Raw genomic sequence first — 57671 nt, forward strand, 5'->3', positions numbered from 1 at the left:
CCATTTTGAATAATTTATAAACTTTTACTTTTAGCTGTTCTATGTTGTCTTTGAGAAGACTGTATCGCTACATACTTTGCTTGCTTATTTGAAGTTTTGGAATTTTGATTTAAAAGATCCGAAAGCAATACTTTTTTTAAATCTTCATTGTGGATCAAAAGCCCTCTATTTTGTGGATTAGCTTCTACATAAAAATTTTGAGAACTGCCATTTCTTTCTAATTTAACCAGCTCTCTGCCTCCATTTTTTAAAGATCTCAAGATTTCCGCAACTTGTAATTGATCCAAAGAATTTATAGGCAATTCTTCCAAAGCCTTCTTTAAATCATAGCCGTACTCTTGAGGAAATTCTTTTACTCTATAACTGCCAGATGCATCTTTATCATTTAAATCCAATTGCTTCCAGATTCCATCGATCAAAACCGCCCGACCTGAAAGTAATTCATAAGACTGTCTTGCATTAACACCATCGTCTGTAAAAAAGTGCTGTCTATTTTCTTCATTTTTGGATTGTGAATAAAGACTGGTTTTAAATCCTTCAAATTGATATTGGCCGGACTCATCTTTTCTAAAATTAAGAGAATGATCTAGTCTCTCTTTTTCATTTAAATAGTAAGAAACAGGCACAATAAATTTCGTTTCTCCCAGATTCAAATATCGCTCGACTTTTTTAAAAGCATCTTTAAAACCTATTCTTTCCAATTTTTCCTTAAGCTCATTGTTAGATTTCGCTTCAATTTTGCTGTAAATAGAAGATTTTAATCTCACATTCATCCTTAGAACAATGTTTTTATAAATAAACCTTCTTAGCTTTTCTGGGTATAACTGGTTTACCAGATTATCGTGCTCGCCTTTCACAACTTGAAGAGTAAGGTTTTCATAAACACTATTCGTCTTACGATATCTAGCCAGCACACTTTCATACCATTTTAACTTCTCCTTTAAAAGAGAAGTTTCAATTGAAGGACTGGAACGGAAAAGCTTTTTTAGGATTTCCTCTTTACTATTCCAATCGTTTATTTCAATTGCAAGACTATTGGTAAGGGACTGATCGTCCATCATTTTTTACTTTTGATTATTTATGCTAAACAGATTTACCCGCTTTTCTTTTGCGGGCTATTGAGTTCTGCTCTTTCTGTGCTGGTTCATCATCATTATCCTTGCTGACATTTTTATCCTTAGATTCCGACTGTTTTTGCTGTTTGCTTTCTCTATGATTGATTCTCTGAAGGCTGCCATCATACACATTTAATGTTTTAAACTGAGGATTGGCCTCTACAAACATTTTACTTTCCACACCATTGACAACAAAAGTTACAGACTGCAGATTTCCTTTCTTAAGTGAGCTCATCAAATTTTCTTTGTAGTTTGGAGTCTGAAGCTCTTTAATAGAATGTTTTTCGAGACTGGCCTCTAAGTCATAGCCATAATTTTGATGAAAATGATTTATTTTAAAATTGCCATTGCTCTCTGATTCTTTAAAATCCATTTTTAACCATGCGTTGTATGATTCCCCTTCCTTGGTTTTAAGATCTTTGTTCACAGAACGGCCTTCCATCAAATTGTAAGCTTCCTTAAGAGTTATACTTGTGCCATCATTATTTATATAAAATGTTTGCTCCAGTCCAGGCTTGTTCTCTTCTTTCTGCAGATTCACATGATAAGAATTAAAAAAGTAAATGTCACTCTGATCTGATTTCTTGAAATTCAATTCAACTGTCAAAGTATCATTGTTTGGCACCCCATTATTCATAATCCCGCTATGGATGATTTTAAAATCCTTATCACCTTTCTGCATGTTCTCTTTAAGTTCTGTTTCAAACGTCTCCCCCATTCCAGTGTATTTTAACTGGTCCTTTAGATATTCTAAATTTTTCTCGTTCATTGTATTTGCATTTAAGTTGTTTTCATTCAATTCATTTGTTTCTTTATACAGATGCATAAAATCATTTACATCAACAGTCTCTATTCGAGAAGTAGCAATAACACTCTGTAGAATTATGTTTAAATCACCGATGAGAGATGTTATTGGAATATTCTTAAAATAATCAACATCATTAGGACCCACAAGGCAATAATCCACTGCAGCCATCGATGTTCTAAAAAACTGAATGGTATCACTGTCAGTAATTAATTTCAAAGGATATGCTGCAAATTGATAACCGTAAGAAACCATCTCTTCCGCGTATGATAACAGCGTTTCAGCATCAGCTACATTTATTTTCATGATATATCTAGTTTAATATTTATCCATGTTAAATGCCTCGATTGGAAATACTTTATCGGTCAGGTTACTGCTGATATCAAGTTCCAAATGTCTTCCACCACTTTTTTCAATTAGCTGAAGTGTGAGATATTTGTTTTCAGGAATAGTAAACTTTTCGAGTGCATAAACTTTTATTACTTCAGACTTATAGGGGATCACAGCGGATGACGTAGTTTGATAAAGCGGCTCAATTTCTATTTCCTGCGATGCAGTACGTTTTGATTTTTTTTGATCCCTGATAAAAAATCGGAACTGATCAATGTCATAGTTAATCTTTGACTTATTTTCAAATACTACCCTCAAATACAAAACATCCTGATAAATAAAAATACCGTTTAGCTCGAGTCTTATCTGATACTTAGATTTGTTGTAACCGCCGATTTTATTCTTTTTAGATAATGCCAGGGAGGCACATTGTTCTATTTTTTTCTGGTTTTCGCTTTCAAGTGAAAATAAAACATCTTTACTGGCAGCAATAGAATTCACGGCTTTAACATTCAAATCCGGACAGTCATCATCATAATTCAGTACAAACACGTATAATCTCGCGTCAGAAGTGACAACAGTCAGGTTGGTCTGAATGAAACACTGTTTAGCTGCCTTAATAAGCAATATGTTCTCCACACCTTTGGCTTTCTGCACCAGTACCTCATCACTTCCTTTATCAATGCTCTTGATTGGATAAGAAAAAACAATACTTGTTGTTTTGGAGTATCCGATCTGGACGCTTTTATATTGGTCTTCGTTGGCTATTGTCTCTTTTACACTCAACTGAGGATAGGCTAAAACAGAAAACAGCAATAAACTCATTTTAAATAAATGATTAATTCTTTTCATTTTTTTCACTTTAAGGTTTTAGATTCTTTTGTTTTTCATCGTACAGAAGTACCTGATATCCTGCTTTAACTATTACTTTGATGAGTTTTACTTTCTTGCTTAAAAGACTTTTTGCCGCCTCTATACCCATTCCTGCTGCCTGAGCTCCCCATGAATCTGTAACACCGTTCAATCCTAAAGTCTGTATCGAACGGTCTGCAGAAGTCTTCGCTACATCCCTGCCGATTGCACCTGGAATATTTATCCCTTCAATTCCATCAATATCATAAACAGCAAGCTGAACTGGGAATATTGAGTTTCGGTATTGCAGATTTTCTATCTTTATTTCAAGTCTTTCCCCTTTCAAAGCGGCAACACCATATAGGAAAGTATTTTTTGGAATTACTGTACCCTGAATTACCGCATCACCTCCGAGTCTTAATTTTATAATTGATCCGTTGACAACAGTCTGGGTTTCATGCACAAATGCTTCCAGTGCATTTTGAGGAGAATCTCCATTTGTTGCATCTTCTACTGTATAAAAAGCATTCTGTTGAAAATTGTTCTCTGCTTTATTTTCCTGAAGTGAAGTAATATTTACTGATGCTTTTTTGCTATCTACGTTATAAACTTTTCCTTTTTTGCTTACTGAATTTTTAAGCAGCTTTTCCGCAACTCTTGAAGGATGTTGGATATCGAGTATGTTTTCAAGCATACCGCTCAATTGCTGCAGTTCGGGATCTGGCTGAGATTCCCCCATAGTAGACATCATTTTTTCTAAGTCCTTGATTTGAGTAGAAACTTCGTTGGATGAACCATCATTCTCAAACTCGCTCATGTCCTGCTCATACTTGTCTACTGTAGATGGCTGACTGATGGCTTTCTGCAACAAATGAAGTTTTTCATATATCTTTTTTTCATTTCTGTTCTGCAGCGGTTCTGAATTTAGCCCTCGACCATTGCTTAAAAAATCTTTTAACCTCACATCGGATTCAGCAAATGGACTCTGAGATTGATCAAGCAGCTTATTATTAGAGTAATTCGGATCTTTTTTAATTTGTTCCTGCAGTTTAATGGAGTCTACCGCCGCCTGGTCATAATAGCTCATTTTATTTAAAGATGAATCTTCCTTAAACTTAGGAATAGGCAGATTAAAATTGAAACCTTTTTTAATTTTATTTTCTGCCGCATCTGTACTCATCTTTCCTCCACCTAATGTGTAAAACAAAATAGATATGAAGGGAAGAGTTATCAATGGCAGCATTAAAAGCATTTTTCTTTTTTTATCTTCTTTCATAGAAATATTTTTTTGTTCCATGTCTTTACTTTTTAAAATGAATTAAATTATTGTTAAAGGCTTTACCATTCTGTTCCCCGACTTAAAAATATCTCAGTTTAAAGCCTCATAAACGATAAATAGAAAATAAGCAGAACTAAATGCAATAAATAATACCAGGAAAAGAATCAGTTGCTTTTTGGAGAATCCTTGCGTAAGAAACTCCATCTTTCGCACCCATTTTTCCTGTAGAAACAGATAGTATCTGTTGTATACAAATGGCGCTTCTCTTTTTTTAAATAGCGATTTCATCTACTTTCTGTTTTCTACACCGAGGTCTTTATTTTCAATAGTATTGAAACGTTCGATTAAAAAGCCGTGAGGATTATTATCACTTCTTGACACATTTCGAAGGCTTCCTTCGGTGATTAGACTTCTTTTTAAAATACTTGTAGTTCGAATTATACTTTGTCTGGCAAAACATTTAAATCGATATGGATAATCTTTTATGTCGATGTTTATGCTGTCTATTTGTACAGTCTGGCTGATATTTCCTGATATGACTCCTGAATAGAATCCATTTTCCTTTAGGTCGTCGTAGATTCTTTTTGCACTTTCATCAGCCAGATATAATGCCTTCGTCACATTTGTTTTAATTACCTTGTCATCAGGGTCAAGGTTAAAGAAAAATTTGTGAAATGTTTTGACATGATCTCTGGCTTCCACTGGTATATTATCCTTCCTTTCAGAAGCATACGCTTCTAGTGCTTTGCCCGCTGCCAGGATATAAACCTTGTCTTGCATTCTGGCTACAGTCTGGAAACTTTTATAAAGCGCAAAACAACAGATAACAACACAGCCCGCAATAACCAGCATTGTAAAGCTTCTTACATATTTAAAAGCTGAATCAATATTCTTCATTTTAGTAAACATCATCTGTTTTTTTAAGTTTATTATGAATTTCCTTTGAGCTTGTCACCCATGTAATTTCCTTTCTCTTGAAAATAGGGAGATGAAGCTGAAGAGGTGGACATACTCTGTGACATCTTCCCTGCCGCATTACCCATGCTGTCCATAACCATTGTAGTTCCTTGTGATGCTTTAGAAATAACCGAGCTGGTTGAACCGCCAAATAAACTCGTAGTCTTTTGAACCAGGGCTCCCCCGCCGCCTGCATGCACTATATAATTAGCCACTGAGGGTACAGTGAAATAGCCAATAATGCCTATTATTAAGAATATCAGGTATGCAATATCTGTTCTGCTGAAGAAAGTATCGCCAGTCGCTTGAACCTGGGAAAGATCTAGTTTCAGCATTAATTCTTGTATCTTTCCAATAATACTTCCAAATATATTGGCAACAGGAAGCCATAAATAGATATTGATATACCTTGCCAGCCATACTGTGAGGGTGTGCTGGAATCCATCAAAGACTGCTATTCCAAAAACAAGCGGTCCCAAGATTGAAAGAACTACCAGTTGAAATGTTCTTAGCGTGTCTATACATAGCGCAGCCGCTTCAAACAATACCCTTAGCACCTCACTCATCCATTCTTTTACTGAATTCCTAAAGCCATAAGATGCTTTTTCCATTGCAAATTTCACATCGTTGCCAATTCCTGCAAGCATACCCTCATCTGAAGGATCAGCGCCGTCGTGCGTATATTTGTACCATCTGTCCCTATCACCGCTGCCAGTCCCGCCAACGTACATTTTCCATGTGTCTGTTTCTTTAATTGCTTTTTCCTTTTCCTTTAAAAGAACAGCAATTGCATTATTCGATCCCGCAGCCATGGCAGCCGTTGCAGTGACAGTTGGTTTCATAACACCGTTGATGAGTCCCAGTACAGATGGAAAAATCATAATACAGAAGCCGATCACAAAAGGTCGGAACAACGGATAAAAATCTATTGGTTCGGCATTGGCGATATGTCGCCAAACCCTTGAAGCTATGTACCAGATGGTACCAAAACCCGCAATTCCCTGCCCCACACCGATAAGATTTGAGCACAAGGGCATCATTTCATCATAAAGCCGATCCAAAACGGAATGAAGGCTCTGCATTTCATCTCCCAATCCCTGAGCAGAACTAAAAAGAGGGATCATCACCAGAATTACAGAAAGGATATTATTTCGAATTGACAGTTTCATACCCTTAGTTTTTAAGTTCCTGTATTGCTTTGGAGGCATAAACATCTTTTTTCTCTTTTGCTCTCTGGAGAAGCAATACGTTTGCAGATGAACTGAAATCTCGCATGAAAAACAGCTTATCCTGCATCTGCAGATAAATAGTATCAATAGCTTCCAATCTCTCGTCGTCCGACATTCTCAACTTATCGGCGGTAATAACCATTGTGAGCTCATCAAGATTCGTGAGGCTTTCACTCAGGATGTTGGCATAAACTTGATCAAAATATCTTATTTCCTTCTCGCTAAAATTCTCACTTTTTGTTAATCTGCCCAGTGCGTTCCTGCTTTCTTTTACCAGCAAAATCTGGTAATTGACAATATCTCCCACCCTTTTGTAATTCTTTACCATTGGACTGACGTGCATCAGGGCATCTAGAAAAGCCTTATGAAGACTGAAGTTTCCCTCGGACATATCTTTAACCGTCTTGTATCCATTAGACAGAAGTTCGTAACCCTTTTTCATATCGCTAAGTATCTTTTTGAACTGCGATAGTTTTTCAATATTCAATATCAGCTGCTGGATTTCTGCTGACTGTGCATTTGATTTGTCCGGTACAAATAAAAAGATGATGATTATTCCTAGAATTAATATCTTTTTCATAAGTTTTAGTTTAATCCATATGAAGCTCTTATACTTTTAGAATCATTTAGATCTGCTCTCTTAGAAAGAGAAAGCAGTTTTGCATCATTGCTGAATGAAGTACAGAAATTGTAATCATCTGTCATTTTTTTGTGCAGCATATCAATCCGTTCAATTCTCTGGTCATCTTTTAGCTCCAGTTTCGAATCAGTTGTGAGGACTAAAAGCTGTTCTAGTGTGTCGTTGCAGCTTTGAAGCAGTCTTACAAAAGAACGTTCCACATAGTCCAGCTCACTTCCATGAAATAAATCGTGCGTTTTTAAACTGACTAAAGTCTCTTTACAGATTTTCAATATCTGAAACTGCAGCGAAATAATTTCTGCTGCTTTGTAGTAGGTTCTGACTTTTGGATTAACTTTTGCCAGAGATGCAAAATAATCACCATGAAGGTTTACTTCCCCTCTTTTGGCATCCCCTATAAAATTGAGTCCTTTTGAAACGGCAGAATAACCTTTTTTCGCATAATCAATATACACCTGAAGTGCTGCAATCTGCAGAAGCAGTTCCTTGCGCTGCTTGGCTTGCGCTTGTAGTCCCTGCTGAAATACAAGTATTAGAAACAAGGATATTAATAATTTTTTCATGATTTTTATCTGAATTATGGTATTCCGTAAAATTCTTTGACAAGATTTACATCTGCTTCTGTTTTTGCCCTCTGCAGACTCAGTAAAACATTCTGCTGATTGAACATAGTAAGATCATCATAATTAGCATCAATCTGGTCAGCAGCCTTATTAATGATTTCCAGTCTTTTCAAATCACTCATCTGGGTAGTGAACGAATCCAGTATCAAAAATATCTGATCGATATTCTTCATGCTTTCTTCTAAAATACCGGTATAGACCTTCTCCATGTACCGAATCTCACTTTCTTTAAAGTGCTTATCCTGTCTAAACAGATTCCATGCTCTTTCGTATTCCTGAACCAGCTTTGTCTGCTTCGCAGTAATTTCTTTTATCCTATGATAATAAGTGATAATGGATTTCACTTTCGCAAGCTCTTCATAATAACCTTTATAAAGGTCTTTCTGCTTTTGCGTCCATTCTGAGATTTCGTCGAGTTTAAGTTTAGAGAGCACATTTTCGACCTGCTTTTGGGCATTCTGAAGCCAAATCGTTTTGTTCTGCAGTTTTTGGATCCGAAGATCAATAGCTTTGATTACTTTCTTTGTCACAGCTTTAACGATTTCCAGTATTGGCAGTGCTGCTGTTTTTTCAGCTGGTCTGACCGGAGTTGCAACCAGCAGAAGACAAATAAAACAACCCGCTAATTTCTTTTTCATTTTCTCTTTTCATTTAATTTCCACTTCGAATTTCCTGAGCCATTGCGGCAATTCCTTTTTTAATGTCCCCGCCGAATTTTTTGGCGTAGGCATTCATTTTCACCTTTTCGCTTTCCTCTGTTGTATAAGCTAAGTATTCCTCTAAAGAAACTTCTGTTCTATACACTTTTGATAGCATACCCCCCAGCGAGATAAACACTTCCTTATATTTCTTGCTGGGATCGTTTGCCTTGTTTACCGAGAGCACGAGCGCTTTCTCTTTTTCAGTCAGTCCCAACAGCTCCTGAATCTGATCAAATTTATTCTGGTATTTGCTTTGGTCTAACAGGATTTTACAGTCACTGTTGTTGATGATAGCCTGTTTTACTACAGGTGATGAAATTATATCTTCCACTTCCTGAGTGACTACTATAGCTTCACCAAAAAATTTACGGACAGTCTTGAAAAGATACTTTATGTATTCGGCCATTCCTTCCTTCGCAATAGCTTTCCAGGCTTCCTCAATTAAAATCATTTTACGTACACCTTTCAGTTTTCTCATCTTGCTGATAAAGACCTCCATAATAATGATGGTAACTACTGGAAACAAAATAGGATGATCCTTAATGTTGTCGAGCTCGAAAACAATAAACCTTTCTTTTAAAAGTTCCAGATTTTCCGTAGCATTTAACAGATAATCAAACTCACCTCCTTTATAATATGGACGCAGTACGTAGAGAAAATTATTGACATCAAAATCCTTTTCTTTAACCTTGTCACTTTCCAGAATGGGAACAAAATCATCTTTTAAGAATTCATAAAAACTATTAAAGCAAGGAAAGGCATCCGAATTGATTTCTAACTTCTCATAATACAGCTGAAGGGCGTTAGAAAGCGCGACATATTCACTACGGTTAAAAGTTTCATCATCTTTCTTCCAAAGAGCCAGCAGCAGTGTTTTAATGCTTTCTTTTTTTTCAGTATCGAGATTATCTCCCTCTGATATGTAAAATGGATTAAAACGAAGCGGATTCTTTTCATCGTAGGTGAAGTAATAGCCGCCAACCATATCGCAAAGCCCTTTATAACTGTGCCCGACATCTACCAGAACAATATGTGTGCCCTGCTCGTAATAACTTCTTACCATATGGTTGGTAAAAAAAGATTTACCGCTTCCTGAAGGCCCTAAAATGAATTTGTTCCGATTGGTGCAGATTCCCATTTTCACAGGCTCGTCGCTTAAATCCACATGAACCGGTTTTCCCGTCAGCCTGTCTCCGAGTCGTATACCGCAAGGGCTAATAGACGATCTGTAGCCAGTTTCCATATTAAGGAAGCATACAGCCTGTTCTGTAAAAGTGTCGAAAGTATCATTCATTGGAAAATCTGCAGCATTCCCCGGCATTCCTGCCCAATAAATCTGGGGTGCACCCACAGTCTCCTGTTTTGCAGCCATATCCATCTGCGCCAGTGCTGATGAAACCTTGTTTTTAATATCTTTTAGTTCTTCTTTATCCGCACTCCAAGCAAGTACATTAAAATGTGCTTTTACAGGGAGTCTCTGCTGGGATATAGCTTCATTAAGAAAATCGTTGGTTGCATCCCTTGCGATCATATTCTCTCTGCTGTAGGCAGACAGCGACTGTAGCCGCAGTCTTTTGCTTTCCAGCTTCTGGATTGTCTTCTGCGCGTCTTCAATGAATATGTACTGGTTATATATATGATTGCAGGACAGCAGCTGTCCAAGGGTCGAAGCAAATCCAATGCTGAACTTTGTCTTATCGGTTGAGTAACGGTCAAAATTGATCCTTGAACCGCAGAGAGCCGGCAGGTCGGCGGCATCGCCAAGCGTAAAAAGCTGGCTGTGCTTGTCTCCTATCTGCATCCCATCCGAAAACTTTAGATCACTGTATACAAAAGAGTTTTCCTTTTCCGATAGAAATACATACTTTTCAATCAGACCGGCCCTCCTGGTCTGGCTTTTCAGCTCATCATTTCGGAGTCTTGTCAAACGGATGAATCCGCTGTCTTCCATGATCCTTTTGAATTGACCAGTGCTGTCAATGAAGTCCTGAAGAAACTGGGATTTAATTGTCTCCTCTGGCACAAGATTATTCCTTATAAGGTTAGAAAACAACGAACTGGAATTTTTCCTTCCTAAAGGCTTCTTGGTAAGCATTATGTAGCAAGAGTGGTCAAGAAAGGGCCTTTCATTGAAAAACCGCTCACTGCTTCTTGTCAAAAAACTGCCGTCTTCATTCTCAAACTCCGCTTTGTAACTGGTCTCCACAAACCAATCCTGCTTGTGGAAAACTGTGAACTTCGGCAGTATTTTCAAAGCCTTTATCCATGACTGGTGAAACGCCTCATACTCATGGTCCGACAGTGTGAAAATCTCGGGAAGATCCGCCTTAAAAACCACGGTCATATCTCCCTGCTTTGATAAAATGCAGTCATGCTGCACGTCCATAATCGGCAAAACATTATCCAACTCCTTTTCCATTTTTCATATTTTTGCTGATCTTCATTTTATTCTCGTAGAGGCTTCTAGCCGTATTCAAGATATGGAGTCCAAGCTGCGGATCCACACAGTTGCGTAGCACCTGCCTTTTGTTTGGGATATTGGATCCCTTTAAGCAGAAACCCATGCGCTCTTCAAGCTCAGGAATCTGTGCATGGCGTATTTTTATCACTGCTTGCAAACCAGCCTCTGGAATCTGAAAGTTCGACCAGAAGAGATGACGTTGCAGCGTCGCATCAGGCGGGATGAGCGGTATGTAGTAAGGCTTGACGTTTTCCACTGCCCACAAACACTCGGCATTATGCCGCAGGAATAAAATTTCCTGATACAGCCTCATGTCGGGAAATACCGCTGGAGTTCCGCGAAATCTGACGCAGATATTCTGTCTGAAGGATGAGTGCGACTGGCACGGCGGCGATGACCAGATAAAATCAAATTCTTTATAATGATCCAAAAGATACTCATGCGCATCACCGACTATTATTGCATCATCCGGAAAATTCCGTGCATAAGCTTCCGCCAATACGAGATCCAGCTCTACGGCAGTGACTGATACATTTTTCCAATTTTTACGGTTTCCTCCAATCCCTGCATATAAGTTCAAGACTTTCATAATCGCTCTTCATTTATCTAACGCCCTATAACTATCACTTAATAAAAACAGCTCTGCTCCGAACCTTCACATTTTTAGGAACCTGTCTTGATGCCAAAGCTTTCATCATCCCGTATTCGCCATAATGCCCGCTCATTTTATAGATTTTGATAACCATCACCGTTCCCGCTGCACCTATCAAAGCCACGCACGTCAAAGAGGGAATGCCGACTATGAAAAGCACTGCAAAAACAATCATCAGTCCTAGTACTCCCCCTCCCAAATACCATATATACTGGGCTTTCAAGCCTTTAAATTCAATTGACTGGTTGATTCCTTTATTAGTCTGATACACACTGTTCATTAGACTCCGAAAAAAGATTTGATAACAGTAGCCACCACAACAAGAAACACACAGCTGCCAAACCATGCTGCGGCCACTTTTCCGGTGTCGGGATCTCCCGCATTCCATTTCTGATATACTTTTACAGCCCCAATAAGGCCAAGAATTGCGCCTACTGCATACATCAGTTCCGTACCGGCATCAAAATAGCTTCTTACTTTCTGATTTGCTTCGTTAATTCCTGCTACGCCGTCTTGTGCATAAATTTTAGTTTCATATACTAACAGTAATACCAAGATGCAATAGGACAATACTCTTTCTTCATTTACTTCCTTTAACTTCCACCAACATTTTTTCATCACACGTCATTTTAAAGATTATTATTAGTTAAAAAGCAGAGGAACACCGCCGTTACAGCTCTATCATCTTGTCACACAAAGCCATACCGCACCAGAGAGAACAGGGGTTATTCCTCCGCTGAGTTTTAAGAAATAGTCTCCTCCCACAGTTGATCCGCTTCGGCAAACGTTAAAGAAAACTGAGGATGCTTTTCGCTTTCGGAGACTATTAAATGATTTACATCTTCACGCAGTGAAGAGATCTTCACATAAGGATATTCTTCAATAACCATTCGCAGGTAATTTTGGAATTGTTCTTTAAACAAGTTTTTCTCGGCACTTTCCTTTATAGCTTGAAGTATTCTGGCGGAAAGTTCTTCTGCATCATCTAAAGTGTCAAAAGATTCTGAAAAAGATGATGACAAACCCGTATGTGTTTTTCTTTGCAGCAAGGATGTAGAACTTGTAGATTTTTTAAACGGGTCATTTCTTTTCTCGCTGGAGAAAAATTCCTTTAAATCGTCTTTATAGAATTTAAGCAGTACTATTAGATACCATACCACTAAGATTACACCGATGACAGTAAGGTAGCTGCCCCATGAAACATTTGCAAACATAGTCTTCTTCATTTATCATTCAACATTCATCTATTCAAATCAAAATCTTAGAGATATGATTTATTTTACATGTCAAAGGAACGACTACAATGAAGCTTCTACAAGTACAACTTTTCTTGTACCCATTTGTACCCCTTGAATTTGTTGGTCAGAAGAAGATAAAATCTACATATTCACACTGATAAATAAAAAAGGCTTCTGCAGTTAGAATAACCACAAAAGCCTTTCAAATAATAATAAGTCGTTTTTATTTTGAGCGCATAGCTTTAATTAATTTCGCATTACGCTTATCAGCTCGAGAATTCTGAAGCGATAAAACCGCCCAGATTGCCGCTGGTATCCAGCCAATCAAAGTAATCTGCAGAATGAGACAAATGATTGCTGTAAAAATCTTACCCCTTAAGAAAAAGGAAAGTGAAGGGAAAAATATTGCTATTAATGTCATAATCTAGAATGTTTAATAATTTGTCGTGAATATTAAGTTTTGTTACGCAGATTGATTATTCAGTATGTCTTAATCTTTTCAATAATTTTTTTAAGTGTCTGGATAGCGATCTCCTTATCCCTGTCCTCAGCATTATAAGATTTACTTCGAACAGATTGATACGAAAGATCTTTTTTGAAAGGCGTAGATAAAAAAGGTACAATAGTTTTAAAAACCAAGTTCATTGATCTTGCTTTTAAAACTCGGGATTCATCACTTGCTCGTAAAATCAAAGCCATTTGATCAGTTGACAGAATGCATTCAACTTTATCATTTGATTTATTAGAGGTTTCGGATGTTGGAATTATCTCATTAATAATCTGTCTCATCTGTCTTTCATAATATAGAATCTCATAATTAAACCAATTGTCAATTGTAGTTTTTATATTCTTCATCATTGGATCAAAAGTGATTCTCTCATTTGAAAATAATTGATTAAAATCTTTATAGCTGCAAAGCAATGTATTGAGTTTCTCTGAATAGTCATCATCGTTATTCGAGTTTCTTGATAATTTAGCAATTAATGTATCCACAAACTTTTTACAATTAAAATTCATCTCAATTAAAATCTTATCAAGAGTCGAAAAGGTACAATTTAGATCATTATTATAATATGCTTCGGATAATCGTTTTAAAAGCAGACGATTATACATAATCTGTCTAAACGAAGCTTTCTCATTCGATGATTGTATTGAATTTGACAATTCATTTATAACAATTCCAATCGTGCTTCTATCCTGCTCCAATTCCAACTGTAATTCTTCTAATGTGCGTAATTTAAGCATTAGTTCTTTTTTTGATACTATCAAATAAGTTATTGGCACTCTTTCGTCGAGGCTTAAATATTGAGAAAATCGATTCTCAACAAAAGAAAGAAGTTCATCTAATGTTGAAATAACTAAATCCAGCACCTTAGCTAAATCATTATTTTTAAACACTTTATTTTTCTTGTGATCAACTGAACTGTCAAGAAGATATATTAAATTAGAATGATACTTACGCACCTGCAGCCGGATCTGCCTCTTCTTAACTAACAAGAAAATTTCATTTTTTAAACGAATTTGTATTTTCTCCGCTTCTATTTTGACACTTTCCGAAATACCAGCAATATCAATATTTGATAAAACGGTGAGATCTGACTTGTTAGGATTTAAGCTGTGCAAAATTAGGGTATCTAACCATTCTAAGGGATATAAAGTATTCATAGTACAGTTGTTTATATAGTAGGCAAGACAACGAAAACTAACGAAGCTTAAATCTCTCGATAGAATTCGAACGATACATGGTAGGTGTAAAAGCAGTATGCTTTTTGAAAAAGAGGCTAAAACTTGAAATACTGCTGAATTCCAATTCTTCAGCAATTTTACTTATGGTGAATTGGGTATCTTCAAGAAGATTCTTTGCTTCAATAATAATGGATTCTATTATTAACTCTTTTGCTGTTTTTCCTGTAAGCTGTTTAACAACTTTATTCAAATGTCCAGGTGTAATGTATAAAACACTTGCATAGAAGTTGACATAATGCTGTTTTTTGCAATGAATAGACAAAACAGTAAGAAATTGAATTATTAAGCTTTCATTTCTAGAAAAGTTTAAAGCTGAATCCAGAGTGTATTTAGAATAGATCAGTTTGAGCTCATATAAAAATAAATTAAAACTTATTCGTTGCAGCTCAAAATCTAGTCCCTTGTCTTTAGTATCCTTATTGACAAAATAAATTAATTTGTATATAAGTGATAGCACTAAAAACTCTTTTTCATCCAAAACAATCTTAATTGGAATATTCCGGATAAAAAAATAGAACGACTCAACCAATTCCTTTTTCAGGCAATTTTTAAATGCAAACTCGGATGAGAAGCAAATTAAGAAAAACTGAAGTTTTTCATTTGCTTCCAAAATCCTGCAGTTTGAGTTTTTTGGAACTACAAGAAGATCCCATGGAGATAAGTCTTGTACTGCTCTCTTAATTTGGATTTTGAATTTTCCATTTTTAATTAAGAGAATACAGAGATTTTCAGTGGTAAAAGATTCAGATGTAGATGTTCTAATATTATACTTTTTTATAATATGAATGTCTAACCCTTGCAGAGGCATCAGTTCTAAATCAATATTTATCAAATCTTTAATCATATTTCTTTATTAATGATCTACTAGATTTCGTGTATATAAGTAATTTTATATTTTATCTTCAAATGACTTTTCAATCAGTATTAATGACAAAAAATACAGATTTAAAAGGCATGTAAGAAACAGTAAATAAGCCAGTTTTCGTGGGTCGATAATTTTTCTGCCCCCTTTTATCAGGTAACCAACTATTTCATCATAGCCAAAAAGGACTATGATGAAATAAAGGCTTACAAGATTAAAAATGATCAAAAGGACGTAAAGAATAATTCGTGGTTTCATGGTAGATCAATTTAATCAGACTGCTTTTATAGCATACTATGTAACAAAGCAAGTACAGTAATAATTGAACTTTCATTAGCGGCAAAAAACTTTTTCGCGGGTTTGTTCCCTGCCGATAAATCCCAGTCTTTATCTTTTCTTTCTGACTCCGAATAAAGCGAATATCTTGAAATGGAAGTAATCGTTAAGATTGTCTCTGTTTCATCATCATCAAAAGGGTTATCATCAATGATGGTTTCTTCATAATCAACTATATAAGCGTAAGAAACAGCAAAATCAAGTTGCCTATGATTGATCAAACCCTGCAGAAAACTAATTAGAGTGCTTTTAGCATTAGTGGAAAGTGCGCTATTCTGCACTATGTTAATCATATTGCTATCTGGATCAGACATAATAGCCTCGACAATGGAATCATTAAATGTAATTACCCCCTTTCGAGTGTTACTCCTTTTCTCTATTTGGCAAGATAAATACTTTATTTGATTAGTAATTTCCCCAATTGAATTGGGAACTGGATTTACAGCCTGATAATTATGTAGAGCGTTATAGTACAACAGCCCCTTTTTGTCGAATGGATTTAATTTGTTCTCCGGGGTTATTGTACTGCTTGTTGATTTTTCAGATGAGACATCATTTAACTGTGTTTGATTGGAATCTAAATCATCAGAGCAAGATGTCAAAAAACATAATAAGACATAAGTGATTAATAAATTTTTCATGATACGATTGTTTGAACGGTGAATGAGAATTTCTTCTCAGTTCATTTCATCCGGATAAGCAGAACTTTAATTCAGCACGATGCTGAACATTTTGCTTTTGAATTCATAGCAAATCTATCTCCTTGAAAAATCTCTCACAACCTTACCTATATGGGTTTTCCGAAAATAAAGTATGGATTTTCGGAAAATCCATACTGCTTAAAATCAAATTAATTCTCTATAATCCAATACTTTATATTATATTTGAGTTAAGATATTGTAAGAATATCGTTATCATAATTTTACTTCCTACGGTACATTGTTAATGCACTACATCCCAAATTTGCTATTTATATGAAACGTATTTGCTTACTACTGTCTCTTCTGTTCATATCTCAATATCTATTATCCCAAAACAATATCCGAAGGATTCCAGATTCGCTGCAAAATAAAGGCTTTAAATATCTGGAAGAAAAAATTGATGAGCTAGAACCAGATAGTTCCAAAATTGCTGTTTACTTGTATACCTATCTTCAAAAAGCAAAACTGGAAGAAAACTGGGCTGAAACAGCAAAAGGTTATCAAAATTTTATGCATGCAGCTCCGGAAAGATTAAGAACTATTTATGCTGATAGTATAGTCGAAGCTGCAAAAAAGACAAATGATAATGTCATCATTGGATCTTCTTATTTAACTAAAGGAATTGTTTACTACAGTTTAAAACGTCATAATCAAGCTCTAGACAATTTCTTGATAGCAAATAATTATATCTCGAGAACAAATGATAAATATTTAATCTACAAATTGAAGTATCACATTGCACTTGTAAAATATTATCTTGGCTACTATGATGAAGCGATCTCCTTACTTGAAGAATGCGTTGCTTTTTTCAAAAAAGATGCCTCACAGCCTTATCTGAATTCTCTGCATTCACTAGGGCTTTGCTACAACCGGCAGGGAAACTACGGGCATGTTACTGAAATTAACAATCTAGGTTTACAAGAATGCGAGAGACTAGGAATTAAAAAGCTGGAAGTCTATTTTAATCATTCCGAAGGCATCAATGAGTATTATAAAAAAGATTATGCTTCCTCTATACACAAAATTCGATCATCAATAGAAGACTTAAAGCAGAAAAAAGATTTCGGCAACGAATCCGTCGGTTATTTTTACATAGGAAAAGATTACTGGGCACTTGGAAAATTCGACATGGCAATCCCGTATTTTAAAAAAGTTGATTATCTCTTCAATACAAAAGGATACATACGTCCCGATATAAGAGAAATGTACGAACTGCTTATAAATTACTATAAAACTAAAGAGAATCCAAAGCTTCAGTTATATTATATTGATCAATTGCTAAAGGCCGACCGTATCCTAAATGAAACCTTTAAATACTTAGTTGGAAAAATAAATAAGGAATACCAGACACAGGAATTACTGCTGGAAAAAGAAAAAATTCAACAGCTGTTAGACAGAAAAAATAGCAGCTATTCAACTCTTATTACATTTACATCGTTATTGTTCTTCAGTTTTCTTCTTCTAACATTTCGTTATTACCGAAATAGAAAATTGTACAAAAAAAAATATGATGAATTGATGCAGAAAAACTATAGGACAGAAGAAACTGTTAAACCTCGTCAAAGAACTGAAAAGCCAGCAATTTTAGATATAAATCCTGAGACGGTCGCACACATACTTAAACTGCTCGAAAAATTTGAGAAAGAAAAAAAGTTTCTCGATAAAGACATGAATCTTTCCAAACTATCGGCCACCTTCAGTTCTAATCCGAGATATTTGTCAAATATTATACGTCATTATCGTGATAAAGTTTTTACAGAATATATTAATGATCTTAGAATTGATTATGTCATTGAATTATTGCAAAGTGATAAAAAAGCAAGATTGTTTACAAACAAAGCTCTGGCTGAGGAAGCAGGTTTTAGCAGTACTCAGCTTTTTGTAAATGTATTTAAAGCAAAAACAGGTATGCCTACAGCTTTTTTTATTGAGCAGATTAAAAAGGGATAATTAGTTAATAAAGTTCCTGATATATCCATATAAAAATAATATTATCTAGTACATGAATCTAAAATTCAGCGCTATAAAAGTATTAAATTTTAAGAGCTAGATAAATGATTTTAAAACCGTATTTTTGTGATTTATTATACTAAATATTCATACGGATTACAATAAATGGTGACAATAGAAAACTATAGCCTAGATAAAAGAAAAAATGAAGGAATTTTCTATACACCTCCTTTTCTTGCGGAATATTTATCAAGAAAAGTTATTAAGTATTGGGGAGTAAATAGAGAAATTTCAAGTGTAATTGATCCTGCATGTGGTGATAGTGAATTATTAAGAAGTTTTATCACAGAAATAAATAATTATTCACAAATTTCTTTACCTAAGATAATTGGCGTTGACAAAGACAACAATGCAATATTCAATTCCAAAACTAAACTAAATCACTTAAATTTAAAAGTTAAATCATATTTCATAAATACGGATGCTTTATTTCCTTTTGAGTTTATCAAACCTGAGATAGGTTGGAAAAAATTGAGAGAAGACACCAATTGCAAACATGGTTTTAATATATCACTTAGTAATCCCCCCTGGGGATCTGATATAAAAAGCTACAATTTAAAAGATCTAAATTCAAGTTTTAAACTTTCAAAAGGGCAATTTGATGTTTTTGATCTTTTTTTTGAAACAATTTTAACTAATCTAAGTAAAAATGGCATATACGGTTTGATTTTGCCTGATTCTGTATTTAGCCAAGAACAAACTAAATTTAGAGAATTAATTTCTAAAAAAACTTCAATACATCTTATCGCAAGACTAGGTGAGAAGATTTTTCCTGATATTAATAGAGCATGTGTGGTAATAATTGGCGAAAATAAAATTCCAAAAAATAATCATTACGTTGATTGTTTTCGTTTGACAGCAGATTTCAAAAAGATGGTTATATCGAACAAGTTGTCTTTAGAAGAAGTTGAAAAAGAGCTATCTCATAAGGTATTACAGACTAGATTTTTGGAAAACAAAAATTATTTGTTTGATATAGACTTAAAAATCGAAGAACAAGATTTGATTGGCAAACTTAAAAGTTACAGCACGGAACTAAATAATTTTTTAGAAAGCAAAAGAGGTGCAGAACTTTCAAAAAAAGGAATTGTATGTCAATGTAACAATTGTGAATATTGGATGCCATTCCCAAGATCTAAAAATCCAAAATGTAATAATTGCAGAAGCACAATAAATTTAGATGAAACCAAGTCCGAAAAAATAATCAGCTCGATTCCTTCATCTAATAGCATTAAATTAAAAGTTGGAGAGGATTTATATAGATATACAAGTAAATCTAAGTCTTTTATTGATTTATCAAAAAAAGGAATTAATTATAAAAATTTAGATATTTATCAAAAAACGAAAATACTTGTCAGAAAAACAGGAATTGGAATTACGGCAAGCATTGATTATGAAAATTCGATGACTAATCAAGTCGTTTATATTTTAAATTTAAAAAAAGAATTCAAAGATAACCTGACATTAGAATTTGTTTTATCAATTTTAAATTCAAGAGTTGTAACATATTATCTAATCAAAAAATATGGAGAAAATGAATGGAGAACTCATCCATACCTTACACAAAATGCTTTAATGAATTTACCTTTTCCTTTATTAAAATTAAAGGAAGAACGAACTCAAAAAGCAATAATAAAAATCACAAAATTAATTAACGAAGAAGTTCATAATTCTAATGAAATAAATATTTCAAAAAATACAGATTTATTGATTGAACGAATAGTTGCAGATTTATTCAATCTCAATCAATCAGATTATCATATAATATTTGAAACATTGAAGAATTGTGAACAGTTAATTCCTATTAAACGTCTACTAAATTGTAACGTAACAGAAATATTTAATTTAAATGGGTTATAGATATATTGGTTCTAAAGATAAATTATCAGAAATTATTATTTCGGAAATTTTAAAAATTGATAAAAATGCAAAACATATAATTGATTTGATGGCGGGAACTGGATTATTTTCTCTCGCTTTACGTGAAAATGGATTTATTGTATCAGCACTTGATGTTATGACATACTCATACCATCATTTGAATTTCCATTTGTTTATGAATTGCTATCCTAATTTTGAAGGAATATCACACATTAAAGGTATTAAAAAGTCAAATTCTCTAAGCAACTATGAGTTAATTTTAAATTATTTAAACGAACTAGAGCCGATTAAAGGATATTTTTATAATGAATTTTCTCCTGAAGGTAAAGCTTCTAATACCACTAAAGCTAGAAAATACTTTACCCCTGAAAATGCTGCTAAAATAGATTCAATTAGAAATGAAATCAAATTTTTAAAAGGTAAAAATATAATCACGGATAAGGAACATTCTTTATTAATTCACGATCTTATAATGGCTACAAATGATGTTGCAAATATTGCGGGTACATATGGCCATTATCTTTCAAAATTTGTAAAGAGATCTGAAGTACCTGTTTTTTTAAAACCAAGTAGATTTTCTACTTCTGGATCAATCGAAGGTCATAATGTTTATTTAGGATACGCAGAAGAACTATCTCCAAGTTTATCAGGAGATATCTGTTATATTGATCCACCCTACATTAAAAGACAATATGCTGCAAATTATCACATTTTAGAAACTATTGCTAGAGAGGACTTTCCTGAAGCAATTGGTGAAAGCGGTTTAAGGCCATGGAGAGATCAATATTCTAATTTCTGTTCTAAATTAAAAATTAGAGAATCATTTACAAAAATTATAGAAGGTGTAAATTGCAAACATATTTTAATAAGTTACAGTGAAGATGGATTGATTCCAATTAATGAATTAACCGCTTTCCTTTCAAAATTCGGGAAAGTAAGTCGAAAAGATATTGTATATAAAAGATTCAAAAGTAATGATAGTAAAAAAGAATCGAAACTGCATGAATACCTTATTCATGTAGCAAAAAATTAATTCTCAATAACATCTTTAACAACTGCTAAATGATCAGGATGCCAATTAATTTCATAATCTTTTCCATTTATTTGAATTTTAAGCTTATTATCAACTATTTTGTTCAAATCTATTTCTGATACATTTGCAAAATGTAGCATTCTATGAATCATCGGACTCACAACAATAGTATTAGCATATGAATCAGAACCATTGTCTCCTAGAGGTATTAAATGATGCACTTCAGAATAAAGTTCCCCATTTATTTTAGTAAATGTGAATTCGTCTCCAGTAATTTGACATCTTCCTCCATATAGAGCTTTTAAGTTTCTAACAAGCTTATTATTTCTTTTTCTAATTTGAAAAAACCTTTTAACAATTTCAGGTTGCTTCCCTGTATTAATCAGTTCCTGAAGTCTTGGTGAGGTATCCTCTAGAACTAGTTCATCTTGAACATCTTCATTTGTTGGTATGTCGTTAATAATTGTTTCCGCTGTGAAATAGAATGGCCAATCATTTTTTGAAGTTTCTACAAATAACTTATTCCTAAACTTAATAAAACCTGCAGATTCTTCTGTAAACATTCTTTTTAATTGCGAGTTACCTAGCCAATTGGCAGGTATTTGATTTTCAAGAAACCACCCCGCCCAATATTCACCATCTACAGTTTTAACTATATATATTACAAGATTTTCAACTTCATGATTATAATCAGTAGGAAATCCATTCTTAGGATGCCAAGAAGGAACCCTATTACCTGATTTACTATGTATTTTTTGGGATGATATAGAAAAGGAAGCAGATCTTCTTTGATAAATTCTTAAATCATTTATTTGTTTTATTCCGAAGCTATTTATTTTAAAGTCCCATTGAGGTCTATTTTGAGCACCAGTTCCTGTATTTTTCCCCAAAAAATCATACCATGCTTGACTAGAAATTTCTCTAACAGGGAAATCTATGTATGATTGTCCACCTCCACCTTCTTCTTCGCCTCCAACTTTATTAATATGCCTAAAATCAGCATATGTCATTCTTCTAAAAACTAAGCTATCAACTCTTTTTTCCATTTCTAAAATAAATTAATTTATCATAAAAATTTAACAGACACTAAAAATCTTCCCTACTTTTTTGTTGCAATGAAGAGTTATCATAACATTTCAAATAGTTAACTGATAACATCTCCTAAATCAAAGTTAAAATCAAATAATTCTTTTGGTGAAATTGACAAGCCTTTTGCAAGTTGAAGAACTGAAGATAGCTGAATATTGATTTCACCTTTCTCAATCTTGCTAATATTGCTATGATCTATGTCACATCGTTGAGCTAATTGTCTATAACTCAAATTTTGTTCAGTTCTAAATTTTTCAATTTGCCGCCCAAATGCTATTTGAAAGTCAGTCTTTTCCACACTATTACCCATCGCTTTTTTTTTCAAAAGCAATTTCAGTAGAAACAAAAATAAAAGTGTGGGTTTTTAACACCACAATTAATAATTTTGTTATATTTGCAACTAATTGTATACATTTGCGATTCTTCATAAAAAATATTTGAAGCATTCGCTTAGAATCTCGACTTGAAAACTGGAAATTTAAAAGGAACGGGAGGATAAGTAAGATGCTCACGCCATTGGCGTGGGCTCACTTATTGTTCCATGGTATTTCCAGTACCTCAAGTCAATAAGCTGAGTTCCACGCCTTTTTTATTAGGCAAAAAATCAGCTAAATTCTTGGCAATACTTCTTAATTCCGAATGGTTTCGTTAAAAACTTAAATCGAAAATTCTATTAAAACATGTAAAAACATCAAAATTTAACTATGACTATTAAGCAGTTCACTTAATACATAAAAAAAGGTCCTCTATTCCAGTGACCAAACTTAGATAGAGGACCATAGCTAATCAAATCCATATTTAACTAACCAATCCCAATATTATGAATTATTTTTCATTTTACAAGGATGGGAAAGCTCTTTATTGCCTGTTTTTATTGGGCTTCTCATTGTCTTTCTCATCTCTTTATGCTCGAAACACTCTTCGGTCAAATCCTAATCATTATCAGCAGCATATTAAAGGCACCGTTACAGATGGTTCCGGCCCGCTTCCCGGAGTTACCATTTCGGTAAAAAACAAGTCGGGTGTCGTGGCTGTTACAGATTACAGCGGCCAGTATGTCCTCAATGCAGCTGCAACGGATACACTACAGGTTTCCTTTATCGGATTTAAAACCGCTTTAGTTCCCGTAAATGGCAGAACAAAAATTGACATTGTCTTAAAGTATGATACGACTACTCTTCAGGAAGTAAGGGTAAATGCTGGCTACTACTCAGTTAAGGAAAGCGAACGTACAGGCAGTATTGCTAGAATTACGTCAAAAGATATTGAAGCTCAGCCTGTCGCTAACGTGCTGGCCGTGATGCAGGGACGTATGGCCGGCGTAAGTGTGACGCAGTCAACGGGAGTTCCCGGCGGAGGTTTTGATATAAAAATTAGGGGACAGAATAGTCTTCGAAGCGACGCTAATTCCCCACTTTACATTATTGATGGAGTTCCCTTTTCATCTGAAGCAGTGGGTTCTTATCTGACAAATACCGCTTTTCCTTCACCTATAAGTCCTTTGAGCAGTATCAATCCTGATACAATTGAAAGCATTGAAGTTCTTAAGGATGCTGACGCTACTGCGATTTATGGTTCACGGGGAGCAAACGGCGTTGTACTTATAACAACCAAAAAAGGTCGCACAGGAAAAACTGAATTTAATATCACTGCTTCAACAGGATTCGGAAAAGTAACCCGATTCCTCAAACTCATGAATACGCAGGACTATCTCACTATGCGCAAACAGGCATTTACGAATGATGGCGTTGCATATAATTCGTGGGATTACGATGTAAACGGAACATGGGATCAAAACAGATATACGGACTGGCAGAAAGAACTTCTGGGTGGGACAGCAATGATCAATAACCTACAGGGAACTGTATCGGGAGGATCATCAAACACGCAGTTTCTTTTCGGAGGAAATTATTACTCGGAATCAACTGTATTCCCAGGCAGTTTTCTTTATAAAAAGGGAGGCGTACAGGCCAATGTCAACCACAAATCGGAAGACCAGAAATTCCGCATCAATTTTTCTGCCGTCTACAATTCGCAGAATAATGATCAGCCTTCATATGATTTCACTTATGATGCCCGCTCACTCCCACCTAATGCTCCAGCACTTTATGACGCGTCAGGTAATTTAAACTGGGAGAACAACACTTTCGATAATCCCCTTCGAAACTTAAATACGAAAATGGAAGCGGTCACAAATGATCTTACGGCAAGCGTCCTTCTTTCTTATGAAATATTCAGAAACTTAAATATAAAAAGCAGTTTTGGCTTTACGGATTTCAGCAGCGGGGAGAGGCGGGTAATCCCTTCCACTACCATCAACCCTGCATATAATCCCACAAGCGCTAATTCATCCATTTTTGTTAATGATACGGATCGCAGATCATGGATTATAGAACCGCAACTAAACTGGTCCACAGATACTGGGCTAGGGAAAATTGAACTGCTTCTGGGCTCTACATTTCAGAGCCAGACTACGGAAAGGTTTCAGCAGTCCGGCACAGGCTTTAGTTCAAACAGCCTTATTTACAATCTGGCAGCCGCTAAAACTGTTCGAATGCTTTTAGATGATGAGGCACTTTATAAGTATCAGGCATTTTTTGCGCGATTTAATTACAATTGGGAACAGAGGTATATAGTAAATTTGACTGCAAGACGTGATGGTTCAAGCCGTTTTGGACCAGGAAAGCAGTTTGCTAATTTTGGTGCAATCGGTGCAGCATGGCTTTTTTCAAACGAACATTTTTTAAAGGATAACTTATGGCTTAGTTTTGGAAAACTTCGTGCCAGTTATGGAACTACTGGTAATGATCAGATTGGGGACTACCAGTTTCTTGACACATATACCACGTCAGGAGTTTTATACAATGGCGTTGTAGGTTTGAGGCCATCACGACTTTTCAACGAAGATTTTGGATGGGAAACTAATAAAAAATTCGAAACTGCTCTCGAAATTGGTTTTCTTCAAGACAAGATCTTTTTAACGGCAGCGTGGTATCAGAACCGTTCATCTAATCAGCTTGTAGGACTTTCAATTCCTGGAACGACAGGTTTTACTGCCTTGCAGGCCAATCTTGACGCAACTGTTGAAAACAGCGGATATGAGTTTACTTTGCGAACAACTAACTTCAAGACTAAGGATTTCAGTTGGATAACTAGTTTAAATTATACTGCATCTAGAAATAGGCTGATTAGTTTTCCTGGTCTTGAAAGCTCGTCCTATAGCCAGATGTACCGAATCGGTAAACCATTAAATATAGCTCTTCTTTATCAGCTAAACGGTGTGAATCCACAGACAGGACTCTATGAGTTTGAGGACATTGATAATGATGGTGCTATATCATTTCCAGAGGACAGGCAGAAAACAGCTGATTTAAATCCGCAATACTATGGAGGCCTTCAGAATCAGTTTGTATATAAACGTTTTTCATTGGACTTTTTATTTCAGTTTGTCAAACAGAAAAACAGAACTTATCCGATGGGACCGGCTGGAATGATGTCAAACCAACAGCAGAGAATAAATGATTCATGGATCAATTCAGGCGATATTACTCAATATCAGCTATATACCACAGGCTTAAACAATGATGCTTTAACTGGTGATTATCATTATACTGACAGTAATGCTTCGATTGTTGATGCATCATTTATACGACTGAAAAACATTTCAATGATGTATGATCTTCCTGTAAACTTAAAAGAGAGCCGTATCAGATTAATTCTTCAGGGACAGAATCTGTTGACATTCACAAAGTATCCTGATGGTGATCCTGAATTTACTGCTTATGGTTTCCTTCCTCCTCTAAGAGTTATCTCGGCGGGAGTACAACTAACATTCTAAATAAAAATTATGAAAACAATATTCAACAAACGTGTTCATCTTATAGCATTATTTTTAAGTTATTTTGTTTTTAGCTGTGAATCCTTCGTTGAGGTGGAACAGCCTAAATCACAATTGCAGAGTAATGCTGTTTTCGAAGATTACAATACCGCGACAGCAGCGCTTACAGATATTTATTCCAATATCAGGGATAAGGGCATAGTGACCGGATCAGCTTTTGGAATTTCAAATACTGCGGGATGTTATGCAGATGAGATTACAAGCACACAGAGTCCAAGTAACAGCAGCCTCCCCTTTTATAACAACACCCTACTCCCATCCAACACCACTATTGCTTCACAGTGGAATGGTGCATATAACCAAATCTATTCAGCGAATGCCGTTATTGAAGGATGCGAGAAAAGCACAAAACTTACCGACGACCAGAAACGTCAGCTTAAGGGAGAATCCTATTTTATTCGTGCACTGCTTCACTTCTATCTGGTAAATTTATTTGGCGATGTACCATATGTTATCACAACGGATTATAAAGTAAATAGGATGATATCCAGAACTCCAGAAGAACAGGTGTATAAGAATATCACAACTGATCTTGAAAATGCTATAAATCTTCTTTCGCTTGAACAGCTTGCTTCCCAAAAAGTGAGGCCAAATAAAACTGCAGCGCAAGCACTTCTGGCAAGAGTTTATCTTTATAGAAAACTTTATCCTGAAGCCTCTAATACAGCCTCAGCTGTTTTAAATCAAGTAGGAACTTACAATCTGGAAAATATCGATAATGTTTTTCTAATAGGCTCTAAAGAAACAATTTGGCAGCTTCAATCAGGAACTGCTGGTCTAAATACTTTACAGGCTTCTTTTTTTACTTTTTCAACTCCTCCTCCCCCATTGGTCTCCCTAAACAATGATCTAGTAAATTCCTTTCGGACCGGTGATCTTCGCAGAACCAGTTGGATAAAAACCGTTTCCAACAATGCTGGAACATGGTATCATGCTTATAAATACAAGGAGAAAAATGCAACACCAGCTTCAAAAGAGTATTCGGTGGTTCTCCGTCTAGCCGAACAGTATCTTATACGAGCTGAGGCACGAGCCATGCAGGGGGATTTAATCGGCGCTAAAGAAGATCTTAATCTTATACGCAGACGTGCAGGCCTTTCAGATACCCAAGCTTTATCTAAAGAGGAAATTTCAACGGCAGTTCTTCAGGAAAGAAGATGGGAGTTTTTTACCGAATACGGACATCGTTTCTTTGACTTAAAACGCCTTGAAAAATTAGATAACATCCTTGGTCCAGTAAAACTGGGATGGAATAAAGAAGACAGGCTTTTCCCTATTCCGCAGGCCGAATTAAGCGCTAATCCTAATTTAGGAAATCAAAATCCGGGATACTAAAATTTAATTTGCCATGCCATTAAAAATTATAATGCCAGCTTCCACTTATTTTTTATTAAAAAGCAGAATCCTGCTTTCATTTTTTATTTTGCCATTAGTAGCCTGTCCCTTATGGGGGCAGGATTGGCAGAAAAAATATTTAAGTGCCGAAGATTATCATCTTTGGAGTACAATGGAACTCCATAAGCCATCTTCTGATGGCATGTGGATCAGCTACTCTCTTATTTATCAAAACGATTTAGACACCCTTTTTGTCCGAAATTCTTTAAATGGAAAAACCTTCAGCTTCGCTAAAGGAAAAGAAGGTTCCTTTCTTAAAAAAAAATCATATGTCAGTCTTGCTGATAACAAATTATTTCTGTTATCACTTGATACTGGAAATACCGTCACCATTGATAATGTTACTGAATATGCAGTAAGCTCGCCAACAGAAAAGTTGATTATACTTCAAAAGACCGCTAACGGAGAAAACATTCTGCTAATAAAAAATTTCACAGGTCAAACAATTAAAGAAATTTTAAGGGTAGCGCAATTTTCTCTAAGTCCTAAAGGCGGATATCTGCTCTATCGTATAGACACTGAAGCAAACGACTCACTGATACTGCTGAATCTAAGGAATTCTTCAAATGGAATTGCTATGTTGGAAGAGGAAAAGATTTCCAATTTTCAGCCTGCATGGCAAAAAGAAGACCACACAGTTTCATTTGTTGCAGGGATAAATGATAGAGCTGAAAAGACACTATATTATTTCAATGTAGAGGAAAAAGAATTGAAAAAGTTTGACCCATCTTCGGTATCAGGATTTCCAGAAAACACAATGATTACTTCTGATATTTTTCGAAAACTAATGGTTTCCGATGATTCCCAAAGAGTATTTTTCGCACTGAAGAAAAAGAAAATTACAGCAGGAAAAAACAAAACAACAGATGTAGAAATTTGGAATGCAAATGACAAATGGATCTATCCCCAGCAACTTAAAGAAGGCCAAGCTGAGAATGCAGTAAATTTAAGTATTTGGCTGCCGCTTGAAAATCGTTTCAGCGTTCTGACTTCCGAAGAATATCCAAAAATAATGCTTGCCGGAAAACAGGAATATGCGATTCTTTCAAACCCTAAGGATTATGAACCGCAGTTTGACAGCGAAGGTCCGAGAAATTTCTATATTTCGAATCTTAAAACATTTGAGAAGAAGATTTTTCTTGAAAAGCAGAGTTCCGACAACTCGCTTTTAATACCATCTCCATCTGGCAGATATGTCGCCTATTTCAGGGATGATAATTGGTGGGTTTATGATATTAAAAGTAAGACTCATCGAAATCTTACAGTGAAATCTGGTCGAAAGTTCACAGCGGTCCAACGCATTCTGACCCCTGAAATACCATGTGGAATTGCAGGATGGACTAAAGATGATCAGGAAATAATAATCTACGACGAATATGATCTGTGGGCTTTTACTACTGATGGTAATAATAACAGATTATTGACTAATGGCCATCAATCAAAAACGGTCTTTCGTCGGGCAAAAATTTCTTCAAAAAAGGGAGTAGATTATCTTTACGATGGACTTAATACAGAAATTTTAGACCTTTCAAAAAGCAATTATCTTACTGCCACCTCTAATGATGGCAAATCAGGATTTTATAAACTGGATCCTGGAAAACCGCCCTTTAAATTAGTTTTTAAAGATGGTTATACGGACCAATTCCAATCTTCATCTATTGATGATACATTCTTTTATACAGAACAAAAATTTGACCTTCCTCCACGACTGCTTGTTTATAATAAGAAGCAAATCAAAACTGTTTTCCAAAGCAATCCGCAGCATGAAAAATATTATTGGGGGTATTCTGAATTAATTGAATTTTCTAATTCAAAAAAGGAATTACTTAAGGGAGTTTTAATATATCCTGCACACTATGATCCAGCAAAAAAATATCCCATGATTGTCTATATTTACGAAAAACAGTCCGATAAACTTCATTATTATCGAAATCCATCGTTGCTTAATGAAAATGGCTTTAATGTATCAGTTTATTCCTCGGAGGGATATTTTGTACTATTGCCTGATATTACACTTGAGAAAGCTCAGCCCGGAATTTCAGCACTTGACTGCGTTTCTGCAGCCGTTGCAAAAATAATTTCAATGGATATCGTAAAAAAAGATAACATTGGAATTGCTGGACATTCTTTCGGAGGATATGAATCCTCTTTTATAATTACACAATCGCATTTATTTTCGGCTGCTGTTGCAAGTGGATCAATTACCGATTTAAACAGTTTTTATTACACCGTTGGAAAACAATCAGGCAAACCAGACATGTGGCGTTTTAAAACGGAACAATGGATGATGGGAAAAGCGCCGTTTGAAATTCCTGATGCCTATGACCAAAATTCTCCAATCAGATTTGCTGATAAAATCCAGACTCCTGTACTTCTATGGACCGGAAGAGAAGATCAGATTGTGGATCCTAAACAGAGCATCGAATTTTATCTGGCACTACGAAGAGCTTCAAAAAAAAGTATCATGCTGCTTTATCCTAAAGAAAATCATTTAATAACTGATGCAGGGAATCAAAAGGATGTTGCAGTTAGAATGCTGCAGTGGTTCAATTATTTCTTAAAAGATCATAAGTCAATTGATTGGATCACGCAAGGGCTGCAATAAAAACAGTGCAGCTTTTTGAAAAACTGCACTGCTCCTCTCTTAAATTGAGAATCCTTTATTAAGGACGATAAAGCGGCTGAATACAATTATTGTCGCTGTCCTTGTCATAGGCAATAGCTCCAGTTGTTCCGTTTACACGGCACAAAAAAGCACTAGGTGTATCATTACACTGTACCTGAACATCCGTACAATCGTTATTGCTGTCAGCAAGATAACCAATCTTTGGTGCTGCAGTAGAAACTTCCTGCATTGATACAGTAAAAAATGCACCTGCAATCGCTAAAACAACTGCCCCAGCTCGGGCAGTTTTGTTTAAAAGTATCGCTTTCATAATTTAAAATTTAATTTGTATTTGTGATCTACTCTATTCTACAGGTTTTCGATCTCACTCCTGCTACCAGCGCTGGTAAATTTTTAAACTTGGAATATTTTGACTTTCATTTAAAGCTGTTTTTTCAGCATCGGCTGGAGCTCATAAACAACCAGATCTGTTCCGATTAACGCATAGAAATAATTTGAAGAAACGTACATGGCATTCAGCTTATCAGCTTTCGTTTTATATATTGGGAAACTCATGAGATAGGCTTTTCTCTTCAGATCGTAAACATCTATAATGAAAGATTTTTTCCATAGTACATCATTCTCGTATTTTCCCTTGACCTGGGAATGGACAAAAAGAAGTTTTCCTATTACTGATGCATGTGCATTCACCGCTTCAACAGGTGAAGATATCTCCCTGACAGTTCCATTTTTTGAATAAGCGACCTTAAAATCAGCTTTCGAAATTGTGTCGATGGTATGGCTGCGATATTCCAGTTTTCCTGTTTCGTCAGCGGTAAAATATTCATTCCTATAATAGTACACATAGACAGATCTTTTCAATTTAATGCTGTAAAGTAAAGTCCCGTCAGTATCAAAAACACCATCAATCTGTTTCTGTAGCAGATCTCCGCAGTACTTCGCCCTCTTGTTATCAGAAAGGGTATAAACTCCAAGTATATTATCCAAAGTTTTGGGATCGTTGGATCTGAAAAATATTTTGTCTTTAGACATTGGAACATACAATGTAAAGAATGGCATATCTTTATATTCAAAATTTATTACCCATTCATTTGTGTTTCCGCTGAACAGCCTTCCAACCGAACCATCTGATAAATAAAATACCGAATCTTGTAGAAAAATTTTAACTGTTCGAAAAGGTATGTTCTTAGTATTAAAAGTGACTTTTATCTTTTGCGAGGATTTCAGTTCCGCATCAAACTGAGTCACATCCAAAGGAGTACTGTAATTCCCCAGATATAATTTATTGTTTAGATCACCTGCAAAATAATACGAATTGTATTTTAAGTCTTGCGCATTTTTAAATACTGCTGGGTGATTTGGATATCTTCTTATAAATGGATTATCATAATGCATGACTTGCTCGGACAACAGAAACAAAATAATAACTGCTGTGATGCTTGCTAGTACCGGAAATAAAATTTTAGAAATTGTTTTCCTGCTTTTCTTATATGATTTATGTTCCAAAATAATTATTGAGGCAAGTGCAAGAACTATAAAAATAATATTAAAAATCAAATGTGCATTCCAACTCATTTTTTCTAAAATTCCTCCACACGAACATGGTACAAATGAGCTATAGTGGAGAATTATAAAAATATATGCGCTAAACATAATCATAAGATTAAATGCTAGATAAAGGCCTGCTTTTATAGATTTGGAAAACAATAGCAATACAGCAATGATAAGTTCAGCAAAAGGAATTAGTCTCGCAATCCAAAAAGCAAAAGCACTTAACAAAGGAGACTTGCCAAGCTGTATTTCAAAGCTTTCAAATTCCATTAACTTGCTTGATGCTGCATAAATAAAAAGCAGCACGTAAAGTAAACGAGTTATTTCTACAACTAAAACATTTTTACTGCAATCTGATTTCATTATCCCTTTATTTTATCTGCCAACTAGATTGTTTTTCTACACAAAATCTTTTAACAAATTTAGAATGGTGCTTGATAAAAGCTGTTATCAAAATCAAGCCAAAGTTTTTCAAAATCAGGCAATTTTTCATACAAAAAATGCTTAACAGAAAGTCAATATCTGTTAAGCATTTAAACTATTGTTCGTAGCTTTTAAAGTTTGGCAGTATCGCTAAGAACAGCCAGCTTTTCATTAAGTTCTACCAGTCCGGCTTTTAAAAGACATTCCTCCGAAATACTTTTAAGATCTTGCTGGCTTTCAGAAGAAATACATTCCAGAAGCATTGAATCTTCCTTTTTTGAATTGAGCCCCAATGTAATCAAATGGCTCAAAAGCAGTACATTTTTTCGTGAAATTTTCAAATCAATCCTCACAGTTTCACTCATGCCAGGGATACTTAAAATTGTATCAAACACCTTAGCAACTTCATTTTTTGTAATCATAATTTTCACGTTTTTAATTAATAATTATTGATCATAAAAGTAAAAAGCTTTAAAGAATTAAACCTAGTCAAAATTCAGTGTTGATTGTTCAAATAAAAGATCTTCTGTAATTTTAAAACTTAAAGATTGCCACGTTCCTGCAATCTGCAAGATGTCCGGTTGTATCACAACCGATATCTTGCTGCCTCTCTGCTCGGAACTCGCTGGCAGTGAAAACTGGAAGATTTGTAATGTCGAATGAAAAGGAAAAATGATGAAAGACGAGAAAAAAAACAGAACAAGATGGCTTCATCTCAGGCTTAGTGAGCAGGAATATAAGATCCTTCAGAAATATTTTGCAGACTCTCTCTGCCCAAAACTGAGTGATTTTGCAAGAAAAAATCTGCTGAGAAAACCTGTTGTTTTAAAATACAGAAACCAGTCTCTTGATGATATAATAGATGAATTAACAAGGCTCAGATCAGAGCTGAATCCCATTGGAAACAACTTTAATCAGGCAGTGAAAAAACTGCATTCTCTATCGCAGATCTCTGAATTAAAATTGTGGATTATGGGTTTTGAAACAGACAAAAAAATGCTGTTTAATTCTATTGAAGACATTAGAATGACTATTCGAATTCTTGCTGAAAAATGGTTGCAGTCATAAACACGGGTTCGTCAGTCAGAAGTATTTTCAATTACAATGAAAATAAAATCGAAGGGGGAAAAGCTGAACTCATAGGAGAAGGAAATTATCCTGCAAATGCCTATGAACTTCACAAAGATTCAAGGCTAAAACTTCTTTTAAAACAGTTGGAATTAAATGCAAATGTACAGCGAGGAAGCGTGCACATATCACTCAATTTTGATTCCTCTGAAAGCAATATTTCAAAGGAAAAGCTTATGGAGATTGCGCATTCCTATATGGAAAAAATCGGATTTGGATCACAGCCCTATCTGGTATATCAGCACCATGACGCAGGACATCCGCACATACATATTGTGTCTGTAAAAGTGAAGTCTGACGGAAAGAGAATTGACATGCAAAACATAGGCAGGAACCAATCTGAAACAGCCCGCAAAGAAATTGAAAAGGCATTCAATCTGGTTCCTGCACAGGGCAGGCAAAAGGAAAAAACACTACATGTAAAACCTGCAAAAAGCAGTGTTGTAAAGTATGGTGCAGCTGAAACTAAAAAAGCAATTGCTGCAGTATTAAATGCAGTGATTCCTAATTATAAATATGCCACGGTTGGAGAATTAAATGCAGTGCTGAATCTTTATAACGTTGCAGCTGTACAGGGCAGCAAAGATTCAAGAATGTTTCTTCATAAAGGTCTGGCTTACCAGATTCTTAACGATAAAAAACAGCCTGCAGGCGTTCCCTTAAAAGCCAGCAGCTTTTACATTAAACCCACCCTTAAAAATCTCGAAATAAAATTTGCCGCAAACAAGGCAGGACGGAATCCCCACCTAAAGAGAGTAAAAAATGCGGTTGATCTCGCTTTTATGCAGAACAGGATAAAGACAGTTTCAGACCTTGACAGAATTCTGATTCAGGATGGAATCAAGACTGTTGAACGAAGAAACGAACAGGGAATTCTGTATGGCTTAACCTATATAGACCATAAAGCAAAATGTGTTTTTAACGGAAGCATCTTAGGAAAGCCTTACGCCGCTTCCGGCATTGAAGAACGCTGTGGTCTTAAAAGCTTCAGCACTTACAGTGCCACCGATAAAATACTAGATAACGATGAATTAAAAAATAAACAGCAACATTCCTCTTTTATTTCTGCTGGCGAGCTGCAGAAGATAATTGATTCTGTGCTCCAGCCCGAGTTTTCAACTGATTTTGTCCCCTCTCAGCTGAAAAGAAAAAAGAAACGAAAAAATGGAAAAGGACAATCAGATTACTAACTAAAAAACTTAGACTATGCAGACAGGTGAAAATGAACAGGCGCTTAGAAAAATTTTGGATATGACAAGGCTTATCAGCATAATATTTTTAGGTCTTCATTTCTATTATTATGGATATAATGTGTTTAAAGTATGGGGACTGGTAAACAATTTCAGCGATAAACTGATGGGGAATATTTTCCGCACTGGACTCTTTGGATATTTTCATTTATCAAAGCTGTTTTCTTTGGGATTTTTATGCATTTCCCTGCTTGGGGCAAAGGGCAGAAAAAATGAAAAGCTGGACTTCAAAACTGCGTTCTGTTATATCGTTTTGGGGCTATTGGCTTATTTCTTGAGCTACTTTTTTTTGGCTATTTCGGATGCTCCTGAAAAAAAACTGGCCCTTTATATATTCTGTACTGTTTTGGGATATCTGCTCCTTCTTTCGGGTGGAACACTTTTGTCGAGAATCATAAGAAGAAATCTCAGCCATAAGGATATTTTCAACAGTGAAAATGAAACATTCCCGCAGGAAGAAAGGCTTCTTGAAAATGAATATTCCATTAACCTGCCGGCACATTACAGATTAAAAAACAAAGTCCGAAAAAGCTGGATTAATATCATTAACCCCTTTCGCGGAATCTTGGTTGCAGGAACCCCAGGCTCCGGAAAATCCTATTTTGTGATCCGACATATCATAACCCAGCACATACGCAAAGGCTTCTCAATGTTTGTTTATGATTTTAAGTTTGATGACCTGAGCATAATAGCCTATAACACCTGGCTTAAGAATAAACATTTATACAAGGTGGAACCCAAATTTTACGTCATTAATTTTGATGACCTGAGCCGCACGCACAGATGCAATCCTCTTGATCCGAAATCAATGGACGACATAACAGATGCAGCTGAATCAGCACGCACAATTCTTTTGGGCTTAAACCGTGAATGGATAAAAAAGCAGGGAGATTTTTTCGTAGAATCACCGATCAATTTTCTTTCTGCCGTTATATGGTATTTGCGTAAATACAATAACGGCGAGTTCTGCACCCTGCCTCATGTAATTGAACTGATGCAGGTGGAATATAACAGCCTTTTTACACTGCTGAGAACTGAAAAAGAAATAGAGATTTTGATAGATCCATTTGTCAGCGCCTACCTCCAGAATGTTATGGAGCAACTGGAGGGGCAGATAGCCTCTGCCAAGATATCAATGGCAAGGTTATCCAGTGCTCAGCTTTATTACGTGCTCTCTGGAAATGACTTCACACTCGACATTAATAATCCTGAAGACCCAAAGATAGTCTGCATGGGAAACAACCCTCTGAAAATCCAGACATATGGTGCGGTTCTCTCGCTTTATGTCAGCAGGCTCATCAAACAGGTAAACCAGAAAGGCAGGCTTAAAAGCAGTCTCATATTTGATGAATTTCCAACTATCTATCTCAATAATATGGACAGCCTGATAGCCACGGCCAGAAGCAATAAGGTAAGCACATGTCTGGGGATTCAGGACTTCAGCCAGCTGCGCAAAGATTACGGCCGAGAGCAGGCGGACGTCATACTTAATATCACGGGAAATATCATCAGCGGACAGGTGAACGGCGATACGGCAAAACAGCTCTCCGAACGTTTTGGAAAAATAATGCAGGACCGCGAGAGTATTTCCGTAAACAGTTCGGACACCTCAATCAGTAGATCAAAACAATTGGAAGCTGCCGTGCCTGCTTCCAAAATTTCATGTTTGAGCTCCGGTGAATTTGTAGGCATAACTGCCGATAATCCGGACTGTAAAATTGAACTGAAAACATTCCATTCGGAAATAATAAATAATCACGAGCAGCTTAAAAAAGAAGAACACTCATATCTGGGAATCAGCCCTGTACGCATTATAAACAATACAATGATTGAACGCAATTATCTGCAGATAAAAGAAGACATATCGGAAATTGTTAATTCAGAAATGGAACGTCTTTTGCATGACCCTGCCCTGTCTCATTTGGTTATCAAAAAGAAGAAATAATCATTTGATAATTTAATTGTTTTCCTTAAGCAGAGAAAAAGAAAAATGTTTTTTAGCAGTCGGATTCTTTTATGAGCTGCAGTGTTTTTTTCGTCCTGTTAGCCATTGTAATTTTTTTCCTCCCCACGCCATAACCGCCAACTAAAATTTCCGCACCTAAAATGACATAAAGAAGATAACAACGCCCTGTACACCCATACCCAAAACTCGCCATCTATACACGTTTTTCAACTCCCCGCACACCGTCCTACTTTGTCCCGCTCCGATTTTTTTACGTTTTTCCCTCCGGATTTTGCTTTCTTTTACCGCCCCTCACTTCCTTCTCGCCTTTTGCTCGCTCATGCATCCCTGCCCACTTTGATCTACGCCTCTTTATTTTTTTTAGAAACTTTATTCTGCAATAAGAGCAGACACTGTTTTGTTTCACCACTTCTGTTTTCCAATATTTCAATCCTTATTTCTGACATTTTTTTTATTCGTCTAAAGAGCCACATTATGCTGTTTTTTGTTTCATGAGCATAAAAAGGTGAGTGTCCGCCAAAAGCAGGGCCAGACCAAAGGCACGGCCTTGCTTTTGGAAAAGGGCACGGACTACCTTTGCTCCTGAAACAAAAAACAGAAGCATACAACGACTTTGATAAAAAGAAAAGGGAAGCAATCGGGATACTACGGATAAAGAGCAGCCAGGAAGAAAAGCAGTCAGCTCGGTGGGTGAATTCTAAGAAGGATTATCAAATTAATTCATTACAAAAATAAAACGCTTAGTGTTTCTCAGCGGAAATCACGTATAAATACCTACCCAATTACATAGCAAAATTGATATTTTTGAGAAAATTATATTAAGGGATATGGTTTTCCGAAAAATAAGCACAAATCATTCCCGGACTTTTGTTCTAGAATTTGTACCGAATTATAATTTTTCATAGTGAAAAAACATTTTTACATAAGAAAATAAAACATTGTTGATCAATAAATTAGCGACAAAGACATAACTTTCGTCTTCCAATTCTAAAACATTTGCAAGTGCGAGAACTTGAGTGGCAGTTCTACACAAAACCTAAAAATATAACTATGGACAACTCAATGAAATTATATTGGGAATTGGTTTTTAAAAGACAAACCAATAATGACCTTTTACGGGAACTGCACAATCCTATCCGCCAATATGAGAAAGAAATGATAGACGGGGCAATTTTAGACATCGGATGCGGACAGTCGCCATTTCTCCTTGATTTCCTATCAACTGACCGGGAAATTATTGCAATCGACAACGAGCAGATACAATTGGATTTCTTAAAAAAAAGAGTTGAAAGCGAAAAATCAGCTACGCTGAAAAACTGGAGTTATTTAAATCTAAATTTCCCCAAAGACGATTTGCCGGACTCAACATACTCCTTAATCATTTTCTCTAACTTACTGCACTTCTTCACGCTTAAGGAATGTGTCGAGATTGGTAAGATTATAGCAAACAAGTCAACAAAAGGAACATTAATATACATTGGTGTACATTCAGTTAAATTCTACGCAAACAATCCGTCAAATTCAAATAACAATGGTTATTTCAAACATTATTTTACTATTAGAGACTTAGACAAAGTTTTTCCAAGCCATCTGTTTGAAAAGATCTATTATGCGGATATTGATAAAAGCGATTCGAAAAGCGAGAGAGATTTAACAGAAGAGTGGCTTGACAAAGATATAGAAGCAGATGGAATCACTGATCCAAACCAAAGGGATTTAATCAAGAAAAATTATTTGAAAAATAAGAGACAGTCGGACGTCATTGCTGTTTATCGAAAAAAATGATCTGATACTGTGTGAGCTTGTTGACATAAAGCTTGTTGCAAAATTAACTGAGTTTTTTCCTCCACGAAAAACTCTATTTTTATCAGATAATAATCCGTCGCCGGCTTCGCTTTTAAGAAAGCAACAGCACGCTTGCAGAAACAAACACGCAGAATCCTAATGAGATACAATAATATAGAAAGATTAGGTGTAATCGAGACAGATAGAATAATCACTAAACAGTTGGGCTGGATATTTCGAGAACTACCGGTTGCAGATGTTGGAATCGACGCCATTATAGAAGAATCCGAAAACGGGAATCCAACAGGTAAATTCATTGCTGCTCAAATTAAAACAGGTAAAGGTAATTTTTATATTTCTGATAAAACAATCATCTATTATGCTTCACGTGTCCACTACCATTATTGGCTCAACTTAAACATCCCTATAGTTCTTATCGCCCATTTCCCAGAAGAAGAGGAAACTTATTGGGAATATATCCAAGAATCTAGTTTTCGTAAAACAAAGAAGAAATGGAAAATTGAAATTCCTAAAAATAAAATCTTAAATGAAAAATCTAAACAAAAATTAAGTGAAATAATTTACGGTTCGCAGAACTACGAGAAAATATCCCGAACATATGATGGGAAATTCTCTGCTGAATTGCTATACGAATCTGTGGAAGACATTCACTGTATTAGTGATGCTACGAAAGCAATTCTTAAAATCGCTGAAATAATGACCGATCTGACTTCTGGTAATGATCAAATTAATTCAAAGTTTAGGGATTATGCAGAACAAGGATTATCAGATAAGGACGCGCAAGTTAAAGCAACCATAAAAACATTTGGCAGAACATTAAACATTAGCGCTTCGAGACTAGAAAGCGAGATAGATCTTTTTTCGGAATTATTTTCTACGGGTTTGATTGCTTACGAAACTATTCTATTGATGCAATATGATATTTTCAATAATTCAAATGATGCAAAAGAAGCTTTGAAATCAATTGAAATAATTCCGGAAAATATTGATTATGTAATTTCTAATATCAGTGAAATGGTAATTACCGTAAACAAATTGCCAGATAAATATATTACACTAAAGGAAGCCAAAAAGCAGCTTATAGAAGTTGGAAATCTTTTAGTTTTTGAATTAAAATCTGCAAAAGATATTACGGAAAATCTAATTCAAAAAATTCGGGATATGAAATAGACTCTGCCAACAACTCTTAAACGGATTTAGAAAAATAGCTTTATGGCAAAATAATTTTGTGTTTCAATGATTTGGCAAATTCTAACATGGGTAAATTTGGGTCCATTACGGCTGTAATCAATAAATTGGACCCAATTTATTAACATTAACCAAAACAATAAATACATGGAAAACAATGAAATAGATTTGAACTATATGAATACGGGAAGTGTTGACAAGACATATTTTGCCCGATCATTTGAAGATAAATTCACAGGGCAAACTGAGAGATTTGCATTCAAGATTTTAGACGATAATCAAACTGAATTCATTCTTCGAAAAGAAGCAATCATAGGCACTTCTTTTCTTGGAAAAAGAGCATTAAAAGCATTATTTTACGAAGATAGTAGAAATATAAAAAAACTTTTTCTTCAACAATTCGACGCAGTTCAGTTACCAGTAAAAAATCTGTCTAAACAAGCATCGTTTACTGAAGGTGAAATAGAAAGACTATATTTATTTCTGAAGAGCATTAAGGAAGTAGAATTTCCAAACAATCAAACCTATAATGTAAAGGATGATGATTTACGCAAAATGCTTTTGGATGATAAGCAAGCAAAAAAATTGATTTTAGAAAATCTTCCTCAATTACAAGAAGCACTTAAGAATAATATAACTACGAGTGACATTATTAACTATGGTTACAGGAAAGCTCAACTCGAAATCTTTAAAAAATTACTCTATGAAGACGGCTTTTTCAACGATCATAAACAAGCCTTAATTATAGAGGGAGAACTATCTTCAAAAGCTAGAGACGAAGATTTATGGCAATCATTTTTCGAAAAAAACACTTGGATTTTAGGTTATGGCTTAGAATATCTCTTTAATACCGAATTAGATGATAAAAAGTTAGAACAAATAACTAGCGGTGCTAATTTTAATGAAAGCGGAAAACGAATTGACGGTTTATTAAAATCTCAAGGTGCGATAAATTCCCTTTGCTTTTGTGAATTAAAGCTTAGTTCACATAGTCTTTTGAAACAAGTTAAGAATTCTTACCGTCCAGAATCTTGGCAAATTTCAGATTCATTATCTGGTGCAATTGCTCAGGTTCAGAGAACAATTCAAAAGGCAATTTTCGACATGAAAACTAAAATTGAAATTGTAGATAAACAAGGTGAATTGACAGGAGAAGAACTTTATCTATACAATCCAAAAGGATTTATACTGATAGGGAACCAAAATGAATTTATCACTGAAGGCAGAATAAATCAAATAAAATACTCATCATTTGAAATGTTTAGAAAAAATTTAAAAAATATTGAAATTCTAACATTCGACGAATTATACCAGAGAGCAAAATATATATGTGAAAAATAAGTTCTGCCCCCAAGAGATACAACAGATTTGTCCTATTGGACTATGTATTTGGTGCCAAATCCAAAAGCAGAGCTTAATTTAATCCCAAACCCGCTGCTATGACAAGATCATTACCAGCAATACCCAATAACTATGCTTAAAACAAGAAATATCTATATTGACACCGAAATATTTGTCGCAAGTAATTATTTTCATAATGAAAATTTACGACGTATACAAAAATTTGGAGAACTCAAAACAGTTAATATTTTTATGACGGAAATTACCAAAAGTGAAATCCAAAAAAATATAAAAGAAGATATTACTAATGCTATTAGTGAGATAAATAGATTTCGACAAATAATTGCTAATAAAGGTAAGGTTTTAAAAAATGTTGAAAAATTTAAGCCATATTTTGAATTACCAAAAATTGAATTAGAATTAGATTATTCTGAGCTTTCTGAAAAATTGGAAGAATTTATAGAAAAAGCTAAAGTAGAATTTATTCCATTTGAGTTAGCAAATATTAATGATGTTGTATTACAATATCTCAACGAAAATCCGCCATTTAAAAAAGGAAGAAAAAAATATGAATTTCCAGATGCGATTGTAATCTCAGCTCTTAGTTTATGGTGCAAAAAAAACTCAACGGAAATATATTTTATAAGCGGAGATCCTGATTTTAAAGATATTAAAATTCCAGGGCTAATTATATTATCATCAGCTAAAATTTTACTTAATAAAATTAATAGTCAATACTCTCACGATGAAAGTGAATGGATACTTGAAATTTTCCAAACTCACGAAAAGAAAATCATTAAAGAAATTGGCAAAACATTTGAAGAAACAATTTTAGATGAATCTATGTATGAAATAGAAATTTCTAATATAGATATTAAGAGTATGCATCTATTTGATCCCTCATTAGTTGAAAGTAATAGAGGTTCTGGAGAATATTATTTTCAATTAGATTTCGATATTGTCTTTAGTTGCGATATTGAACAAGCTGATTATAGTTTTGCAAGCTACGATAAAGAGGACGATCGATATTACAACGTTGGAAAAAAAGAGGCTAACTACGAATTGCACTTTACTCAAACTGCTGAAATAGCCATCGAAGCTTATTTTGAAGATAAGGATGAAGATCAAGACATAATAATTTCTTGTAGATATGTTAGCATTCCATCGGAATATAAAGTTGAAAGCCATATCGAGTACAATGCTTATAATTAGTACCGAAAGAAACAACTGTTACAACGGAGTTGGGTAATATATTTAATATGAATTGTCTTTGACCTAATTTGGCAAATCCAAAACAATGGGCTTAATTTAACAACAAACCAGTTATAGTAGATAACGTTATTCTTAGTTAGAAAACCGAAATACAGAAAATATGAATGTTAACGAACTTATTGATTTTAATTTAAACTTACTGAAAGAAGGTTTAGATATCCGTGCATTAGAACTTAGAAATACAGACAATAAGATATTAGATGATGAAAAATCATTAGCTTTATTTAAAAGAATGCATTCTGAATCATTAGTATTCACAGACCAATTTACAAGAATCCAGCTATCAACAAGAGGATACGAAATACTTGCAAATGGCGGATGGTTGAAAAACGTTGAAGATGAAAAGAATAAAAGTGATTTTTTAGCCCAAAAAGAAATTATTGATTTTGAGAAATCAAAAGTTGATTTAGAATTGGCTAAAAAAGTTCTTAGAGAATATCCATACACAAAATGGTTTGCAAGAATTGGATTTGCTATCGCGATAATTTTAGCAGTTTTAGAAATAATACGTTCGAACGAAAAATAACGGAATGGATACCTCAATATCGTATTTCTTATTTCTTTGATTAAAAAAATTCCTAATAATCGATTCCAAATTACTTCCGACAACCAAAAATAGAGCTGCACCTTACAAGTATATGACGATTGAACAGCGTATATAACTAGGACAACAGACAGCCTCATTTCATTCATTGTTTGGACAGCTAGTTTTACACTTTACTGTTATACTTTTTCCTTTGAAGTAATTTCTCTTCTATATCGTTTTATCACAGCGGCTGGCTTCATAAATGCTGGAATTTTAATTTCAATTTTAGTTAAGGCAAGCAAGGACAAAGACAAAAGAGGAAAATTATTGATGACTTGCGGAATTATTCTGCTAAATATCCTTCAATATCGGATTTTACAGATTATCAAAATATGAAACGATATTTCCCTTAAGACAGTTGTCCAAATCAATTGTAGTGGCTGTTAATAACAGTGTTTTTTTTATGTGTCTAAATTATCCCATTCATCACCTATAACCCAGCGTAGTGCCGATAATTTTCCATTAATCATTCCCCATTCGAAATCGTCAAATTCCAAATTTTCTCTGCCGTAAAGATCTTCAATTTTTTTAGCAGACTGAAGTGCTCCTTCCCAAATTTCCTTAATAATAGTATTGGCAGATGTTTTAATATTAAAATCTTCCCTATCAATTAATTTTGTCTTACCTACTTCAATTGAGTACTCACGAAATTTGTGTCTATTATACCAAATCTTTTGTTCAATCTCATTTTGCATTTCTAAAATTTCCGATAAACTTCTAAATTTAAAATCCCAATCATTTTCATATTCAATTTCTTCAACAAGATCTGGATTTATAGAATTTAGTGCTTCAGGTAAGTTTATAAAGTATTGAGATTTTGGAGAATCAAAAATATCAGAAAAATCTTCGTGCGCTATTTTTTGATTTCCATTTTTTATGCTGAAATCATTAATGTTATGTGTAATAAACATTAAACTAAATTCTTGTGCTTCATTTTGCTTTCTATATTCATAATAAGATTCAATTATAATTGCATCTCCAATACTATTTTTAGCTAAATGAAATGGAGCCTTTTTTTCAATTGCTCTTTGCGTCGCTCTCAGCTTAATTTCATCTGTCAGAATAATGATTTCACTATTTTTAAAAATATCCTCAATATGCGAAATTGTTTGAACTGCATCTTCGCCAAGAGTGGGGATTTTTTTATCAATATCATCAAGTTGATTTAGAATCTCTTGTTTAGAATCATTTTTAGAATGTTCAGCAACCATAGCTTTCACCTTTTTAAAATGGCTTGACAAACTTTTTCCTGCATCCAATATGATTCTATCCTTATTTCTTTCAAATTCAGAAATAATTATCTCAGGCAAAATTAGCTGCACTTCATCTTCTTCGATGAATCTAGAAAGTAAATTTAAAATTTCTTCTCCCTTAGATGTTTTTGCAATATCTAACCAAACGCAAGTATCTATTAATAGTTTAACCATTGATTCTTTTTTTAATAATTTGTTATAGAGGACTTTCGAACCAGTGCTACTAGCTAGCAGTTTAGAAATCCCATAAAGGCTGATTTTGCAATTCTCCACCAACTTCTTCCAAGTACTTTTCAGCTATATATAACGCTAAAGTTCTAATTTCGACTATTGTTAGTTCCAAATGCAAACCAATAATTTGCCCAACTCCGTCTTCAATGATAATTCCTTTCCATTGATTATTTTCTGAAATTGCTTCAATTCTTTGGTGTGAAATTCCGTTTCTGATTCTAGTAAGTAAATTTTTTAAATCGTAATTAAAATTTCGAGGATCAAAGACAAAGTTTGGCGAATTTAATATAAACTGAATCTCCGGAATATTATCTAAGTCTTGATTCATAAAAGGCAATCTTCTTGTTCGTGAGTTATGTTGTTGTGGCAATACAATCAAACTCAGCAAGCTATTCATTAATAAAGTTATATTAAATGTTCCCTGGTAGGTTTCCAAAAGTTTTTTAGTTCTTCTAATCAATTCTACATCATATTGTCCGTTTGCTATTCCCATATTTTGTGTTTTAAGATAGGTTTTCTGGTTTCTTGCCAGTAACGTTCTGGCACTACATCGGGTATGGCATTAAATGAAACTCATTCTTCGGATTAGCCAATTCACTCAAATACAAAACCATTTTTACATTCAGCCTATTGCCCAAATCCTTTGTAGTAACTGTTACCCTCAGCCTTGATTTATAAGCTCATTTATTTTTTCAAAAGTTCTAACTAATTCTTTAATTAGCGTTTCATAAACCTGAAAATGATTGGCCTCTTTTTTTATTCTGAGTCGTTCTTTGCAGAAATTATATCTTTCTTCAAAACTTTTATCACTAAAGTGGCCCTGTAGCTGTCTTAAATCACTTAAAACGTATAATGATGATAATATCAAATCGATATTTTCATCAGGAAAAAAATTGCTTAGAAAATTTTCTAATGTTTTTAAAGATCCAAGTTTTTTGAGATCTTTACCGCTCAATTTTGCTTTTAATAAATCACTCTGAATATTTTCAATGATTAATTTATTCAGACTAATATATGCATTAAATATCTGTTCTTTTTCTTCTAGAATCGGTGGTTTGTAAAAATTAAAGAAGTCTTCAATATGAACTTTTACCAATTTCATATCAAACTTACTTTGAAATAACTCATCCAATTCGTTTTTGAGTTTAAACAAGCGAGTCTCATTGTCAGAACTTTGAAACATGTCGCTTGGAGAAAATGGATTTTGGCTTAAATAAAATTTAGAAAAAATATCGTGATCAGACTCGACATTGCTGGCTTGAAATCTTTTTAAATGAGGAAGCATTTTATCTTCTTTGAAATCTTCATCTAAGTCTCCTAACCATTTAAATATTTTTCCATTCCTATTGATTCCAAATCCCCAATTGAAAAGGTTTTTCCCTTTGTGATAAATATTTCCACTCGAAAAAGAAGCAAATTTTACATTATACTCAGGATGATTATTGTAATACAGCAGAACATCTTTATCAAAAAATACAGGAGTCAAATATCCATCATCTTCATCTCTAAATAGTCCTGGAATTAAATAATAATCTTCCGATGAATATTTAAAATTTAAATGAGAGTATCTTTTAAATTCTTTATTTTCATATCCAAATTTTAAAACCAATTTTTCTCCATCTTGCATTTCGGCAAAGTCTTCATCTGTCATTGCGTCGTAATATTCCTTTGAATTTAATGGTTCTTTATGTCCACAGTTCGGACAAACAAAAAAAGGTATGTTTAAATCTAGCTCTTTATCAATCTCCTTTTTATATCGCACCCAAATTATTTCTAATTTTTTAAAATCATTACATTCTGGGCATTTCAGTGGATGTTTACTCATGTTGTTGTATGATTGAAGGTAATGTCCCGCTACTACAAACGGTTTAGGACTAAATTAAGACCATTCTTCGGATTTGCCAAATCATCCAAATACAAGACGATTTTTTCATTACGCCAGATGCCCAAATCCGTTGTAGTGGCTGTTAATAGCTGTTTTTATTTATTAGAAATTCGTTAAACTCATCTACGCAATAATTACTTATCGAGTACAAGTTTAATTTAATTTCTGAATTGCTTGATATTTCATTGGTAATTATAACACCGAAATCTTCCATATTTTTAAGCGTTGTTTTTATTATCTTATTTAGATATTTTTCTACATTATAATCAATTTCATTTGTATTTAAAATATTAGGAAGAAGATTGTCATTACTATTAGTTGCTTTAATTGGAACTCGCATAAATAAAACACCTTCTTTTCGAGTTAATAGAAAATCTTTCCCTTTGTGAATAATATTGTCTCTTATTTGCTTTATATCGTTTAAATCATTTTCAATATTATTGAGTATCCAAATTATATTTTTCGGTAGTTTATCTTGATTATTCTTATTTTTAGAAAAGGCTAATAAATTATTTATAGAATCTTTTTGTGGATATAGTTTTAATTCTTTTTCTGACAAAGTTATTTTGACAAAATGATAAAGAAAATCATATATACTTCGCAAATTAGTAAATAGATTTTCTAAAATTACCGATATATAAAGATTTGATTTATGACCGTTGATATGAACAGTTTCGTTAATTTCTTTGAACAAACAATAATTAATTGAAAGGTTATGTAAATCTTCGGTAAATCCATTTATTGCAGATTTAATTTTCCCATACTCTCTTGCTGTTTCGTTTGAGATATTAGCTTTTAATTCTCCATTATTTTCGTAATAACTATAATACCAAGAATTTACAACAGAAAATAAAATAGATGAAAATATTTCTTTACCAACATAAAAACTGCCTTGATGAGTTAGAAGTGTACCTTTTATAACGAGTCTGTTTTTCATATTCTGCGGTAAAATAGCTAGTAACTTATTTATATGTGTGATAATACCGCATAGCGAAACAAATTGTGATAGATATATTTGATAATTATTACACAATATTTATATTCAAATATATCTTTTTTTTCTTATAAATCTTCACAAAGTTATTATTGTGATCTACTGATAAAAATAGAAGTCCATGGCGAAACAATCATTTTCAGACTGAGCATTACGATAACCCTAGCCCCGATAGAAGCGGAAATCCTTCTGCGCCGGGGTTAGGCGCAGAAGATTGGAGCGGATAGCGGGATAAGCTCCCAAAAAAACTAAATCTAAAAACCAACCTAAAGCTGTCGTTCCCTAAGTAATGCGGTTATACTACTCAGGCAAGCACGAATCTGCTGCCGCTTTTCTGAAAACTGCTCCAATCCATCTCAAATACTTTCTGCAGCAGGTCCTTGAGCCCCTGGAAGCTGCTGGGTTTCACGGCATAGAAATCAGCGCCGAGTGTATAGCAGAGCTCGATATTGTCAGCGTTCTTGCTGGTGGAGAGCATAATGATCTTGACTTCTTTCAAAGCATCTTTCCTGTTTCGAATTTCCGCAAGGCAATCGAATCCGTTCTTGATCGGCATATTGATATCCAGAAAAATAATATCAGGCAGGCGGTCTGCGGTCTTCTCAAGGGTATTGAGCAGTTCCTGCCCGTCGCAGGCAGCCTTTACGGCAGCAGGCAGATTCAAATCCTCGACAGCATCCAAAAACAGCATTCTGTCGTCTTCATCGTCGTCAGCTATCAATATGACTTTATGGGGATCGTGGAGTTTTGACATGGCCTATATTTTTTGCAGTACAGAAGACAAGAGTCTAAGAATCTGCAAAAGTCTATATAAAAATATAAGTCTTTGTAAATCGATAAACGGTTGAATTATATCCGTGGAGCGGTTGATAGCTTGTAAATGTACGAATTTTACTCAAGTAAACACCATAGCAGGCGCAATAATTGAGCTTTTTCAAACGATCTGCCGATTCCATTGAATAAAAAACAAAAACAGCACACAATAATCTTCAAATAAGCACAAGCTTTTCTTTGATTATCCTCTCTTCTAAAAATTCTGAATAAAGCCGCTTATGCATCAAAAAGCTGTTTTTTGGATGCCCTGAAAAATAAGGATTTTTGAATTTTGTTATTATTTAGAACATTTAATTTTTAAAAATTGTTGCTACCTGTACTAATTTTGACAAGTATAAAATGATCAAGATTATGAACCGGGCTATTGTACACATTGACATGAACACCTTTTTCGTATCCTGCGAAAGGCTTACCAATTCTGAGCTTAACGGCATTCCGCTGATTATCGGCGGCGGCGAACGGGGCGTTGTGGCTTCCTGTTCCTATGAGGCGCGGCGTTTCGGGGTGCGCTCGGCCATGCCCATCCAGATGGCGCTCAGGCTGTGCCCGCAGGCCAAAGTCATGAAAGGAGATATGGAACTCTATTCAAGGTTATCCCATGATGTGACCGAAATCATTCAGGAAAAAGCACCTGTGGTGGAGAAAGCATCTATCGACGAATTTTATCTGGACATCACCGGAATGGACAAATTCTACGGCAGCTACAAATGGACTGATGAACTCGCACAGCGCATCACAAAGGAGACAGGATTGCCACTCACCTTTGCCCTTTCAGTCAATAAAACGGTATCCAAGATCGGAACCGGTGAAGGAAAACAGAAGCAGAACCTCGAGATCCCCGAGCATCTGGTGCAGTCTTTTCTAAACCCGCTCTCGGTACGTAAAATACCGATGGTCGGCGACAAGACTTTCCAGCTGCTCTCCCGCATCGGGATACGAACCATCAAGACCCTTTCTGAAATGCCGGCTGAGGCTCTGCAGCGCATGATCGGACAGAATGGGATCGAGCTCTGGAAGAAAGCAAACGGGATTGACAACAATCCCGTGGAGCCCTACACGGAGAGAAAGTCGATTTCCACCGAACATACTTTCTCCCAAGATACAATTGATATCGATAAACTGGGAAGGGTTATCCTGGGGATGGTCGAGAAGCTTTCCTATCAGCTGCGCTCCGAGCAGTGGCTCACATCGACCGTTACGGTCAAGATCAGGTATGCCAATTTTGATACCGAAACGAGGCAGTGCAGGGTGCAGTATACCTCGGCTGACCACCTCCTGACCCAGACCGCAATGGATCTTTTTGACAAGCTCTACCAGCGCCGCATGAGGCTCCGCCTTATCGGGGTGCGTTTCAGCGGACTGGTGCGCGGAACCTACCAGATCGACCTGTTCAATGATACCGAAGAAATGCTGGCGCTCTATCAGGCCATGGACCGGATGAAAAACCGTTACGGTTTTGATGCGGTGATGCGTTGCGCCGCGGCTTCCTTTAAGCCCAATACCAAAAATGAAATCCTAAAACGCAAAAAATAAATCATGTATCTCAACTGCCATTCCTTCCACTCCCTGCGTTATGGCACCATACCGCTTGAGGACCTGATATCCAAGGCAGCAGACTTAGGTGTCAGGGCTATGGCACTCACTGATATCAATACCGTTACAGGAATCTATGATTTTGTAAAAGGATGCCAGGCTGCGGGCATCAAGCCTGTTGTCGGGATGGAATTCCGCTCGGATCATGAGCTGCGCTATATCGGACTGGCAAAAAATGCGGCGGGCCTTGCCGAGATGAACCGTTTCCTGACCCGCCATAATTTTGAGAATACCCCGCTTCCTTTGTCTGCTCCCGACTTTAAAAATGTTTTTGTGATCTATCCTTTGGAGAACGTGCCCGCAGTTCTAAAGGAACATGAATTCATCGGCCTGCGCCCCGAACAGCGAGGGGCGCTGGTGCTGGGCGGCTGGAAGACCAGAATAGACAAGATGGTCATCCTCCAGCCTGTTACCTTCCGCACCAAAACGGAATACAAGCTGCATAAGATACTGCGGGCTGTTGACCTGAACGTAATCCTTTCGCGCCTTTCTGAGTCGGATTACTGCAGGCAGACCGAGGTTATGGTGGATCCGGAGAGGATCCTAAAATGCTATAAAGACTATCCGCAGATTATTTCCAATACCGAAATGATCATTGGGCAGTGCAATTTTGAGTTTGATTTCAAAACGCCGAAAAACAAGAAATACTATACCAACAACAGAAAGGACGACTTGCAGCTTCTGACCACCCTTGCCCAGCAGGGGCTGGAATGGCGCTATGGAAAAAACAATGCAGAGGCTAAATCAAGGATGTTCCGGGAGCTAAAGGTAATTGACCAGCTGGAATTCAGCGGCTATTTCCTCATCACATGGGATATCATCCGTTTCAGCAATTCCCAGGGGTTTCTGCATATAGGACGTGGAAGCGGCGCCAACAGCATCATCGCCTACTGCCTTGGCATAACCGATATCTGCCCCTTGGAGCTGGACCTGTATTTTGAGCGATTCCTGAACCTGAACCGCAAAAGCCCCCCGGATTTTGATATCGACTGGAGCTGGAAGGAGCGCGACGTGATCCTGGAATATATCTTTTCCCGCTACGGCTATGAGCATGTGGCTTTCTGCGGCACCAATGTCGAATTCAAATACCGCTCCATATTCCGTGAGGTGGGCAAGGTTTTCGGGCTTCCAAAGGAAGAGCTTGATGCATTGGCCAAAAACCCGATGACCCTGCACCCTGCAAGTGAAGTGGTGCGCGAAGTGCAGCAGTACGGCATGATGCTGGAGAAATACCCCAACCAGCGGAGCATGCATTCGTGCGGCATCCTGATTTCCGAGGAGCCCATCACCAATTATTCCGTGCTGGAGATGCCTCCCAAGGGCTTTCCCATAGTGCTTTTTGATATGCATACGGCGGAAGATATCGGGCTTGAAAAATTTGATATCCTGAGCCAGCGCGGGATCGGACATATCGATGACAGCGTCAAGCTGATTGAGAAAAACCGGGGAATACGGCTCAATATCCGTGACACCGCGATTTCAAAGGACGAGAAAAGCTGCAACAGCTACCTGTCAATGGGAAAGACCATAGGCTGTTTTTATATCGAAAGTCCAGCCATGCGCGGTCTGCTGCGCCGCCTCAAATGCGACAACTACAAAACCCTTGTGGCCGCCTCCTCCATCATCCGTCCCGGAGTGGCACAGTCGGGAATGATGAAGGAATACATCTTCAGGCACAATCATCCCGACAGGTTTGAATATTTCCATCCGGTGTTCGAAGAGCAGCTCGGGGAAACCTACGGCATTATGGTATATCAGGAGGATGTGATCAAAATTGCCCTGCATTACGGCGGGCTTCCGGCTGCCGACGGGGATATCCTGCGCCGTGCCATGTCGGGAAAAGGACGTTCCAAAGCGGCATTACAGAAGGTAAAGGACAATTTCTTTGCATCCTGCCAGGCACAGGGGCATCCCATGGCGCTGAGCCAGGAAATCTACCGCCAGATCGAGTCCTTTGCCGGCTATTCCTTCTGCAAGGCGCACTCTGCCTCCTATGCCGTGGAAAGCTATCAGAGCCTGTACCTGAAGGTGCATTATCCCATCGAGTTCATGGTAGCGGTGATCAACAATCAGGGTGGTTTCTACCGCACCGAAGTGTATGTGCATGAAGCGAAGATGTCGGGAGCCGCAGTGCACAACCCTTGCGTGAACAGAAGCGAATTCGAAACCACGCTGTACGGGTCTGATGTGTATCTGGGGTTCATGCACCTGCAGAGCCTTGAATCCAAAACAGCCCTTCTGATCCAGCAGGAACGGGAAAGAAACGGGCTTTACAAGTCATTGGAGGATTTCATCAACCGCATCCCCATTGGCATTGAGGCCATACAGATCCTGATTTTCATCGGAGCATTCCGCTTCACGGGAAAAACAAAAAACCAGCTTCTGGTCATCGCCCGTCTTATCCTGGTGAACTTCAAGCCTGAGAACCGCACCCCGATGCTGCTTCAGGAGCCTGTAAAGGAGTTTGTGCTTCCAGAGCTGGAACGCTCCGCTTTTGAAGATGCCTTTGATGAGATCGAGCTGCTGGGCTTTCCGGTCTCCTGCTCCCCTTTTGACCTGCTGCAGACCCCTTTCAGGGGCAATGTCATGGCAAAGGACCTATTGGACCATCATAAAAAACAGGTGCGCATGCTGGCCTATCTGATCTCCCGCAAGCATGTGCCCACAAAAATGGGCGCCATGTATTTCGGGACCTGGATAGATGCTGAAGGGCAGCTTTTTGATACGGCGCATTTTACCGACAGCCTGGCGTCGTACCCTTTTCAGGGGGGCGGATGCTACCTGCTGCTGGGCAGTGTAGAGGTGGATTACCATTTCCCGACCATAACGGTAACCAAGATGGCCAAGATGCCTTTTATACCCGATCCGCGCTACGAGCATGAGAACGATTGGAAATACAGGACGCAGCAGAAAATACGCGAAGATGTGAGCATGACACACCGTGCCCCCTATCCGCAGGAACATGAAATCAATATTCCAAGGCTTAAAATGAGCAATTGACAGGCTTCTTCCGGCTTTACGGCGGCAGTCTGAGTATGAACTAAAAAAATAAAGAAGATGATGCTTTTTGATGATACCGAAATTTTTTCATCGGGTAATGGCGGCAGAAGAATATTTGACGTCCCTGATGCCTACCTGCTGCTGATTGATAATTTTTTCAGCAAAGCCGAATCCGATCATTATTACAATGTTTTATACCATGGCACCCAGTGGAGGGAATATGAAATGCCGATGTATGACAAGGTGGTCACGGCTCCCCGCATGATCTCATGGTACGGGGATTCGGGCAGGCCCGAGCGCAGGTCCAATCCAGACTGGCCCTTGGAGCTGCTCCAGATCAGGGAGCGTGTGGAAAAGGAAACCCACATAAACTTTAACGCCGTGCTGCTCAACCTCTACAGGGACGGCACTGACGGCGTGGGATGGCACAGCGACAAGACTTCATCGAGCAACAAGGACATGAACATCGCTTCTGTGACTTTCGGGGAGACGCGCCTGTTCCGCCTGCGCCATAAAACGCTCAAACATATTGCGCCGATAGAAATTCCCCTGCACCACGGGACGTTTCTGCTCATGGCTGGCCATACCAATACCTATTGGGAGCATCAGGTGCCCAAGACCGCCCGTCCTGTACTTCCAAGGATCAACCTTACCTTCCGACAGGTCAGGGAAGCATAAAGCTATTACTGTATTATTTATGTGTGTACTTATTTCTCTTTTTATTCTGCCGTTGATCCATTGGTTGAGATGCAGATCATAATTCATTGAAAATCATAGCAATCCTATAAAAATCCTGTTTTATAATATAACAGCATCGGGTCTGCCCACAGTAACTTTGGATAAACCATTAAAATTAAGAGTCATGGAAAATATAAACAGAACAGGACAACAGGAAAACACCCATATCGATATCTCCGATCAAAACGAAATACAGCAGTGGGCAGAAAAGCTCAATGTGCCTGAAGAGATCTTAAAAGATGCCGTGAGGGCTGCCGGCACAACGGTAAAGGAAGTTGTGGAACATATCAGCGAGAATCCCCCTTCAAGGGAAAGCGCCTCGGAATCGGTCCGTCTGAAAGACGGCCCGTGGCATGATGATGCCCATCACAATCCCGAAGGAAAAAGCATTGAAGAGGCTACAGATCCTTCAAAACTATCAAAGCTTTAAGCTTTTAAAAACAATATTCAATGATTTATAGTTTCATTTTTTTTAATTATTCATATTAAAGTTTTAAACGAGTAAAAACAAATCAAAACACTACAAATCAAACAATTGAATACTTTGTAAATTTTAATATAACACAAAAAAAAAAGAAGATTATGTCTAGAGAAAATCAGGATAGCTGCGATCACGATGAGCGTACCTATCACGCAGCAGATGATTCCATAAACTCAGAACTTTTGGAGAAAAAAGATCCGGCCATCAACCAGCACGAGAATGATACCACCGGAATTCACAGCGATGCTTCAGAACACGCCAATCCACGCCCGGATGAGCGTGATCCTGATGCCGACAGAAGAACCCTTGACGAAGAAAAAGCTGTTGAGGATGACGATGACCAGGATAATTGATTCCTTGCATTTTGACTGCTGTTTAGGTTAAAGCGGTTTTTATGCCCTGTGACGGATATAAAACCATTTTTTGAACAGAAATCGGTCTTATGAAAATAAACAGCGTAAACCGCATGGAAATGGCTTAAAAAAACAGGATACCGATTGGAAATCTTAAGCATGAAATAGGATCTTGAAGAGAATTTAGTGGCTTTATCGGCTGCAGGTTCCCTTCAGGATTTTTATTTTGTCTGACCTTTCGCTCTTCCCCTTTCTGTATTTTGCTGTGTATTATATAACAAACAGATAGTTTAGATAAAACAGCATAAAACCCTTTATATAAATATTTTACAAGAGAATCTAATTGGGTTTTATGCAAAAACATAATTCTATTTAAGCCTTCGGTATCAATGCAAAAGCCCAGTGCTGTTATCGGCGACTGGGCTTTTGTACGTTTTTCGGCTTGTATCTCTCCGGCAGAATGGTATTAGTGCAGGCGTTTGATCGGCTTATATCTGATACTATAACGCCCGAAAATGCCTTTTTAGTATGCAGGCGCCGTTTTTACTCCTTCGGGTTCTCCATTCCGCTGATGATCTTGGCCACTTCCGCCTCGGTGGATTTTAGTTTAGCCTGGCAGAACTCGATGAGCTCTGATGCCCTTTTTACTTTGGCCGCCAGCTCGTCCACAGAGATGCTCTCATCTTCCATTTCTTTTGCAATCAAAGCCAGCTCTTTGGCAGATGCCTCATAAGTCAGTGTGTTTTCCATCGTATTGTATTTTTTCATTGACCGTACTTTTCAGTATGGCATCTTTTAGTACTATCTCTATTTCCTCTCCTTCTTGTATGTTCTCCGCCCCGTTTGCAATTTTGCTGTTTTTCCGTATCACGGCATACCCTCTTTTCAGCACATTCTGCGGGGACAGCAGCTTTATGGTTTTCTGGTGGTCCTCCAGTTGCAGTCTGCGGCTGCGCAGGTACTGGCTGGTAAAGATCTTCAGGCTGCCTTTTAAATATTCCAGATCGCTTTTTTTCTGCTGGATGATGCTCTTGGGACGCTGGAGCGTTTTTTGGGCAGTCAGCAGCAGGTGCTGCTTTTCCTTTGCCAGCAGGTTTCGGCTTGCCTGCGAAATATGCTGCTTTTGCAATAGCAGCTCTTCTTTCTGCGCGGCAATCAGTTCCCTTGCATTATGGCTGATTGTGCTTTTAAGCTCGCTGAGTTCTTTGTAATATCCGAGGAAAAGCTGCTGCGATTTCATGGCTATCGTCCTTTGCAGGGAGAGTATGTGCTGTTCAAAATTGCGGTTGTGCGCTATGATGAACTCCGCCGCCTTAGTCGGCGTCTTGGTATGGGTATGCGCCATCAGATCGGTGATGCTGACGTTTTTCTGGTGGCCGATGCCTGTTATCACTGGAATGGGGAACTTGGCGACAGCTCTTCCGATATTGTAGTTGTCAAAAATAAGGAAATCCGACTGCGATCCGCCTCCCCGTGTAATGACAACGGCATCATAGGGAATCCCTGTATTGTAAACCTCGATAAGCTTGTTTAGGAAAAGTTTGGCGTTATTATCGCCCTGCACAACGGTATGATAGTCATCGATCTGGAAAACATATCCAAAATCGTTGTGCTGCATCGTATGTCTGAAATCCTCGTTTCCGGCAGAACTGCTTGAAGAGATTACCGCAACCCTCTGGATGACCGCAGGAAGTTTCAGACGGCTGTTCAGGGTGGAATACAGTTCTCCCTCTTTGTGTATGTAATCATTCTCTTTTACAAGCCTTGCCAGCGTGGCATTGCGCTGCTGCTCCAGTATGCCGAGCATGAAATTGCTGTCGATGTCCAATAGGTTTACCGAAAGTCCGTAAAGCGGATGGAAATCCACGCTCACCTGCACCAGCACATGAAGGTTGTTGGTGAAGCGCTGTCCGGTTGTGATTTCAAAATCAAGGATCTTAAGTGCTCCTGCTCCCCACGACTTGCCAAGTATTTTGGCTGTAATCGCGCTGCTGCTGGCTGATTTTTCCACCAGCTGAAAGTAATGGATCTTCTTGTCGGCCTTGAAGGAATGGTTGGTGATATCAGCCACTACCCAGTACGTCTGTCCCTTGAAGCGGGCATTGATCGTGTCCTGGATCTGGCCGTTGAGCTGTGAGAGTCTGATATACTGTTCGGGTCCCATAATAAAATGCATTGGACCTGATAAAATGTCCTGTTTATTGGACTAAGTTACTGATTATACTGTAAAATCTCCAAATCTATGTTTCATTAAAGACAACCTTAATTATTTATCATTAATAATTATTTAGTTGTTAAGTAGACATCTTTCTTTCCTCACTTTATTCTTGATTACCATTAGAATATTGTTACTACTGTTTATAAACTTCCACTGACTGGAAAACAGGAAACTTTTCCAAGCCACTTTCAGCATGCAGTCTCCTCATTTCTTTTACATCGCCCAAACTGAACTGGCGTTCTCCCCAGACTGCCCATACTAGACTATAATCATTTTCTGTAATAAAAATATCCAGAAGATCCTTCCTTACATAAACAAAATGATGTTTATTATTAGAATCCAGATTATAGTCAATACGTTGAGAGGCTTTATAGTTGTTCGAATCTTTAAGATCGAAGCTATGAGGTTCATTAGTTAGTTTAAGTTCCTTGTAAAGCTCTTTTGAAATTACTGTCCTATGCCCGGCATTATTTGTAATGCTTTCGCTTGAAAATGCAAATTCCATTACTGGAAGCAGAATTTGGAATTTCTTCTCTATATTTTTTACAATCTCCACTTCATCAGGATATTCTTTAGCAAAAGTCTCAAAATTAAAAGTGGAGTGATATTCTTCGTGTCCTTTTTTGACTTTATACCTTTGGGTATCCTCAATAAATGTTAATTCAGTAAAGTTGTTGTAAACCGCCCCTTCAAAAAGATACATCTCGCCAGCAAAACAATTATGATTTTCCCTTTTTTCAGGAAGCCATCTTCCTCCTAGGTCCTGAGCCTGTAGTCTTGCCAGAACATCTTCCAGATCATTGTTTTTAACTAAAAGGGCTCTAATAAAAATAAAACGCTCTCTCTGAATACTTTTATCCTCTTGACAGATAAACCCATCCATGCAAATCCATTGACCACTATGTCCGTTTAAATCAGCTACAGTAAGATAATCCGAAACCTCTACCCCTCCGCCATTTTTGTACCAGTCCATCAAGCTCAGCTTTCTGTCTGCCAAATAATCAGTCTTTACAAAACTTGTTTTATTTTCTCTTACTTCTTCAGGAAAACTCACATCTATATCTGGATAGATTATCCTGAAATCCCCATATTCATTCTCCAGTAATTCTTCGTCATCCATT

The 57671-nt window shown here is 36.4% G+C and carries 50 protein-coding genes (1 of these 50 cut by a window edge); 19 read left to right on the forward strand and 31 right to left on the reverse strand.

Annotated elements, in window-relative coordinates; genetic code table 11:
- Nucleotides 1–14: 14 nt before the first annotated feature.
- From LL966_RS18275 to LL966_RS18360, 18 genes are all read right to left on the reverse strand, one after another.
- A complete protein-coding gene (locus tag LL966_RS18275) occupies nt 15–1061 on the reverse strand; it encodes a hypothetical protein (protein WP_229355217.1) in 1047 nt (348 codons plus the stop codon).
- 22 nt (nt 1062–1083) lie between these two features.
- Nucleotides 1084–2226, reverse strand: coding sequence for a hypothetical protein (locus LL966_RS18280; RefSeq protein WP_229355218.1), 1143 nt, complete (start codon nt 2224–2226; stop codon nt 1084–1086).
- A 12-nt stretch (nt 2227–2238) separates the two neighbouring features.
- A complete protein-coding gene (gene traN, locus LL966_RS18285; protein ID WP_229355219.1) occupies nt 2239–3102 on the reverse strand; it encodes a conjugative transposon protein TraN in 864 nt (287 codons plus the stop codon).
- Nucleotides 3103–3112: 10 nt separating this feature from the next.
- On the reverse strand, nt 3113–4399 hold the full coding sequence (gene traM / locus LL966_RS18290) for a conjugative transposon protein TraM (protein WP_229355220.1): 1287 nt from the start codon (nt 4397–4399) through the stop codon (nt 3113–3115).
- A gap of 270 nt (nt 4400–4669) precedes the next feature.
- The gene (gene traK / locus LL966_RS18295) at nt 4670–5278 is read right to left on the reverse strand and encodes a conjugative transposon protein TraK (protein ID WP_229355221.1); all 609 of its coding nucleotides are present in this window, start codon (nt 5276–5278) and stop codon (nt 4670–4672) included.
- A gap of 32 nt (nt 5279–5310) precedes the next feature.
- Nucleotides 5311–6462: a conjugative transposon protein TraJ gene (gene traJ / locus LL966_RS18300; RefSeq protein ID WP_394799466.1), complete on the reverse strand. Its 1152-nt coding sequence runs from the start codon at nt 6460–6462 to the stop codon at nt 5311–5313.
- A gap of 49 nt (nt 6463–6511) precedes the next feature.
- On the reverse strand, nt 6512–7147 hold the full coding sequence (locus LL966_RS18305; RefSeq protein ID WP_229355224.1) for a TerB family tellurite resistance protein: 636 nt from the start codon (nt 7145–7147) through the stop codon (nt 6512–6514).
- Between the two features lie 5 nt (nt 7148–7152).
- Nucleotides 7153–7770 carry a hypothetical protein gene (locus LL966_RS18310; protein WP_229355226.1) on the reverse strand — a complete coding sequence of 206 codons (618 nt, stop codon included), beginning with the start codon at nt 7768–7770 and terminating at the stop codon, nt 7153–7155.
- A gap of 14 nt (nt 7771–7784) precedes the next feature.
- Nucleotides 7785–8468: a conjugal transfer protein TraI gene (locus LL966_RS18315; RefSeq protein ID WP_229355228.1), complete on the reverse strand. Its 684-nt coding sequence runs from the start codon at nt 8466–8468 to the stop codon at nt 7785–7787.
- 13 nt (nt 8469–8481) lie between these two features.
- A complete protein-coding gene (locus tag LL966_RS18320) occupies nt 8482–10950 on the reverse strand; it encodes a TraG family conjugative transposon ATPase (protein ID WP_229355230.1) in 2469 nt (822 codons plus the stop codon).
- A complete protein-coding gene (locus LL966_RS18325; RefSeq protein ID WP_229355232.1) occupies nt 10931–11581 on the reverse strand; it encodes a DNA cytosine methyltransferase in 651 nt (216 codons plus the stop codon). The genes LL966_RS18320 and LL966_RS18325 overlap by 20 nt, the downstream gene beginning before the upstream one ends.
- A gap of 34 nt (nt 11582–11615) precedes the next feature.
- On the reverse strand, nt 11616–12032 hold the full coding sequence (locus tag LL966_RS18330) for a DUF4133 domain-containing protein (RefSeq protein WP_317207155.1): 417 nt from the start codon (nt 12030–12032) through the stop codon (nt 11616–11618).
- On the reverse strand, nt 11924–12262 hold the full coding sequence (locus tag LL966_RS18335; protein WP_229355235.1) for a DUF4134 domain-containing protein: 339 nt from the start codon (nt 12260–12262) through the stop codon (nt 11924–11926). Before LL966_RS18335 ends, LL966_RS18330 begins: the two co-directional genes overlap by 109 nt.
- 125 nt (nt 12263–12387) lie before the next feature.
- Nucleotides 12388–12858, reverse strand: coding sequence for a hypothetical protein (locus tag LL966_RS18340; protein WP_229355237.1), 471 nt, complete (start codon nt 12856–12858; stop codon nt 12388–12390).
- Nucleotides 12859–13105: 247 nt separating this feature from the next.
- Entirely contained in the window at nt 13106–13303 is a 198-nt protein-coding gene (locus LL966_RS18345) for a YqaE/Pmp3 family membrane protein (protein WP_129747049.1), read from the reverse strand.
- A 59-nt stretch (nt 13304–13362) separates the two neighbouring features.
- Nucleotides 13363–14547, reverse strand: coding sequence for a hypothetical protein (locus LL966_RS18350; RefSeq protein WP_229355239.1), 1185 nt, complete (start codon nt 14545–14547; stop codon nt 13363–13365).
- Between the two features lie 37 nt (nt 14548–14584).
- Nucleotides 14585–15472 carry a helix-turn-helix domain-containing protein gene (locus LL966_RS18355; RefSeq protein WP_229355241.1) on the reverse strand — a complete coding sequence of 296 codons (888 nt, stop codon included), beginning with the start codon at nt 15470–15472 and terminating at the stop codon, nt 14585–14587.
- Nucleotides 15473–15774: 302 nt separating this feature from the next.
- Nucleotides 15775–16467, reverse strand: a complete 693-nt coding sequence (locus LL966_RS18360; RefSeq protein WP_229355243.1) for a hypothetical protein — start codon at nt 16465–16467, stop codon at nt 15775–15777.
- A 333-nt stretch (nt 16468–16800) separates the two neighbouring features.
- On the opposite strand from LL966_RS18360, the gene LL966_RS18365 reads away from it, so the two are divergent.
- The 3 genes from LL966_RS18365 (at nt 16801) to LL966_RS18375 (ending at nt 21451) form a co-directional block, all read left to right on the forward strand.
- The gene (locus LL966_RS18365; RefSeq protein ID WP_229355245.1) at nt 16801–18477 is read left to right on the forward strand and encodes an AraC family transcriptional regulator; all 1677 of its coding nucleotides are present in this window, start codon (nt 16801–16803) and stop codon (nt 18475–18477) included.
- A 165-nt stretch (nt 18478–18642) separates the two neighbouring features.
- Nucleotides 18643–20397, forward strand: coding sequence for a TaqI-like C-terminal specificity domain-containing protein (locus LL966_RS18370; protein WP_229355246.1), 1755 nt, complete (start codon nt 18643–18645; stop codon nt 20395–20397).
- Nucleotides 20387–21451: a DNA adenine methylase gene (locus LL966_RS18375; protein ID WP_229355247.1), complete on the forward strand. Its 1065-nt coding sequence runs from the start codon at nt 20387–20389 to the stop codon at nt 21449–21451. Before LL966_RS18370 ends, LL966_RS18375 begins: the two co-directional genes overlap by 11 nt.
- Here the strand turns inward: LL966_RS18375 and LL966_RS18380 are convergent.
- Both LL966_RS18380 and LL966_RS18385 read right to left on the reverse strand, forming a co-directional pair.
- A complete protein-coding gene (locus LL966_RS18380) occupies nt 21448–22497 on the reverse strand; it encodes an HNH endonuclease (RefSeq protein WP_229355248.1) in 1050 nt (349 codons plus the stop codon). The genes LL966_RS18375 and LL966_RS18380 overlap by 4 nt on opposite strands.
- Nucleotides 22498–22595: 98 nt before the next feature.
- Nucleotides 22596–22865, reverse strand: a complete 270-nt coding sequence (locus LL966_RS18385) for a helix-turn-helix domain-containing protein (RefSeq protein WP_317207156.1) — start codon at nt 22863–22865, stop codon at nt 22596–22598.
- A 495-nt stretch (nt 22866–23360) separates the two neighbouring features.
- Between LL966_RS18385 and LL966_RS18390 the strand changes: the two genes are divergently transcribed.
- The 3 genes from LL966_RS18390 to LL966_RS18400 are packed head-to-tail and all read left to right on the forward strand — an operon-like array spanning nt 23361 to nt 30438.
- Nucleotides 23361–26378 (forward strand): SusC/RagA family TonB-linked outer membrane protein, encoded by a 3018-nt coding sequence (locus tag LL966_RS18390; protein ID WP_229355250.1) that lies wholly within the window; start codon nt 23361–23363, stop codon nt 26376–26378.
- Between the two features lie 9 nt (nt 26379–26387).
- A complete protein-coding gene (locus LL966_RS18395; RefSeq protein WP_229355251.1) occupies nt 26388–27773 on the forward strand; it encodes a RagB/SusD family nutrient uptake outer membrane protein in 1386 nt (461 codons plus the stop codon).
- Nucleotides 27774–27786: 13 nt separating this feature from the next.
- The gene (locus LL966_RS18400) at nt 27787–30438 is read left to right on the forward strand and encodes an alpha/beta hydrolase family protein (protein WP_229355252.1); all 2652 of its coding nucleotides are present in this window, start codon (nt 27787–27789) and stop codon (nt 30436–30438) included.
- Between the two features lie 58 nt (nt 30439–30496).
- Here the strand turns inward: LL966_RS18400 and LL966_RS18405 are convergent, their stop codons facing one another.
- The 3 genes from LL966_RS18405 to LL966_RS18415 all read right to left on the reverse strand — a co-directional run bounded on the left by LL966_RS18405 (nt 30497) and on the right by LL966_RS18415 (nt 32855).
- Complete coding sequence (locus tag LL966_RS18405) at nt 30497–30769, reverse strand: hypothetical protein (RefSeq protein WP_229355253.1); 273 nt, start codon at nt 30767–30769, stop codon at nt 30497–30499.
- A 110-nt stretch (nt 30770–30879) separates the two neighbouring features.
- On the reverse strand, nt 30880–32373 hold the full coding sequence (locus LL966_RS18410; protein ID WP_229355254.1) for a MauE/DoxX family redox-associated membrane protein: 1494 nt from the start codon (nt 32371–32373) through the stop codon (nt 30880–30882).
- A gap of 191 nt (nt 32374–32564) precedes the next feature.
- Nucleotides 32565–32855: a hypothetical protein gene (locus LL966_RS18415; protein ID WP_229355255.1), complete on the reverse strand. Its 291-nt coding sequence runs from the start codon at nt 32853–32855 to the stop codon at nt 32565–32567.
- Nucleotides 32856–33108: 253 nt separating this feature from the next.
- Here LL966_RS18415 and LL966_RS18420 point away from each other — a divergent pair, with 253 nt between their 5' ends.
- The 8 genes from LL966_RS18420 (at nt 33109) to LL966_RS18455 (ending at nt 42910) form a co-directional block, all read left to right on the forward strand.
- Nucleotides 33109–33501, forward strand: coding sequence for a plasmid mobilization protein (locus tag LL966_RS18420; protein WP_229355256.1), 393 nt, complete (start codon nt 33109–33111; stop codon nt 33499–33501).
- Nucleotides 33486–34751 carry a relaxase/mobilization nuclease domain-containing protein gene (locus LL966_RS18425; RefSeq protein WP_229355257.1) on the forward strand — a complete coding sequence of 422 codons (1266 nt, stop codon included), beginning with the start codon at nt 33486–33488 and terminating at the stop codon, nt 34749–34751. The genes LL966_RS18420 and LL966_RS18425 overlap by 16 nt, the downstream gene beginning before the upstream one ends.
- A 16-nt stretch (nt 34752–34767) precedes the next feature.
- The gene (gene mobC, locus LL966_RS18430; RefSeq protein ID WP_229355258.1) at nt 34768–36756 is read left to right on the forward strand and encodes a conjugal transfer protein MobC; all 1989 of its coding nucleotides are present in this window, start codon (nt 34768–34770) and stop codon (nt 36754–36756) included.
- 1083 nt (nt 36757–37839) lie between these two features.
- Complete coding sequence (locus LL966_RS18435; protein ID WP_229355260.1) at nt 37840–38562, forward strand: class I SAM-dependent methyltransferase; 723 nt, start codon at nt 37840–37842, stop codon at nt 38560–38562.
- Between the two features lie 159 nt (nt 38563–38721).
- Nucleotides 38722–39753: a DUF4365 domain-containing protein gene (locus tag LL966_RS18440; RefSeq protein ID WP_229355262.1), complete on the forward strand. Its 1032-nt coding sequence runs from the start codon at nt 38722–38724 to the stop codon at nt 39751–39753.
- A gap of 165 nt (nt 39754–39918) precedes the next feature.
- Nucleotides 39919–41112 carry a Shedu immune nuclease family protein gene (locus LL966_RS18445; protein WP_229355264.1) on the forward strand — a complete coding sequence of 398 codons (1194 nt, stop codon included), beginning with the start codon at nt 39919–39921 and terminating at the stop codon, nt 41110–41112.
- 132 nt (nt 41113–41244) lie between these two features.
- The gene (locus LL966_RS18450) at nt 41245–42324 is read left to right on the forward strand and encodes a PIN domain-containing protein (RefSeq protein ID WP_229355266.1); all 1080 of its coding nucleotides are present in this window, start codon (nt 41245–41247) and stop codon (nt 42322–42324) included.
- Between the two features lie 160 nt (nt 42325–42484).
- A complete protein-coding gene (locus tag LL966_RS18455; protein WP_229355267.1) occupies nt 42485–42910 on the forward strand; it encodes a hypothetical protein in 426 nt (141 codons plus the stop codon).
- Between the two features lie 461 nt (nt 42911–43371).
- Here the strand turns inward: LL966_RS18455 and LL966_RS18460 are convergent, their stop codons facing one another.
- The 5 genes from LL966_RS18460 to LL966_RS18480 all read right to left on the reverse strand — a co-directional run bounded on the left by LL966_RS18460 (nt 43372) and on the right by LL966_RS18480 (nt 48087).
- Nucleotides 43372–44397, reverse strand: a complete 1026-nt coding sequence (locus LL966_RS18460; RefSeq protein ID WP_229355268.1) for a PIN domain-containing protein — start codon at nt 44395–44397, stop codon at nt 43372–43374.
- A gap of 61 nt (nt 44398–44458) precedes the next feature.
- Nucleotides 44459–44947 carry a HEPN family nuclease gene (locus LL966_RS18465; RefSeq protein ID WP_229355269.1) on the reverse strand — a complete coding sequence of 163 codons (489 nt, stop codon included), beginning with the start codon at nt 44945–44947 and terminating at the stop codon, nt 44459–44461.
- A gap of 168 nt (nt 44948–45115) precedes the next feature.
- Nucleotides 45116–46279 carry a hypothetical protein gene (locus tag LL966_RS18470; protein WP_229355270.1) on the reverse strand — a complete coding sequence of 388 codons (1164 nt, stop codon included), beginning with the start codon at nt 46277–46279 and terminating at the stop codon, nt 45116–45118.
- A 142-nt stretch (nt 46280–46421) separates the two neighbouring features.
- The gene (locus tag LL966_RS18475) at nt 46422–47276 is read right to left on the reverse strand and encodes a hypothetical protein (protein ID WP_229355271.1); all 855 of its coding nucleotides are present in this window, start codon (nt 47274–47276) and stop codon (nt 46422–46424) included.
- Nucleotides 47277–47637: 361 nt separating this feature from the next.
- Nucleotides 47638–48087, reverse strand: coding sequence for a response regulator (locus tag LL966_RS18480; protein ID WP_229355272.1), 450 nt, complete (start codon nt 48085–48087; stop codon nt 47638–47640).
- A 431-nt stretch (nt 48088–48518) separates the two neighbouring features.
- Here LL966_RS18480 and dinB point away from each other — a divergent pair, with 431 nt between their 5' ends.
- The 5 genes from dinB (at nt 48519) to LL966_RS18505 (ending at nt 54332) form a co-directional block, all read left to right on the forward strand.
- A complete protein-coding gene (gene dinB, locus LL966_RS18485) occupies nt 48519–49700 on the forward strand; it encodes a DNA polymerase IV (protein WP_229355322.1) in 1182 nt (393 codons plus the stop codon).
- A gap of 3 nt (nt 49701–49703) precedes the next feature.
- Nucleotides 49704–52760, forward strand: coding sequence for a DNA polymerase III subunit alpha (locus LL966_RS18490; protein ID WP_229355273.1), 3057 nt, complete (start codon nt 49704–49706; stop codon nt 52758–52760).
- A gap of 57 nt (nt 52761–52817) precedes the next feature.
- Nucleotides 52818–53438 carry an alpha-ketoglutarate-dependent dioxygenase AlkB family protein gene (locus tag LL966_RS18495; RefSeq protein WP_229355275.1) on the forward strand — a complete coding sequence of 207 codons (621 nt, stop codon included), beginning with the start codon at nt 52818–52820 and terminating at the stop codon, nt 53436–53438.
- Between the two features lie 184 nt (nt 53439–53622).
- A complete protein-coding gene (locus LL966_RS18500) occupies nt 53623–53928 on the forward strand; it encodes a DUF3606 domain-containing protein (RefSeq protein WP_229355276.1) in 306 nt (101 codons plus the stop codon).
- A 152-nt stretch (nt 53929–54080) separates the two neighbouring features.
- Entirely contained in the window at nt 54081–54332 is a 252-nt protein-coding gene (locus tag LL966_RS18505; protein WP_229355277.1) for a hypothetical protein, read from the forward strand.
- Between the two features lie 543 nt (nt 54333–54875).
- On the opposite strand, the gene xseB is transcribed toward LL966_RS18505, so the two are convergent.
- The 3 genes from xseB to LL966_RS18520 form a co-directional block, all read right to left on the reverse strand.
- The gene (gene xseB, locus LL966_RS18510; protein ID WP_229355278.1) at nt 54876–55100 is read right to left on the reverse strand and encodes an exodeoxyribonuclease VII small subunit; all 225 of its coding nucleotides are present in this window, start codon (nt 55098–55100) and stop codon (nt 54876–54878) included.
- Nucleotides 55060–56496: an exodeoxyribonuclease VII large subunit gene (gene xseA, locus LL966_RS18515; protein WP_229355279.1), complete on the reverse strand. Its 1437-nt coding sequence runs from the start codon at nt 56494–56496 to the stop codon at nt 55060–55062. Before xseA ends, xseB begins: the two co-directional genes overlap by 41 nt.
- A 187-nt stretch (nt 56497–56683) precedes the next feature.
- On the reverse strand, nt 56684–57671 hold the 3' end of the coding sequence (locus tag LL966_RS18520) for a hypothetical protein (protein WP_229355280.1). Its footprint extends 3281 nt past the window's final position; 988 of the gene's 4269 nt are visible here — the last part of the coding sequence; the start codon falls outside the window, past its right edge — the gene reads right to left on this strand; it ends in the stop codon at nt 56684–56686.

It is taken from the genome of Flavobacterium chungbukense (genome assembly GCF_020805785.1).
In the GTDB taxonomy this organism is placed as follows: domain Bacteria; phylum Bacteroidota; class Bacteroidia; order Flavobacteriales; family Flavobacteriaceae; genus Flavobacterium; species Flavobacterium chungbukense.

Coding starts and splice junctions, on each gene's coding strand:
- LL966_RS18275 (WP_229355217.1), bottom strand. CDS start 1,061: ATGATGGACGATCAGTCCCTTACCAATAGTCTTGCAATTGAAATAAAC.
- LL966_RS18280 (WP_229355218.1), bottom strand. CDS start 2,226: ATGAAAATAAATGTAGCTGATGCTGAAACGCTGTTATCATACGCGGAA.
- traN (WP_229355219.1), bottom strand. CDS start 3,102: ATGAAAAGAATTAATCATTTATTTAAAATGAGTTTATTGCTGTTTTCT.
- traM (WP_229355220.1), bottom strand. CDS start 4,399: ATGGAACAAAAAAATATTTCTATGAAAGAAGATAAAAAAAGAAAAATG.
- traK (WP_229355221.1), bottom strand. CDS start 5,278: ATGAAGAATATTGATTCAGCTTTTAAATATGTAAGAAGCTTTACAATG.
- traJ (WP_394799466.1), bottom strand. CDS start 6,462: ATGATCCCTCTTTTTAGTTCTGCTCAGGGATTGGGAGATGAAATGCAG.
- LL966_RS18305 (WP_229355224.1), bottom strand. CDS start 7,147: ATGAAAAAGATATTAATTCTAGGAATAATCATCATCTTTTTATTTGTA.
- LL966_RS18310 (WP_229355226.1), bottom strand. CDS start 7,770: ATGAAAAAATTATTAATATCCTTGTTTCTAATACTTGTATTTCAGCAG.
- LL966_RS18315 (WP_229355228.1), bottom strand. CDS start 8,468: ATGAAAAAGAAATTAGCGGGTTGTTTTATTTGTCTTCTGCTGGTTGCA.
- LL966_RS18320 (WP_229355230.1), bottom strand. CDS start 10,950: ATGGAAAAGGAGTTGGATAATGTTTTGCCGATTATGGACGTGCAGCAT.
- LL966_RS18325 (WP_229355232.1), bottom strand. CDS start 11,581: ATGAAAGTCTTGAACTTATATGCAGGGATTGGAGGAAACCGTAAAAAT.
- LL966_RS18330 (WP_317207155.1), bottom strand. CDS start 12,032: ATGGAATGCGGGAGATCCCGACACCGGAAAAGTGGCCGCAGCATGGTT.
- LL966_RS18335 (WP_229355235.1), bottom strand. CDS start 12,262: ATGAAAAAATGTTGGTGGAAGTTAAAGGAAGTAAATGAAGAAAGAGTA.
- LL966_RS18340 (WP_229355237.1), bottom strand. CDS start 12,858: ATGTTTGCAAATGTTTCATGGGGCAGCTACCTTACTGTCATCGGTGTA.
- LL966_RS18345 (WP_129747049.1), bottom strand. CDS start 13,303: ATGACATTAATAGCAATATTTTTCCCTTCACTTTCCTTTTTCTTAAGG.
- LL966_RS18350 (WP_229355239.1), bottom strand. CDS start 14,547: ATGAATACTTTATATCCCTTAGAATGGTTAGATACCCTAATTTTGCAC.
- LL966_RS18355 (WP_229355241.1), bottom strand. CDS start 15,472: ATGATTAAAGATTTGATAAATATTGATTTAGAACTGATGCCTCTGCAA.
- LL966_RS18360 (WP_229355243.1), bottom strand. CDS start 16,467: ATGAAAAATTTATTAATCACTTATGTCTTATTATGTTTTTTGACATCT.
- LL966_RS18365 (WP_229355245.1), top strand. CDS start 16,801: ATGAAACGTATTTGCTTACTACTGTCTCTTCTGTTCATATCTCAATAT.
- LL966_RS18370 (WP_229355246.1), top strand. CDS start 18,643: ATGGTGACAATAGAAAACTATAGCCTAGATAAAAGAAAAAATGAAGGA.
- LL966_RS18375 (WP_229355247.1), top strand. CDS start 20,387: ATGGGTTATAGATATATTGGTTCTAAAGATAAATTATCAGAAATTATT.
- LL966_RS18380 (WP_229355248.1), bottom strand. CDS start 22,497: ATGGAAAAAAGAGTTGATAGCTTAGTTTTTAGAAGAATGACATATGCT.
- LL966_RS18390 (WP_229355250.1), top strand. CDS start 23,361: ATGAATTATTTTTCATTTTACAAGGATGGGAAAGCTCTTTATTGCCTG.
- LL966_RS18395 (WP_229355251.1), top strand. CDS start 26,388: ATGAAAACAATATTCAACAAACGTGTTCATCTTATAGCATTATTTTTA.
- LL966_RS18400 (WP_229355252.1), top strand. CDS start 27,787: ATGCCATTAAAAATTATAATGCCAGCTTCCACTTATTTTTTATTAAAA.
- LL966_RS18405 (WP_229355253.1), bottom strand. CDS start 30,769: ATGAAAGCGATACTTTTAAACAAAACTGCCCGAGCTGGGGCAGTTGTT.
- LL966_RS18410 (WP_229355254.1), bottom strand. CDS start 32,373: ATGAAATCAGATTGCAGTAAAAATGTTTTAGTTGTAGAAATAACTCGT.
- LL966_RS18415 (WP_229355255.1), bottom strand. CDS start 32,855: ATGATTACAAAAAATGAAGTTGCTAAGGTGTTTGATACAATTTTAAGT.
- LL966_RS18420 (WP_229355256.1), top strand. CDS start 33,109: ATGAAAGACGAGAAAAAAAACAGAACAAGATGGCTTCATCTCAGGCTT.
- LL966_RS18425 (WP_229355257.1), top strand. CDS start 33,486: ATGGTTGCAGTCATAAACACGGGTTCGTCAGTCAGAAGTATTTTCAAT.
- mobC (WP_229355258.1), top strand. CDS start 34,768: ATGCAGACAGGTGAAAATGAACAGGCGCTTAGAAAAATTTTGGATATG.
- LL966_RS18435 (WP_229355260.1), top strand. CDS start 37,840: ATGAAATTATATTGGGAATTGGTTTTTAAAAGACAAACCAATAATGAC.
- LL966_RS18440 (WP_229355262.1), top strand. CDS start 38,722: ATGAGATACAATAATATAGAAAGATTAGGTGTAATCGAGACAGATAGA.
- LL966_RS18445 (WP_229355264.1), top strand. CDS start 39,919: ATGGAAAACAATGAAATAGATTTGAACTATATGAATACGGGAAGTGTT.
- LL966_RS18450 (WP_229355266.1), top strand. CDS start 41,245: ATGCTTAAAACAAGAAATATCTATATTGACACCGAAATATTTGTCGCA.
- LL966_RS18455 (WP_229355267.1), top strand. CDS start 42,485: ATGAATGTTAACGAACTTATTGATTTTAATTTAAACTTACTGAAAGAA.
- LL966_RS18460 (WP_229355268.1), bottom strand. CDS start 44,397: ATGGTTAAACTATTAATAGATACTTGCGTTTGGTTAGATATTGCAAAA.
- LL966_RS18465 (WP_229355269.1), bottom strand. CDS start 44,947: ATGGGAATAGCAAACGGACAATATGATGTAGAATTGATTAGAAGAACT.
- LL966_RS18470 (WP_229355270.1), bottom strand. CDS start 46,279: ATGAGTAAACATCCACTGAAATGCCCAGAATGTAATGATTTTAAAAAA.
- LL966_RS18475 (WP_229355271.1), bottom strand. CDS start 47,276: ATGAAAAACAGACTCGTTATAAAAGGTACACTTCTAACTCATCAAGGC.
- LL966_RS18480 (WP_229355272.1), bottom strand. CDS start 48,087: ATGTCAAAACTCCACGATCCCCATAAAGTCATATTGATAGCTGACGAC.
- dinB (WP_229355322.1), top strand. CDS start 48,519: ATGAACCGGGCTATTGTACACATTGACATGAACACCTTTTTCGTATCC.
- LL966_RS18490 (WP_229355273.1), top strand. CDS start 49,704: ATGTATCTCAACTGCCATTCCTTCCACTCCCTGCGTTATGGCACCATA.
- LL966_RS18495 (WP_229355275.1), top strand. CDS start 52,818: ATGATGCTTTTTGATGATACCGAAATTTTTTCATCGGGTAATGGCGGC.
- LL966_RS18500 (WP_229355276.1), top strand. CDS start 53,623: ATGGAAAATATAAACAGAACAGGACAACAGGAAAACACCCATATCGAT.
- LL966_RS18505 (WP_229355277.1), top strand. CDS start 54,081: ATGTCTAGAGAAAATCAGGATAGCTGCGATCACGATGAGCGTACCTAT.
- xseB (WP_229355278.1), bottom strand. CDS start 55,100: ATGAAAAAATACAATACGATGGAAAACACACTGACTTATGAGGCATCT.
- xseA (WP_229355279.1), bottom strand. CDS start 56,496: ATGGGACCCGAACAGTATATCAGACTCTCACAGCTCAACGGCCAGATC.